We start from the raw sequence: 53545 nt of genomic DNA on the forward strand, positions 1-53545 counted from the left end.
GCTCCCGCGACCGACGCGGTCGAGGCTGCCGGCACCGCCGAGGAAGCGGCCCTGACGGTCGATCAAGCCGCCAAGGACGCCGAGGCCGCCGCCAACCAGGCCATTCAGAACGACACCGCCGCCACCACGGCCCCGGCCGCAACGACGATGCAGGGCGCGGACGCGTCCGCCGCTGCGCCGTCCCCCGCCGCCCCCGCCGAACCGCCGCACGCGCCCGCCGCCCACTAGGTTCGCCTGCAAGCCATCGATCAGGCCGCCTCGAACGAGGCGGCCTTTTTCGTCTTTGCGACGAAGGTGCTAGAGCCGGGCCATGATCTCCGATGACGACGCCTCGCCGCAGTTGACCTGGACCGAAGAGGGCGAGCCGCGCTCGGGCCGGTTCGGGGATGTCTATTTCTCGCGCGACGACGGGCTGGCGGAAACGCGCGCGGTGTTCCTGGACGGCTGCGGCCTGCCGGACGCCTGGGCCGGGCGGGCCTGTTTCACCGTGGCGGAGCTGGGGTTCGGCACGGGTCTGAACATCGCCGCCCTGCTGAACCTGTGGCGGCGGACCCGGCCCGAGGGCGGGCGGCTGCATATCTTCTCCATCGAGGGTTTTCCGCTGGCGGCGGCCGAGGCGGCGCGGGCGCTGGGCGCCTGGCCGGAGTTGGCGCAGGCGACGCAGGCGCTGATCGACGCCTGGCCGTCCGCGACGCCGGGGTTTCACCGTGTGGACCTGCCGGGCTTCGACGCCGTGCTTGACCTCGCGGTCGGGGACGCGGCCTGGGCGTTGGAGCAGTGGTCGGGGGCGGCCGACGCCTGGTTCCTGGACGGTTTCTCTCCGGCGCTGAACCCCGGCATGTGGTCGCCCCAGGTGATGGCCCTGATCGCCGCCCGATCTGCGCCGGGTGCGCGCCTCGCGACCTTCACCGTCGCCGGGGCTGTGCGACGGGGTTTGGCCGAGCACGGCTTCATCGTCGAGAAACGTCCCGGTCATGGTCGCAAGCGCGAGCGGCTGGAGGCGCGTCTGCCGTCGGTCTTTGCGCCTGCGCCGATTCCCAGCATCGCCGTGATCGGCGCAGGCGTGGCGGGAGCATCTGTGGTGCGCGCCCTGAGGGACCAAGGCGTCCGGGCCGTGGTGTTCGAGGCCGAACGGCCGGGCGCGGGCGGATCTGGCTTTCCAGCGGCCCTGGTCACGCCGCGCCTGGATGCGGGCGACACTGGCATCGCCGCCCTGCATGCCCAGGCGCTGGGGCGGGCGGGACATCTGTATGCCGCGACGCCGGACGCCGTGACGGGTCATGGGGTGCTGCAACTGCCCCAGGCGCCGCGCGATGCGGCCCGGTTCGAAAAGATCGCGTGCCAGTCGATCTGGGCCGAGGGCGCGATGGTCGTGCTGGACGAAGACGCGGCCGCGACCCTGGCGGGCGAGACGACGGGGCAGGGCGGTCTGTCGATGAAGGGCGCCTGTGCGGTGCGTCCCGCCGCCGTGCTGTCGGACTGGCTGGGCGATGCGGACATGCGCTCGGAACGGGTGACGAAGCTGAAGCGGATCGACGGCCGCTGGAGGCTGTTCGGCGAAGCAGACGCGGTGCTGGCCGAGGTCGATGCGGTGTTGATGGCCGGCGGTTGGGGATCGGCCGCCCTGCTGGATGGGCATGATCCGGCGCCGCGCCTGACGCCTGTGCGGGGTCAGGCGGATTGGGTGGAGGGCGACGTGGTTACCCATCCCATGGCCTGGGGCGGCTATGCGGTCCCGACCGGCCATGGCGTGCTCTATGGCGCGACGCATGACCGAGGCGACACCGACACGACGCCGCGTGACGACGACAGCGCGAGAAACCTGGCGACCTTGCGGGCGCGTCTGCCGGGTCTGGCCGACAAGATCGAGGCGGCGGGACAGGCGCAAAGCCGCGCCGCGATCCGCGCCACGACGCCGGATCGTCTGCCCCTGGCGGGCGCTTTGGACGACGGTCTCTATCTGCTGGGCGGGCTGGGGTCGCGTGGCTTCTGCGTGGCGCCGGTGTTGGCGGAGCATGTCGCCGCCCTGATCCTGAACCGACCTTCGCCCCTGCCGCGCGATCTGGCGGCGCGCGTTTCGCCGCACCGGTCGGCGGTCGTCGGCAATCCCCTTGCACCCCCGTCGCCGGCGAGCGCAGGATGAGCGGGGGCTGCTTCGGGAGCCAAGCATGCATCGTCTCATCCTGTCCTCGGCCGCCGTCCTGGCGCTGTCGGCCTGTGCGCCATCGCCCGGCGCGGCGACGGCCAGCCGCGTCGACGCCACCCAATGTTTCCGGCCCAGCCTGGTGCGGAACTTCACCGCCCCCAACGACCAGACCCTGTATGTTCGTACGTCCAGTTCGGACGTGTTTCAGATCGACAGCACCTTCTGCCGCGACATGACCCGCGCCCTGTCGGTCGCGCTGGAGCCGCTCTCTGGATCGAACCTGTGCGTCGGCGATCAGGCGACCCTGCGCAGCCCGGCGACCGGGCCTCAGCCGTGCCGCGTCCGCATCGCCAGGAAGTTGACGGCCGAAGAGATCGCGGCCCTGCCCTCGCGGGATCGGCCCTGATCGGAAAACCGCTGCTGGACCGTCAGGGAGATTGAATTCTTCCGCGCTCGGGTATGAAATGATCGTCTTGCCTGGGGAGGGAAGAGAATGATCAGAACAATCGGTCTTGCAGCGATAATGGCGACGGCCGCCCTGGCGTCGCCCGTGGCGGCGGAAAGCTGGGCCGCGTTTTCGCGCAGCGACGCCACCGTCTATCTCGTCGATCTGGACGGCCTGACGCCGGTGGACGGCGTGGCGACGACGCGGATGGCGCGGGTGCCGACGCACGGCGACGTGGCCAATCTGAGCCATGAGACCGAAGAGGTGATGGTGCGGTGTTCGGACGGCCAGTCGCGCTCAGGCGCGACGGTGACCTATGGGGCGGACGGCGCCGAAACCGACCGCTATTCCGAGGACACGCCGTGGGAGGCGACGCCCAGCGGCGGCATCTACGGCGGCATCAAATCCTTCGCCTGCGAGGAGATGCGGCCCCAGAACACGGCGTTTCCGACGATTGCGGCCTTCATCGCGGGCGGACGCGGCCAGTAGGCCGCGCCGCCCCTTTCGCCATCAGACGTCGACGGCGGCGTCCAGGGCGTTTTCCTGGATGAACTCGCGGCGGGGTTCGACCACGTCGCCCATCAGTTTGGCGAACAGGTCGTTGGCGTCTTCCTCGTGCTCGACCGAGACCTGCAGCAGGGTGCGGGCGTTGACGTCCAGCGTCGTCTCCCACAGCTGCTCGGGGTTCATCTCGCCCAGACCCTTGTAACGCTGGATCGACAGGCCCTTCTTGCCGGCGTCCAGCACGGCGTTCAGCAGGTCCAGCGGCCCACGAATGGTCGTGGACTTGTCTTTGCGGCGGTATGTGGCGGGGGCGACGAAGACGCCCTCGAACGCCTGGGCGCGTTCGGCCAGACGGCGCGCGTCCAGCGAACGGATCAGGGTCTCTTCCAGCACGATGGTCTCCTGCACCGCGCGACGGGTGCGGGTGAAGACCACGGCGCCCTGTTCGCCCGGCGCGCCGGTCCAGTCGCCGTCGCCCTCTTCGGCATAGAGGTTCAGGCGCACGGCGGCGGCGGCCGATGCGGTCGCGGTATCCGAGTTCTCGGCGAACAGGCCGGCCAGGGCCGCCTGTTCGATGGCGAAGGCCGGGGCGCGCTGGCTGAGGCGATCGACGCTGGCGCTGAAGGCCTTGGCCTCGCGCACCAGGGATTGCAGGTCCAGACCCAGGCGACGCTCGCCGGTGGACATGTCCAGCTCGGCCTCGGACGAGCCTTCCTCGATCAGGTAGGAGTCCATCTCGGACTGGTCCTTGAGGTAGCGGGACTGCTTGCCCTTGGCGACCTTGTAGAGCGGCGGCTGGGCGATATAGACGTGGCCGCGCGTGATCAGCTCGGGCATCTGACGATAGAAGAAGGTCAGCAGCAGGGTGCGGATGTGGGCGCCGTCGACGTCGGCGTCGGCCATCAGGATGATCTTGTGATAGCGCAGCTTGTCGGCGTTGAAGTCGTCGCGGCCGATGCCTGTGCCCAGCGCCAGGATCAGCGTCCCGATCAGTTCCGACGACAGCATCCGGTCGAAGCGGGCGCGCTCGACGTTCAGGATCTTGCCGCGCAGGGGCAGGACGGCCTGGTTCTCGCGGTTGCGCGCCTGTTTGGCTGAACCGCCGGCGGAGTCGCCCTCGACGATGAACAGTTCGGACTTGGCGGGATCGCGTTCCTGGCAGTCGGCCAGCTTGCCCGGCAGGCTGCTGATTTCGAGCGCCGACTTGCGGCGGGTCAGGTCGCGGGCCTTGCGGGCGGCTTCACGCGCGGACGCCGCCTCGATGATCTTGGCGACGACCTGCTTGGCCTCGACCGGGTGTTCCTCGAACCATTGCGACAGACCCTCGGAGCACAGGCCCTCGACCGCCGGGCGCACTTCGGACGAGACCAGCTTGTCCTTGGTCTGGCTCGAAAACTTGGGATCCGGCACCTTGACCGACAGGACGCAGGTCAGGCCCTCGCGGGCATCCTCGCCGGTGACGGAGACCTTCTCCTTCTTGCCGGCGCCCGAACTCTCGATATAGCCGCCCATGATGCGGGTCAGGCTGGCGCGGAAGGCCGACAGGTGGGTGCCGCCATCCCGCTGGGGGATGTTGTTGGTAAAGCACAACATCGTCTCGTGGTAGCTGTCGTTCCACCACAGGGCGAGATCGATCTCGATCCCTTCCTTCTTGCCGCGAATGACGATGACGTCCTTCAGGATCGGCGTCTTGGACTTGTCCAGATGGCGCACGAAGGCTTCGACCCCGCCCTCGTAGTGCAGGATCATCTCGACCGGCTCGGCGTGGCGCTGGTCGGCCAGCTTGATGACCACGCCCGAGTTCAGGAAGGCCAGTTCTCGCAGGCGATGCTCCAGCGTCTTCAGGTCGAAATCGATATGGCTGAAGGTCGTGACGGACGGATAGAAGGTGACCTCGGTACCGCTCAGGGCCTTGCCGGTGTCCTCGCGGATCGGGGCGTCGCCGGTGATCTCCAGCGACTTGACCGTGTCGCCGCGCTCGAAGCGCATCTGGTGCGCCTTGCCGTCGCGATAGATCTTCAGCTCCAGCCAGTCGGACAGGGCGTTGACGACGGACACGCCCACGCCGTGCAGACCGCCCGAGACCTTGTAGGAATTCTGATCGAACTTACCGCCCGCGTGCAGCTGGGTCATGATGACCTCGGCCGCCGAGACGCCTTCGCCCTCGTGGATGCCAGTGGGAATGCCGCGGCCGTTGTCGGTCACGGTGACCGAGCCGTCGGCGTTCAGGATGACCTGGACCAGGTCCGCGTGGCCGGCCAGGGCCTCGTCGATGGCATTGTCCACCACCTCATAGACCATGTGGTGCAGGCCGGAGCCGTCGTCGGTGTCGCCGATATACATGCCAGGGCGTTTGCGCACGGCGTCCAGGCCTTTGAGAACCTTGATGGAATCGGCGCCGTATTCGGGCATGTCGGCAATCGGATCGGTCATGAAGTCATTGGCTCTGAAGTCCCGACCGGGACGGGGATGGAGCGCCGAACAGAGCGCTCGAATCGACCACGGGATCGCACCGCGCCGAAGCCCGCAACATATAGGAAATTTGACGGGAATTGCGAGCGAAACGGTCGTTGGGGCGGGGTTTCTGCGGCCTCTTGCCGACGACCCAAAGCCCGTCCTCGTCTGCTGGTTCTAGGGAGAGAGACAACGACACGATGTTCGCCGGCGCCGAAGCGGCCTGGCTTCAATGTGTGCTTGTCGACAAGGCCTTGCCGAGGTCTCGCTGAGCATGAAGAACGCGCCAGATGTCGATGACGCCATTCCCGGCCTGATAGCAGATCAGGTAGGGGAAACCCGCGATGGGCCACGTCCGAAGACCATTGAGTCCGAGCGCGGCGCCCACAAGGGGCGACCCGGCTTCCGGCGCATGAGCGAGACGGTCATAGGCCTTGGCCAAGGCGTCGACGAACCGATCCGCGATCTTCTCGCTCGCCTCCATGGCGTAGTAGTCCACCGTCTCCTCGACATCGCGTGCGGCAGCGAGCCGAGGCGAAACCGAGAAGATCACTTGGCCGCGTGTTGGCGGATGCGTTCTCGCAGGCGCTCGAAATAGGCGGCATCGACAGGTCGGCCCTGCCCGGAGTCTCGACCTTCGATCAGCATGTCGCGGACACGCTGCTTATCCTGCTCCAACTGCACCAGAGCCAGGACGTAGTCGCTGTCGGCGGTCAGGCCCTGATCGGCGACCTGAGCGTCGATGAAAGCCTTCAATGAATCCGACAGGGAAAGGGTCATCGTCGCCATGGGCCGAGGATAACGGAACGGCGAACCGTCGGCAATCTAGTCGCTTTCCAGCGCGCCGCCGGTGACGCGGACGAACTGGGCGCGGCCTTCCAGACCCGCGAACAGGCCGCGTTCGGTGCCGGTCATGAAGGCCTGGAGATCGAGGGCGACGATCTCTTCGAACAGGGCGGCGCGGCGGCGTTCGTCGAGGTGGGCGGGGGCTTCGTCCAGCAGCAGGACGGGGCGGGCGGCCCCGGCGACGGCCCCCGTCCCGACATGATCCGACAGGCGGGTGATCTGGGCCAGGATCAGGTTCAGGACCAGGGCCTTCTGCTCGCCCGACGACCCCTCGGCGGCTGGGCGCTGTTTCTCGCGATGGATGGCCGTCAGGTCGGTGCGGTGCGGCCCGAACAGGGAGCGTCCGGCGGCGCCGTCGCGGGCGCGGGCCTTGGCCAGGCCTTCGCGGATGGCGGCGGCGATCTCGTCTTCCTCGGCGCCCGCTTCGGCCATCCGTTCGGCGGCGCCGTCCAGGCCCAGGTCGGCCTGGGGGAAGGGGCGGTCGCGGCGGGCGTCGATGGCGGCCTGGAGCGCGTGCAGGGCGGCGACGCGGGCGATGGCCGCACGGGCGCCGGCCTCGCCCAGGCGAAGCTCCAGGGCGTCCAGCCAGACGGGGTCGGCCTCGCGTCCGTCCTGGGCGTCGTTCAGCAGGCGCAGCCGTTCGCGCAGAGCCTTCTCATAGATCGAGACGCTGGCGGCGTGATCGGGATCGGCCGCGAACACCAGCCTGTCGAAGAACTTCAGCCGCTCGGCCCGCGCGTCGGAAAACAGCCGGTCCTGCTCGGGCGTGGCCCAGACGGGGCGCAGATAATCGAGCAACCGCCCCGGCTGCGCCGTCTCGCCGTCGATCCGCACGATGCGCCGCGCCGCGCCGGCCGTCTGGACGCCGGTGCCCAGACGGGTCTCGTCGTCCAGTTCGACCATGACAGCCCAGGCGCGGCCGACCGCCTCGCCGGGCTCGCGCCGGCCCATCTCGGCGGCCGTAGCCCCGCGCAACCCCTTGCCGGGGGTCAGCAGGCTGATCGCCTCCAGCAGATTGGTCTTTCCCGCCCCGTTCGGCCCATGCAGCACCACAGGCCCGGAGGTCATCTCCAGCCGCGCGCCCGCATAGGAGCGGAAGTCGGTGAGGGTGAGGGAGGTGAGGCTCAATCTATCCGCTCATCCCGGCGGAAGCCGGGACCCAGTCGGGCTGCCCCGCCGATATGCGCGGTATCATGTTCCGTATCGAGCTTTCCAAACGTGGAGCTCTTCGAGCAGTGCTTCGGCCTTCAGTTCGTATGAAGGCATCAGGCGGCCATCGGCCTCGGAAGGCAGACCGCGGAAAACCCAGAGGCCGAAGTTCTCACGCCGCGGCTGATCAACCAAAGCATACAAAACGTAGCCATAAAGAGGGGTGCGAAGAACCCAAAATCTGTCGATTGCGCTCCATCGCATCAATGGCCGCCGCTTCAGTCCGTCGATCTGAAAACCATCTTCGGAGAGAATTAGGTTGGCGGGAAACAGAGCGCTCAACGCCATGCGGATGGCGATCCACGCTGCCAGCGCGAACCAGATCCAGCCGATTGTCGACACCAACCCATCTTCCAACCCGATCAATTGGAAGGCCGCCCATGCGCACAGCGCAAAGAACACAGCTCGCAAAACGAACGGTAGCCGTTTGATCGCTATGACGCGCCGTTGCCGGCTCACACCCGCAGCGGCATCAGCACATACTGGACGCCCGGATCGGCCGGATCGAGGACCAAGGTCGGCGAAGCCGGGTCGGCGAAGCGGAAGGCGGCGTTTTCGCCGGTGATCTGGCCGGCGACGTCCAGCAGGTAGCGGGCGTTGAAGCCGATCTCGAACGGCTCGTCGGAATAGCCGATCTCGACCTCTTCCTCGGCCTGGCCGGCTTCCATGTTGCGCACGGTCAGCTTCACCCGGTCGTTGTCGAAGGCCAGTTTCACCGAACGGCTCTTCTCGGCCGAGATGGTGGCGACGCGGTCGACGGCCTTGGCGAACAGGGCGTTGTCAATGTCGGCCTGTTTGTCGTTGCCCTTGGGAATGACGCGCAGATAGTCGGGGAAGGCGCCGTCGATCACCTTGGACGTCAGGGACGCTTCGCCCATCTGGAAACGGATCTTCTGGGCCGAGACGGTGACCTCTACGGGTGCGCCCGCGTCGTCCAGCAGGCGACGGACCTGATCCACGGTTTTGCGCGGCACGATCACGCCGGGGCCGCCGGCCGCGCCTTCGGGCGCCGGGGTCTCGGCCAGGGCCAGGCGGTGGCCATCGGTGGCGACGGCGCGCAGCAGGGGCACGCCGGCCTCCGACACCGTGTGCAGATACAGGCCGTTCAGATAGTAGCGGGTTTCCTCGGTCGAGACCGCGAAACGGGTCTTGTCGATCAGGCGGGCCAGGTCTTCCTTGGGCATGACGTAGGAGGCGCCGGCGCTGTCGGTGGACATGACGGGGAAGTCGCCCGCCGGCAGGACCGGCAGGTTGAATCGCGACCGGCCGGCCGAGACGACCAGGCGGGGATCGTCGCCCGAATAGAGCAGCGAGACCTCGGCGCCTTCCGGCAGCTTGCGCACGATTTCGTACAGGGTGTGGGCGGGGGCCGTGATCTGGCCCTCGACCTGAACCTGGGCCTCGGCCTCGTCCACCATCTCCATGTCCAGATCGGTGGCCGCGAAGGCCAGCCGGTCACGACCTGCGGACAGCAGGACGTTGGACAGGATCGGAATGGTGTTTCGACGTTCGACGACGCTCTGCACGTGGCCCAGGGCCTTGAGGAGCGCGGATCGTTCGATGGTCAGCTGCATATCGTCTCGCCCGGCGCGGCCGATTCGCAGATGGCCGCGGTTAAGTGACCTTGGACACTAGCGGATTGCGCGGCGGGAGCAACGGGTCAGTCCCGCTGCTCCACAGCTTCAACCGCGCAGCTTGCGCGTCAGGGCCTCGACGTCGCGGGCGATCTGGTCGTCCTGCGGCATCAGTTCCTCGATCTTGCGCACGCCATGCAGGACCGTGGTGTGGTCGCGCCCGCCGAAACGACGGCCGATGTCGGGGTAGGAGCGGGTCGTGTGCTGCTTGCAAAGATACATGGCGATCTGGCGGGGGCGGGCCACCGCACGGGTGCGGCGCTCGCTCAGCAGGTCGGCCTGTTTCATGTTGAAGTGGTCGGCGACCGTCTTCTGGATCTCGTCCACGGTGATGCGGCGCTCGGGTCCGCCGCGCAGGGCGGCGCCCAGCAGGATCGAGGCCTCGTCCACCGAGACGGCCGACAGGCGCGAGCCGGCGGCGGCGGCCAAGGTGTTCACGGCGCCCTCAAGCTCGCGCATCGAGCCGGGGGTGCGGTCCACCAGCTGGGCCAGAACCTCGGGGTTGGCCTCGCCCTGGACGACGCCCAGGGCCGACAGGGCCTTGAGACGGTTCTGGGCCACGGCGATCTTCAGCTCGCGGTCGCCCGCCTCGACCGGGCAGGTCAGGCCGGCGGCGAGATGGCTGCGCAGGCGCGGCTCGACCTCGGTCAGGGCCATCGGCGCGCGGTCGGCCGAGAAGACGATGCGTTTGCCGTCCTCGATCAGGGCCGTCAGGGTCGAGAGCAGTTCTTCCTGGGTGCTCGTCTTGCCGCCCACGAACTGGACGTCGTCCAGCAGCAGCATGTCGGCCGAACGCAGGCTTTCCTTGAAGGCGGCGGTCGAGCGGTCCTGCATCGCCTTGACGAAGGTCGACAGGAAGCGCTCTGCGGTCAGATAGACCACCTTGGCCTCGGGCCGCAGGCGCTGGGCCTCCCAGGCGATGGCGTTCAGCAGGTGGGTCTTGCCGTAGCCGTAGGGGCCGCAGAAGAAGACGGGGTTGAAATGGCCGTCGGCCCAGCTGGCGACCTGTTTGGCGATGGCCAGGGCGAAGGCGTTGCCCTGACCCTCCACGAAGCTGTCGAAGGTCAGGCGGTCCTGCAGGCCGGCGGCGCGCACGGCGCGGGCCCCATCGGCGCTAATATGGGCGGCGCTGATCGGGGCGGCGGGAGCGATATGGGGCGTGGAGGCGAAGGCGGCGAGACGCGGGGCGGCGTCCACCACATTGCCGGCCATAACGGCCGAGGCCGGCGGGGCCGAACCCACTTCGGCGCGGCAACGCACCTCAAGGCGACGGTTTAGGCCGTCCAGGCCCAGCCACAGCTCGTTCATGCGGCGCAGGGCGTTCTTGCGCACCCAGTCGCGGGCATAGGCGGTGGGCGTGACCAGGATCAGATGGCCGGCGTTGTCCAGACGGACCGCCGACGGGGCGATATAGGACGAGAAAGGGCCGTCGCCGATCTCGGCGCGCAGGCGCACGGACGCCTCGCTCCAGATGCGGTCCGGGTCCGTCATTCCCGACGTATTCGTTCCGCCCGCCATCGCCGTTGCGCCCCCAACCATCTTGCCCGCCCAGTTCAAAACCAAAATCCGACCTTCCGCGGCTTCAGGGCGATGGTTCAGGGACGACTTCTCCTGCGCCGAAAAGCGATGCTTTTCGGACGGGGTCGAACCTCTGGACAGACATCTCCCGCCAACGCGAAACCTGAGCCTCGCGCCGTCTTCATCCGTGCTGGGATGGAAGTGCGTTAGAGGCCAAAACTTACGCTGCGAGCCGGGTGGGTCAACGCTGATTCGTTGGTCGATTCGCAGTTAAATTGTTTGACTCCGTCAAACCCTGATCCTGCTTGGAATTTCTGGCGAACTGCTGCTCGACGAGCGCGGATTTCAAAATTGCACCTTAGCGACACAACGCAAAACGGCGAAGGAGCTTGCGCGCCTTCGCCGTTGATATTGCTTTATAATCCCACAACGAAACAGCGACAGCTGCTCCGTCTGCGTCGGATTAAATTTGGCTCAGGCGGCCGACAGCTTCTTTAGCTGGGCGGCCAGGCGCGACACCTTGCGCGAGCCGGTGTTCTTGTGAACGACGCCCTTGGAGACTGCGCGCATCAGCTCGGATTGAGCTTCAACGAAAGCGGTCTTGGCGACGGCGGCGTCGCCACCGGCCAGAGCTTCCTGGAACTTGCGCAGATAGGTGCGGACGCGCGAACGGCGCGCCTTGTTCACTTCGGTACGCGCTTCGATCTTGCGGATCGCCTTGCGGGCGCCGGGGTTGTTGGCCATGTCAAACCTTCGAACGGAAAACGCCGCGGAGCACACGTCCACGGCGCGGAAATCTCAAGAGGGCGGGCCTATAGCCGAAAGCCCGGAGGCGGTCAACGCGGAGTCTTCCTTGATCGACTCACGGGTTGGTCGACGGCGAACCCGGATGTCGTCGCACAACGCGCCTTTCGGGCGGCGTTTCAAACGCACCACGATCATGTTCAACGTTCCAGAACGCCAATTCCTTCGCGGCTTTTTTCGCGGTGTTGAACGGGTGCAACGCTTTCTGAAACTTCATGAATTGGGTCGTTTTCCGGCCATGTTTGTGCCGTCCCACGGGGGTCTGAAACCTTCTCCCGGATCGTCGTTCCATGACCCAGACCGCGCTTCTCCTGCTTGCGCTGGCCCCCACCGCCGGTGTCGTTCAACCTGCCCAGCCCCAGGTGCAACAGGAAGAGCCCACGACGGTGCTGCCTGATGTCGAGGTCACGGCGGCGCGGCGCGGCGTGGCCCTGGGCGGGCAGGAGCCGATCGTTTCCTATGACGCCGCCCAGATCCAGGCGTTCGGCGCGACCAACATCGGCGAACTGGTCACGCTGCTGGAAGCTCAGACCCGCAGCGCGCGTGGCGGCTCGCCGGTCTTCCTGGTCAATGGGCGTCGCATCTCGGGCTTCCGCGAGATCCGCGGCATCCCGCCCGAGGCCATCGACCGTTTCGACGTCCTGCCGGAAGAGACGGCGCTGTCCTATGGCTACAGCGCCAATCAGCGGGTGGTGAACATCGTCCTGAAGCCGGACTTCACGTCCCTGACCGCCTCGGTCAACGTCAGCCGGCCCGAGCAGGGCGGCCGCACCACGACCGCCAGCGAGAACAACGTCCTGAGCATCGCCGGGACCGACCGCTGGTCGCTGGACATCAACGGCACGACCGCCAACACCCTGTTCGAGACCGAGCGCGACATCGACCGCAGCGACACGGCGGGCGGCGGCGCGAACGGTCAGGAGGCGATCGCCTATCGCACCCTGTTGCCCAAGACGGCGCAGGCGTCGGTGGCCGGCACATACAAGCATGATCTGAACGACAAGATCGGGATGACGCTGAGCGGCAGTGTCGAGGACGCAAGCAACCTCAGCTACCAGGGCCTGCCCGGCGTGAGCCTGAACGTGCCGGGGACCAATCCGTTTTCGCCGTCGGGCGCAGACGCGGTCCTGTTCCGCTATCTGAACCTGCCGGGCGCCCTGACGCGCGAGACCGACACGCGCACCGCCGAACTGGGCACGGTGTTCGACGGCTATGTGGGCGACTGGCGCTGGACGGCGACGGGGGAGTACAGCCGCGTCGAGACCGACACCTCGGTTGGGCGGGGCGTGGACGAAATCGCACTTCAGGCCGCAGTGACGGCCGGCGACCTGACGGTCAATCCCTTCGGCGACCTGACCGGCCGGGCCACGGTGAGCCCGCGCGACACCGCGAACTCGGTGGCCCAGAGCGCGACGGCCGAACTGGTGCTCAACGGCCGCCCGTACGAGCTGCCGGCGGGCGACATCACCTCGACCTTCAAGGTCGGCGCCGGCTATCAGTCGCTGGACTCCGAGAGCGTGCGTTCGGGCGTCGCCGTGGATCGGTCGCAGTCGCGCAACTCGGGCAGCGTCCAGGCCAACATCGACCTGCCGATCTCCAGTGTCGAGCGGGGCATCCTACCCAGGATCGGCGACCTGTCGGCCAATCTGAACCTGGCCTACGAGGAACTGTCCGACTTCGGCGGCGTGTCGTCGCTCGGCGCGGGCCTGAACTGGACGCCGGTCGAACGGCTGTCGCTGTCGGCCAACTATTCCGACGAAGGCAAGGCGCCCACCGTCCAGCAGTTGAACGATCCGACGGTGTCGACGCCCAACACCCCGGTCTTCGACTTCCGCAACAGCCAGACGGTCGAGATCAACCAGATCACCGGCGGCGATCCCAATCTGAAGGCCGAGGATCGGCGTATCCTCAAGCTGGGCGTGAACTGGCAGCCGATGTCGGCCAGGGATTTCCGGCTGAACCTGGCCTATACCCGCACCGAGGCGGACGACGAGATCTCCAGCTTCCCCACGATCACGCCCGACCTTGAAGCGGCCCTGCCGGATCGGTTCGTGCGCGACGCCGACGGCAATCTGCTGTCCATCGACGCCCGCCCGCTGAACTTCTTCAAGCGCGAGCAGCAGGATGTTCAGTGGGGCTTCAACTTCTCGCGCCCCTTCGGCAAGGCCGACCCTGCCCTGGCCGCAACGGGGCCAGGCGGACGCCCAGGCGGCGGCATGATGATGGGCGGCGGCCCACGCGGCCATGGAGGCCCCGGCGGCGGTGGTCGGCTTCGCGGCTCCGGTGGGCCGGGGATGCAGCCGGGCCAGGGCATGTTCAACCTGTCGCTGACCCACACCTGGCGCGTCCAGGACGAGGTCGTGATCCGCGAGGGTCTGGCGCCGCTGGACCTGTTGAACGGCGACTCCATCTCCGGCTCGGGCGGACAGTCGCGCCATGAGGTCCAGCTTCAGACCGGCCTGTTCAAGAACGGGCTGGGCGCCTTCGTCAACGCCAACTGGCGTGCGGGCACGACGGTCAACGGCGACGCCTTGGGTTCGCCCGATCTGGACTTCTCGGGACGGACGACGGTCAACCTGTTCGCCTTCGCCGACCTGACCCAGCGCACGTCGTGGGTCGAACGTTTCCCGATCCTGAAGGGAACGCGGATCGGCTTCGGGGTTCAGAACATCTTTGACGACCGGGTTTCGGTGACCAGCAGCGACGGGGCCACGCCGGTCAACTATCAGCGGGACTATCTGGACCCGCAGGGGCGAGTGTTCCGCATCAACCTGCGCAAGATCCTGTTCTAGGCGACAAGGGCGAAGGATGGGGCGCGCGCTGCGGCCCGCCCTACGGCCAGACGGTCGCCAGCGCGATCATCACGACGGCGGCGGCAAGCGCCAAGGGGAAGAACAGACGGTCAGACATCGGTCGACTGTTACCTCTGTGTGTCCGGTGCGACAAGCAGAGCTGGCGGCCTGGTCCCGGCGAGCCTTGACCGACTTGGGAGGGCGTCCTACCCCGAAAGGCCGTATTCCAAAGGACCGACCGAATGCCGCGCCTGATCCTGCTCCGCCATGGCCAGAGCCAGTGGAACCTCGAAAACCGCTTCACCGGCTGGGTCGACGTCGATCTGACGGCGGAGGGCGAGGCCCAGGCGCGTCACGGCGGCGAGCTGATCGCCGAGGCAGGGTTCAAGCCGGCGGTCATGTTCACCTCGGTTTTGACGCGCGCCCAGCGCACCGGCGCCCTGGCGCTGCAGTCGGCGGGCCTGACCGACGTGCCGGTGATCGAGGACTGGCGCCTGAACGAGCGCCACTATGGCGGCCTGACGGGGCTCAACAAGGCCGAGACGGCGCAGAAGCACGGCGAGGACCAGGTCAAGGTCTGGCGCCGCAGCTATGACGTGCCGCCGCCCCCGCTGGCGCCCGGCGGCGAGTTCGATTTCAACGCCGACCCCCGCTATGCCGGCAAGGCCATTCCCGACACCGAAAGCCTGAAGACCACGCTGGACCGGGTCAAGCCCTATTGGGACGCCGAGATCGCGCCGCGCCTGAAGGCGGGCGAGGACGTGCTGATCGCCGCCCACGGCAACTCCCTGCGGGCCATCGTCAAACTGCTGTTCGGCGTGCCGGACGATCAGATCGTCGGGGTCGAGATCCCCACGGGCAATCCGCTGGAGATCGATCTGGACGCGGATCTGAAGCCGACCGCCGCCCGCTATCTCGACGCCGCCCGCGCCGAAGCGCTGCCGACCGCATCATGAGCTGGAGCGCAGCCGACCAGGCTTTCATGGCCCAGGCCATCGCGCTGGCGAAGGGGCGTATGGGCGAGACCTGGCCCAATCCGGCGGTCGGCTGCGTCATCGTCAAGGACGGCCGGGTGATCGCCCAGGCCGCCACCGCCCCGGGCGGCCGTCCCCATGCCGAGGAGCAGGCCGTGCCCGCCGCCGGCGCCTATGTCGTCGGTTCGACCGTCTATGTCACGCTGGAGCCGTGCGGCGCTCGGTCGTCGGGCCGCAAGTCGTGCGCCCACTTCCTGACCGAGGCCGGGGTGGCGCGGGTGGTCATCGCCTGTCTGGACCCGTCGCCCTTCGCCGCTGGACGCGGCACCGAGCGGCTGCGCGCGCAAGGCCTGACCGTCGAGACCGGCCTGATGTGCGAGGAGGGGGCGCCCCTGTGCGAAGGCTTCCTGCACCGGCTGGAAACCGGCCGGCCCATGGTGCGGATCAGCGAGGACGGCGTCGGCTTCGACGGCCGCTTCGTCGCCTCGCCCAAGGCCGATCTGGTCACCGAACTGAAGCGGCTGGGCGAAGCGGGCTACACGCGCCTGTGGACCGGCTCTGGAGAGCTTGCAGAGGCATTGGAGGAGCAGGGCCTGCTCAGCGTCTGACAACCGGCTGTCGTTCAAGGGTTTCTTAAGTCAGACGGGCGCAATGTGTCGAAATGGCACTGGCGGAACCCATCGTGAGAAAACGCCTGACGCAGGCGGAGCTGGACCTGGTCTGCGCCCGGCATGACCGGCTGTTCCAGGCTCGACCCGGCGGCGCCCGTGCGGTCTTCGCCTGGATGGATCTGTCCGGGCTCAGTCTGAAGGGCCGCAATCTCGCCGACGCCGACTTCGCCGCCGCCTGCCTGGAGGGCTGCGACCTGACGGGGGCCAAGCTCGACAACGCCAACTTCTTCGGCGCGGACATGCAGGACGCGATCCTGGCCGAGGCCAGCCTGCGACGTGCGGACCTGCGCGGCGCCTGTTTGCGCGGCGCGGACCTGTCGGGCGCCGACATGTTCGAGGCCGATCTCCGCGAAGGCGCCATCGCCGCCGCCGACGCCCGGCTGGGCTTCAGGGTCATCGAGCCGCGTCATCGCGAAGAGACCGAAGCCGTGGGCGCCAACCTGTCCGGCGCCAATCTGCAACGCTCCAAGATGTCGGGCGTCATCGCCATGAAGGCCGACTTCTCCGGCGCGGTGATGAAGGACTGCAAGCTGGTCCGGGCCAATCTGAAACAGGCCAACTTCCGGGGCACGGATCTCGCCGGGGCCGACCTGTCGGGCGCGGACCTGTCAGGCGCGGATCTGCGCGACGCCATCCTGGTGGGCTGCAAGATGACCATGTGGCGCGCGGACGGCGCGGACATGCAGGGCGCGCTTACGGACAACAAATCGTCGTGTGAATCCGTGGACAGGATGCCCGCCGCCGAAATGCTGCGCGAACACGCCCGCTGGTGCGAGACCGGCGGGTCCGAGGGGCAGCCTTCGGTGTTCGATGGTGTCGATCTGCGTCCGTTGAAGTCGATCACGGGGCTGAACCTGACCGCCTTGTCGGCCAAGGGGGCAGTTTTCTATGGTCTGGACATGGAGGGGGTGCAGCTACAGGGCGCCCAGCTTGAAAACGCCGATCTGAGGTCCGCCAAACTGCGTCGCGCTGATTTGCGCGGGGCGCGTCTGAAGGGGGCCAGGCTGAACGGTGCGGACATGCGCGAGGCGCAGTTGGGACCGTTGCTGATCACCGCCGATCGCCTGATGCCGGCCGATCTGACGGGGGCTGTGCTGCGTGGCGCGGACCTGTCGGGCGCCGATCTGAAGCGCGCGGTCCTGATCGGCGCCGACCTGGGGCGTGCGACGATGCACGGCGCCCAGACCCGTCAGGCCGATCTGACCGACGCCAATCTGACCGGCGTGCGCGGCCTGGTCGTGGACCAGGCCGCTTAAAGCCTTAAGCCAGCGCTTTGAGCTGATCGACCAGGTCGGTCTTTTCCCAGCTGAAACCGCCGTCCGCATCGGGCTCGCGGCCGAAGTGGCCATAGGCGGCCGAGCGGGCGTAGATCGGCTTGTTCAGCTTCAGATGCTCACGGATCGCACGCGGCGTGGCGCCGCCGATCAGGTCCAGGATCTTGTCTTCCAGCACCGCTTCCGAAATCTTGCCGGTGCCGTGCAGATCGACGTGGATCGACTGGGGCTTGGCCACGCCGATGGCGTAGGAGATCTGGATGGTGCAGCGGTCGGCCAGACCCGCCGCGACCACATTCTTGGCCAGGTAGCGGCAGGCATAGGCGGCCGAACGGTCCACCTTGGTCGGGTCCTTGCCCGAGAAGGCGCCGCCGCCGTGGGGCGCCGCGCCACCGTAGGTATCGACGATGATCTTGCGGCCGGTCAGGCCTGCGTCGCCGTCAGGTCCGCCGATCTCGAAGATACCGGTCGGGTTGATGTGCCAGACGGTGTTCTCGTCGGTGAAGCCTTCCGGCAGCACTTCGAGAATATAGGGTTTGACGATCTCGGCGACCTGTTCGGAGCTGAGGCCCTTGGCGTGCTGGGTCGACAGGACGATCGAGGTGGCGCGAACCGGCTTGCCGTCCTGGTATTCGATCGTCACCTGGCTTTTGGCGTCCGGCTCCAGCTGCGAACCGCCGGCGTGGCGGACCTCGGCCAGCCGCTTCAGGATGTTGTGGCTGTACTGCAGGGTCGCCGGCATCAGTTCCGGCGTCTCGTTCGACGCATAGCCGAACATGATGCCCTGGTCGCCCGCGCCCTCGTCCTTCTCATTGGTCGAGTCGACGCCGACGGCGATGTCGGCCGACTGGGCGTGAAGGTGGCAGGCGTATTCGGCCGTCTCCCAGTGGAAGCCGTCCTGCTCATAGCCGATGTCCTTGACTGCGGCGCGGACCAGCGGCTCCAGGCTGTCGATGATGGCCTGGGTGAAGGCCTCGTTCTCTTCCTTGGTGGCGCCCGGCCGGGTGGCGCGGACTTCGCCGGCCAGGACGATGCGCTGGGTCGTGACCAAGGTCTCGCACGCCACGCGCGCCTCGGGATCCTTGGCCAGGAAGGCGTCCACGACGGTGTCGGAGATGCGGTCTGCGACCTTGTCGGGGTGACCTTCGGAAACGCTTTCCGAGGTGAAGAGGAAGGAAGAACGAGCGGCCAAGAGAGGCTCCTGTCTGTGTCAGGCGGTCAGACATATAAAGATATGCTTATATGTTCAAGTGATCTGACATCGCGCGATGAGACGGAAAGTGGTTTGCAAGCTAAGCAGATCGGCTGACACCGGTGGATTTTAGGGTAAACAGGATGCGGGGGATCAAATGCCTGACAGCCTGACCACGAGAGAAAGCGAATGTGTCCACCTCGCCGGCCAGGGCCTAGAGGACAAGGAGATCGCTGCGCGTCTCGACATTTCGCCTCGCACCGTCGGCAATCACCTGCATCGCGCCTACGCCAAACTGGGCGTTTCGGATCGCAAGCTGGCCGCGCGCCGGCTGAGTAGCGTCTACTCAGAGGCGTCGATACTCATTCCCAACACCGGCCCTGATCCGCTGAATGATCCCACGTCGGCCGAACAGTCGGACGATGCGGTTTCCGACCGAACGACTTCCTGGCTTCTGCCGGCGCCGCCACGGGGCGCTCTGGCGAGAGTGGGGGTCATCGTCGCCGGGGCCGCCATCGCTCTTCTGTTCGCCATCGGGATCGTGACGGCGGGCATGGTGGTTCCATCCCTTTTCGACCGGCTCGCTCCCGCTGAAATGCGCTGACCAAACGGCTTAACGGGAGATGAGCCAATGAAGAACATGCACGTCGGCGTCCGCGTGGCGCGACAGGTCAGAACCGCCGAACACGCCGTCGATCAGGCGATGATCGAGGTCTGTCGGCTGGTCCAGACGGCGCTGGAGGGTCGGGTCGAGGCCCGGCTGGCGGCGGAAGTCGGACAGGAGGCCCTGGCCAATATGGTTCGCGGCCTCAGCCAACTCGCCGAGGTTCGCGGCGCGGTCATCGCCAGTCACGGCGAACTGGCCCAGGTCGCCGACGAACACCAGGTCGGCTGGTACATGGACGGTCCTCGCGAGGACAAGACCGTCAAACCCACTGGGTTCGCCCCGGTTCTAGCCGTCGCCGCTTGATCGCGCCGGAATGTGGTCGCCGCTATCCTTGCTGCTGGAGGGTCTGACCTACGCGGTCATGGCGCTTCTGCTGTGGAAAGGCCGCACGCCCGAGCGGATCGTCGTCCTCGCCCTGTTCGCCTTGCAGTGGGGCACGCCATTGGTCGATCACCTGTTCATCGGACATTTCCGATGGGGGGTGGCGGGACTGTCGTTCGCCATGTTCTGCCTGCTGGTGGGCCTGGCGCTGCGATACGACCGCTGGTGGCTGCTTTTGGCGGCCGGCGCTCAGCTCATCGCGGTCTCGACCCATCTCGCCGGCATCGCCGGTTCCGACGCCCTTCTCTGGTCGATCGTGTCGACCCGAATGGTTGTCTGGTTCGAACTCCTGCTTCTCGCCCTCTTTGGTGTCTGGGAGGCGCGTGCCGCCCCCTACGCCCATCCCAAATCACGGCGCGCGCCCGTCCGCGCGCCACACAAGGTCACAGTCCAATGAACACCCAAACCCCCACCGCCTTCATGCCCCTGTTCCGTTCGTGGCTGGAGACCGCCAATCTGGCTCAACAGGTCGGATCGCAATCCCTGTCTGCCAGCGGCGAGAACCTGCTGGTCGAGCTGGACCTTGCGCCGATGGAGGCGGCCGAAACCACCCTGCTGGATCATGCGCCCAGCACGGCGGTCGAGGCGGTCTGCATGATCGAGATCATTCGCCAGAGCCTGGCGGACGCGGGCCGTTCGGACGGCCGCGACATGCGCGCGCTGGACGCCATTCAGTCATGGCTCGCCGGCACGGCGCTGGAGGCGTCGTCGGACCGTCGAGACGAGGTGGAGCAGTTGCTGAAGAGCGTCAGCAACCGCGCCTGATCAGCCGCGCAGGCCCTTGGCTACGGTCAGAAGGGCGTCGCGTTGCGCGGCGTCCTTGATCCCGCGGAAGGCGGCCAGCAGTTCGGCGACGCCCGGGGCGGCCAGCGCAAGCTCGTCGCCCTCGGCCGTTTCCAACTCGCCCAGCAGGGCGGCGCCGGTCGACTTCAGAACCGAGGCGATCTGCAGAAGACGGGCGGCGGACACGCGATTGACGCCCCGCTCATACTTCTGAATCTGCTGGAAGGTGACGCCGGCGCCTGCGGCCAACTGCGCCTGGGTGATACGAAGTTCTTCGCGACGCGCGCGGATGCGTCCGCCGATGGCGATGTCTACGGGATCTACTGCGTCGTTCATTTGGGCCTACGGACAGGACTAATGCGGCGCCATGGCCCCAAAACGCCAACCCCGTCAAGCCAAAGCTTGCCGCCTAGGGATTCATACGTGTTCTGATGGTGGTGAATTCAACTATCGGGGGTGTCTTCGACGCCCGCCTCGCCTGATCCCGACGCCGTGCGCGTCTAAGGAAAAGGTGGTGCCGCTTAGGTGACTCGAACACCTGACCCCATCATTACGAATGATGTGCTCTACCGGCTGAGCTAAAGCGGCCCGGTTGCGACGGACGAAGCAGTCCGCGCGAGACGGGGTCTTTATACGGCCGTGTCGCGCTTGCCAAGCGCCGCTTTCAAGATCGCGAGCAATGAGGCTTCGTCGGGCGTTTCGGCCACAGCCGGCGTCAGACCCAGGGCGATCAGCGGGGCGGCGGCGGCGGGGGAGATACAGGCCGTGACGGCGTGCGACAGCCGGACGATGTCCTGTTCGGCCAGGATCTTCGCCGCGCGGGGGGAGTGGATCAGGATCGCGTCGAATGTCGTGGGTATGGCTGCTGACGTGCGCTGGGCGCGATAGACGATCAGGGGCTGGATCGAGATGTAGCGGGCGCCGGCGATGACCAGGGCGGCGTCGAAGTCGCCGGCGGGGGTTTCGGCTTGCGGGACCAGCACGGAGGCGTCGCTCAGCTCGGAGGCGATCAGGCGGGCGAGGGCATGGAGGTCGCCGGAGGCGGAACGGACATCGTCGAAGCCGGCGTCGCGGGCGGCCTGGGCGGTGGCGTCGCCGACGGCGAAGACCGGGCGGTCGCGTTCGGGCGTCAGGGCGGCGAAGGCTGCGACGCCGTTGATGCTGGTGAAGGCCAGCGCGTCGAAGGGAGCCAGGTCAGGGACGGGCGGGGTCAGGTTCTGGATCGTCAGCAGGGGGGCGATGATCGGCTCCAGCCCCATGGCTTGCAGGCGTGCGGCGGTGCGGGCGGCGCCGGGCTCGGCGCGAGTGATCCAGATGCGGGCGGGCCTGGCTTCTGCGTTGGGGGCGGTCATCCGTCCAGGGTCGCGGGATCGACCTCCTGATCGCCGGCGGAAGCGTGGACCTCGCCGCCCAATCGCTGGCCCAGGGCGCGGGCGTCGGCTTCGGTGGGTTGGGGCAGGTCGCCGACGCGTCGCCAACGCGCCGATCCGTCGGGGCTGAGCATCTCGGTGGTCAAATGCAGCGCATCGTTGGCGATCAGGGCGTAGGCGCCCACGGCGGTGCGGCACGACCCTTCCAGCGCCGTCATCGCCCCGCGCTCGGCGGCGACGGCGATGGCGGTCTCGGGGTGGTTCAGGGCGGCGACCCACTGAGCGTTCAGGGGCGCGTCGATATCGGCGGCGCGAGTCTGAATGGCCAGGGCGCCCTGGCCCGGCGCGGGCAGGAAGGCGTCCAGCGACAGTTTCTCGCGGATGTGTTCGGTGACGCCCAGGCGCGTCATGCCTGACACCGCCAGAAGGATGGCGTCGAAATCCCCCTCGGCCGCGCGGCGCAGCCGGGTGTCGATGTTGCCGCGCAGCATCTCGACCTTCAGGTCGGGCCGCAGGGCCAGGGCCTGGGCCTGGCGACGCAGGCTGGCGGTGCCCAGGCGGGCGCCGAAGGGCAGGGTATCGAAACTGTCGAAGTCGCGGCTGATGAAGGCGTCGCGCGCGTCCTCACGTTCGGGGATGGCGGCGATGCACAGGCCCTGCGGCTGTTCGGCGGGGACGTCCTTCATCGAATGGATGGCGATGTCGATCCGGCCGGCCAGTAGCGCCTCCTCGATCTCCTTTGTGAACAGGGCCTTGCCGCCGATTTCCAGCAGGCGGCGGTCCTGAATGCGGTCGCCGGTGGTGACGATCTCGACCAGGGGAATGGCGGTCTCGATCTCGGCCTCGGGCACGTTCAGGGCGCGGCCGATGGCGCGCTGCATCATGCCGGACTGGGCCAGGGCCAGCTTGGAACGCCGGGTGCCGATGCGGAGAGGAAAGGTCATGAGCGTTGCGCACCGGTCGCCGGGTCGCTACCTCGACCCGATGGAGATGTCCGCCGACTATAGCAGCGGCGCCAAGTCAGCAACTGGACGCGATGTCCGGGCTCTGACGGTGCTGGGCTTGGAGACCAGTTGCGACGAGACCGCGGCCTCGGTCGTGCGCCTGACCGGCGGGCGGGCCGAGGTGCTGTCCTCGGTCGTTCACAGCCAGATCGACGATCATGCGGCCTATGGCGGCGTGGTGCCCGAGATTGCGGCGCGCAGCCATGTGGAGATGATCGCCGAGGTCACGCGTCGCGCAATGTCCGAGGCGGACATGGGCTATGACGGGCTGGACGGGATCGCGGCGACGGCCGGGCCGGGCCTGGTCGGCGGGGTCATGGTGGGGCTGAGCTTCGGCAAGGCGGCGGCCCTGGCGCGTGGCCTGCCTCTGGTCGCGGTCAACCATCTGGAAGGCCATGCGGTATCGGCTCGGCTGGGGGCGGAGGTGGCCTATCCGTTTCTGCTGCTGCTGGTGTCGGGCGGCCATTGCCAGCTTCTGGAGGTGCGCGGCATCGGCGACATGAGCCGCATCGGCGCCACAATCGATGACGCGGCGGGTGAGGCTTTCGACAAGATCGCAAAGGCCCTGAGGCTGGGTTATCCGGGCGGGCCGGCGCTGGAACGGCTGGCGATGCAGGGCGATGGGTCGCGGTTCGACCTGCCGCGCGCCCTGCTGGGCCGCAAGGATTGCGATTTCTCTTTCTCGGGCCTGAAGACGGCGGCCTTCCGCATCGCCCAGACGTGCGAGACGGAGCAGGACAAGGCGGACCTGGCCGACGCGGTCCAGAACGCCATCGCGCGCCAGCTGTCGGATCGGTCCGAGCGGGCGCTGGCGGCCTATGCCGAGACCCATGAGCACCGGCTGTTCGTGGTGGCCGGAGGCGTGGCGGCCAACAAGACCATCCGCGCCACGCTACAGGCGACAGCGGCGAAACACGGCTTCGACTTCCTGGCCCCGCCCATGGCCTATTGCACCGACAATGCGGCGATGATCGCCTTGGCGGGGGCGGAGCGGCTGGCGCTGGGACTGACCAGCGACATCGACGTCGTCGCACGGCCGCGATGGCCGCTGGACGAAGCGCGCGCCCTGTCCGATCCTTCGCACAAGCCGGGCCGCAAAGGCGCCAAGGCGTGAACGATAAAGAAGCTTCGGGAGGGCGTATGGAATTCCGCACGGCAGGGGTCATCGGCGCGGGCGCCTGGGGCACGGCCCTGGCGCAGGTCTGCGTTCGGGCGGGTCTGGACACGACCTTGCAAGCGCGCGAGCAGCAGTTGGTCGAGACCCTGCGGGCGACGCGGGCCAACGACCTGTATCTGCCCGGCGTGCCGCTGGCCGACGCACTGAAGTTCACGGCCGATCTGGGCGACCTGGCCGACTGCGACGTGATCCTGGCCGTGCCGCCTGCCCAGCATATGCGGGCGACGCTGACGGCGTTTGCGCCCCACTATCGCGCCGGCGTGCCGGTGGTGCTGTGCTCCAAGGGGGTCGAGCGCGGCACGATGAAGTTGATGACCGAGGTGCTGGCCGAGACCCTGCCGGACGCGCCTGCCGCCGTCCTGTCCGGCCCCAGTTTCGCGGGCGAGGTGTCGCGCGGCCTGCCCACCGCCGTCACCCTGGCCTGCGCCGATGCGGCGCTGGGCGAGGCCCTGCTGAACACCCTGTCGGCGCCGGGCTTCCGGCCCTATCTGGCCACCGATCTGGTCGGCGCCGAGGCGGGCGGCGCGCTGAAGAATGTGCTGGCCATCGCCTGCGGCATTTCCGAGGGGCGTCAGCTGGGCCGCAGCGCCCACGCCGCCCTGATCACGCGCGGCTTTGCGGAAATGACCCGCCTCGCCGTCGCCATGGGCGGTCAGGCCGAGACGGTGGCGGGCCTGTGCGGCCTGGGCGACCTCGTTCTGACCTGTTCCAGCCCCCAATCGCGCAACATGAGCCTGGGTCTGGCCCTGGGCCAGGGGCAGACGGTGGAACAGGCCCTGGCCGGCAAACGGTCGGTGGCCGAAGGCTATGAGAGCGCGCCGGCCGTGCGCGAACTGGCCGCGCGCCTGGGCGTGGAAATCCCGATCTCCGAAGGCGTCGCCGCCCTGCTGGCCGGCGAGATCGACGTGGACGGCCTGATCGACGGCCTGTTGTCGCGTCCATTGAAGGCCGAACGTGTCTGAGGAGGTCCCGGCCGAGCGCAAGCGGGTCTGGAAGACGCCGCCGGGCGTGGCCCTGTGCGCCGAGGGCGACATCGCCGACCCCGGCTCGCGCGGTTTCGTGCTCCAGATCGGCGAGGCCTTCTTCCACGGCTTCGTGGTGCGCAAGGACGGTCAGGTCGCCGGCTGGGTTGATCGCTGCCCCCATGCGGGCTTTCCCATCGCCATGGAGATCGACCGCTATCTGACGCCCGACGGATCCTTGATCCTTTGCGGCTGGCACGGAGCGGTGTTCGAGCCGCTGACCGGCGAGTGCAAGGGCGGCCCCTGTGCGGGCGGACGATTGACGCCCTGGCCGGTGGCGGCGACGGGTGGAATAATCAGGACGGCCTGAGGCCGATCAGCGCGCCAGCTTGCCCTTGGCCTTGGCGGCGCTGAGGACCACTTTCGGATCCGGCTTCTTCACCTCGACGCTGGTGTGATTCAGGATCGACAGGATGTAGCGGCCGATGTTCAGACGCGCCGTCTTCTTGTCGTCGGTGGCCACGACGACCCAGGGCGCGAAGGGGCGATCCGTCTCGTCCAGCATGCGGTCGCGGGCGTCGGAATAGGCGTCGAACCGCGCCTCGGCCTCGGCATCCAGCGACGACAGCTTGAACTTCTTCAACGGGTCGGTGCGGCGTTCCTTCAGCCGTTTGGCCTGTTCCTCGCGCGAGATGTCCAGCCAGATCTTGATCAGGATGATCCCGTCGTCGGTCAGCATCCGCTCGAAGCGCGGGGCGTCGGTCATGAACTGGGCGTACTGCTCGGGCTTGCAGTATCCCATGACCGGCTCGACCCCGGCGCGGTTGTACCAGGACCGGTTGAAGATCACCGTCTCGCCCGCGCCCGGCAGGTGGGGGACATAGCGCTGGAAATACCATTGGCTGGTTTCGCGGTCGCTGGGCTTGGGCAGGGCGATGACGCGGGTCTGGCGCGGTGACATGTGTTCGGTCAGCCGCTTGATCGCCCCGTCCTTGCCGGCGGTGTCGCGACCCTCCAGCACGATGACCACGCGCGAGCCGTGTTCGATGCTCCAGGCCTGGGTCTGGACGATGGCCAGCTGAATCTGCTCCAGCTCGGCTTCATAGGCGTCTGATTTCTTTCCCATGGTGAAAGAGTGGGCCGGACGGGGCCTGCGGGCAAGGGGTGTGCGTTCGCAGGGAGCCGACGGCGAAGCTGGGCGTTAAGGCGTCGGGCCCGTCCGGCCCGTGACGGGGCCGAATGAAGCGCGATCTGGCGGACATGTGGAATCTGGTGTGGGAGCTGGCGCTGCTTGTCTGCTCGGCCTTCGCCCTGCTGAACGTCTTCGCTCCGCCACAGGATCTGCCGTGGAAGCCGCTGGATCTGGACCGACCCCTGGGGCGTGCGACCTCGGCCAAGGTCGCCGCCTTCGACGTGCCGACCGCCGCGACGCCCCAGGCCGTGGAGGGCGCGACAGAGGCCTGTATGCAGGCCTTGCGCAATGCGGGGGTTCAGGTCGAACGGGCGGCCGACCGCGACGACGGCGGCTTCTGCGTGGTGCGCGGGGCGGTGCGGATCACGGGCGGCGAGGTGACGCCGCTGGCGCCGGCCGGCGTCGTCATGCAGTGCCCTCTGGCCGTCCGCTACGTCATCTGGGACCGGCAGGTGCTGCGCCCGGCGTCGCGCGATATCCTGGGTTCGGCGCCGGCGCGGGTGGAGAATTACGGAACCTATTCCTGCCGCCGCATCTATGGCTCACAGGACGAGCAGGAGCGGCCCAGCGAACACGCCAGGGCCAATGCGCTGGACGTCGCAGGCGTCACCCTGAAGGACGGTCGAACCGTCAGCGTGCTGAACGACTGGCGCGGTCAGGGACCGGTCGGCGAGGCGGGCGCGCGCTATCTGCACGCCTTGCGCGACGGGGCCTGCCGCCTGTTTTCGACGGTCCTGACGCCCGACTACAACGCCGCCCACGCCAACCATCTGCACATCGACGGCGCCGCCCGGGGCATCTGCCGTTAATCCTGAATGCGTCCCGTGCGAATCGCTTTGCTGTTGACCGCCTCGAAAAGCCGGGTGACAACATCGATACAGTCCGGATTTTGCGTGGGGTCCACACCCGCGTTTCGCTCCTTCGCCTGAACGAGCTGTCCAGATGGATTGTCGGGTCACCCTGATGGGGATCCGCCTGGAAAAGCGCGTTGACGGAGACGCAGACATGGCGACCGGCACGGTCAAGTGGTTCAACCCCACAAAGGGCTTCGGCTTCATCCAACCCGATACCGGCGGTCAGGACGTTTTCGTCCATATCACCGCCGTTCAGAAGGCCGGACTTCAGGGCCTCGATGAGAACGCCAAGGTCGAATACGAGCTGGAAAGCCAGCGCGGCAAGACCTCGGCGATCGACCTCAAGGTTCTCTGAGTCGATCAGCCTTCAAGGCTTAAGAGGCGGGCGCGGGATTTTCCTGCGCCCGTTTTCTTGTTGTGGGGCTACCGCGCTTCGCGCTGCTTGAGCCCGTCGGGCTTGGCCCGCTGCGATCTCTGCGCCAGGACGATGGCGCCCAGCACCAGCGCGCCGCCCAGGGCCTGAACCGGCGTCAGGGTCTCGCCGAAGATCCACCAACCCAGCAAGCCGGCGACCACCGGCTGGATCAGGATGGTCACGGCGGTGACCGAGGCCGGCAGCTTGCCCAGCGCCCACGCCACGCCGCCTTGGCCAAAGACGTGCATGATCCCCATGGCGATACAGGCGGCCCAGCCGCTTGGCCCGGCGGGGATGATGTCCTCGCCCAGGGCCAGAGCGACGATCAGCAGCAGAGGCGCGCCCAGTAGGGTGGCCCAGAAGGTGACGCGCATGGCGCCGGCCGTGCGCCGCGCGGCCTTCACCGCCAGGAAATAGCCCGAATACCAGACCGCCACCGACAGCGAGAAGATGTCGCCCAGCGGCGGATTGGTCCCCTGTCCGCCGTCCGCCCCCGCCGCCATCGCAAACGCTCCGCCCATCGCCAGGGCCAGCGCGACTAGGAACAGCCGATGCGGCGTCTCCTTCAGCACGAACCAGCCGAACAGGGTGACCACGACCGGCGTCAGGTTGCACAGCACCGTCGCATTGGCGACCGAGGTCATGACGATGCCGTAGTGCCAGAAGCTGAGATCCAGCGCGAAGAACAGGCCCGCCAGCAGCGCCCATTTCGACGGGGTCGCGATCCCGCCCGGCTCGCGCGTCGCCAGTATGGTCAGCAGCGGCAGGGCGAACAGAAAACGCCAGAACCCCGCCGCCGCCGGTCCCGTCTCGGTCAACCGCACCAGAATGGGCGCCAGGCCCAGCACGCAGGCGGCGATCAGCAGCACGATCAGGGCGAAGGCGCGCGGCGAGACGCGAGAAGCCAGGGCGGACATGGCGCGGCTCTTACGCCGCCCTGCGGCCTGACGCCACAGGGCGTGCGATCAGATCAGCGGATCGATCCGCGCCTTTAGGCTCACAGCCAGGCCCGGCGCCCGGTCCAGATAGTCGATAGTGCCTTCCAACTGCCCCACCAGGCTCTGGATCATCATCGAGCCGAAGCCCTTACCCGCCAGATGGCCGCCGGCGCCTTCATCTTCGACCGACAGGCGGAAGTGGGCGCCCTGGTCTTCCATGATGATCCGCAGCGGGCCGGGCTTTCCGTTGTAGGCGTATTTCTGGGCGTTGATGATCAGCTCGGTCAGGATCAGGCCGATGGTGACGGCCCGCCCTGCGTCGACGCAGACCGGGTCCAGATCCGTCTCGATCGCGGCGGTCCAGTCCGGCCCCATGCTGGAACTGAGGTCCTCCACCAGATCGCCGATGTAGCGGGCCATATCGATGGAGGCGACCTGGTCGCCGAGATAGAGGCGGCTGTGCACCGCCGAGACGGCGCGCACGCGACGACGCGCTTCGTTCAGCGCCGTTGCGGCCGGGCCTCCCGTCTGCTCGCGCGCCTGTAGACCCAGGAAGCTGGACACCAGGGTTAGGCTGTTCTGGACCCGGTGGTTCACTTCGCGGATCAGATATTGCTGCTGCTCCAGCCGCAGATCCCGCTCGGACAGGCGATCCTGAAGCGAGCGGTTGAGGCGGCGCAGCTGGTCGATGGCGGCATAGTCGGCCAGGGCGTCGCGAAGCCGTCCGGCGGACTCGATCGCGGCGGGGCTCCAGCGATGGGCGCGGCCCGAAACCGATTCCGACCAGCTTTCGAAGGAGGCGCGGGGCGTCAGCACAGCGTTGGGGCCGGTCTTGTCGGCGGTGGAAGGATTGCCGGCCCAACGCACTGTCTCGATCACTTCGGATCGGAACCACAGGATCGACACCGGCTGGTCGATGGGCAGGGTGACGGCCAACAGGCCGCTGGCGTGCGTCGTCCAGGCCTTGGCCTGAGGCAGGACGGCGGACAGATTGTGGGACGATACGGGACGCAAGCCGGGCCGTTCCGCAGCCCAGGCGGCGATGGCGCCCACCGCATCGCGGGGCGGCGTATAGCCGAAGGTCTGGATCTCGCCGTCGCCGACGATGGCCAGGCCGTCGGCGCCCGTCAGCTGCATCAGCGGATCGGCGCGCGTGGCCAGCGCCTCGCGCAGCGGCCGATCCGTCGGAAGCCGACCGACCAGTTCGTCTTCCATGCGGCGCAGACGGGTGCGCTCGCGATAAAGCTCGGCGTCGCCCTTGGCCTTCAGCTGGCGCGCCAGATTGCGGGCCAGGGTCGTGCAGCCCACCCGCAGTTCATAGGGCAGCAGCTTGGGCGAGGCGTTGTGGCAGGCGATCAGCCCCCACAGTGCGTCATCGACGATGATCGACACAGAGGCCGAGGCCCGCACGTCCATGTTCTGGAGATACAGCAAATGGATCGGCGACACGGACCGCAGGCCGCTGTCACTCATGTCCAGCGGCGCTTCGCCGGGCGCGACAGGCCGCAACGGCTGGGGCTTATAGCGGCTGTCGGGAATGACCCGCACGGGGTTGCGCAGATAAAGGGCCCGCGCCTGTCTGGGGATGTCGGCGGCCGGGAAATGGTGGTTCAGGAAGGAGCCAGTTCCGTCTGCACGGGCTTCGGCGACCACCTGGCCCGCGTCGTCGTCGTGGAAGCGGTAGATCATGACCCGGTCGAACCCGGTCAGCTTGCGAAACGCCTCGGCCGCCCTCTCGCACACCGACTGCACCGTCACCGCCCGTTCCAGCGACGCGCCGGCGGTGTCCAGGTTGGCGACCAGGTCGATGCCCAGACGCGCCTGCTGCGAGCTCTGTTCGACCTCGACGATCATCAGGTCGTCGGCGGCGGCGGCATTGGGCGCGCGGTGGACGACCACGTCATATTCCAGACGGTTGGTCGCGCGCCAGCGGCAGGCGAAACCGGTCTCCTGCAAGGCCGCCATCGAGCGGATACGCCGGTCTGCGACATCGCCCAGCACGTCCGCGATCGGGCGGTCGATCCAGACGGTGCGGCCGGTCAGATCCTCGATGGCGCCCGCACCCTGGCGGATCGTCAGGGATTGCAGGTCGAGCACCAGCAGGAAGCCGTGCGGCTGAATGGATTGTGGAATGTGGATCGGCTCGCGATCACATTCGGTCAGATCGGGTTCGACGTTTTCCAGAGTCTCGGTCATGCGCAGGCGTCCCGCGTCTGCGGTTGCGGGGACGGGTGGTCGGCGGCTTCCCGAAGAGCGAGAAGGGCAGGGGAAGCGATCATGGGCGTCAGATTAACACACTGTCTTGTCTTGTCGATTTTCACGGGCGTGAAGTCGCGCTAGAAGGCGCGTCGCGGACACGGAACGGCCCAGGGCGCATGGCGTTCAGCAGCCTCGTCCATTTTCATTTCGCTCGGAACGGTAGGCCCTCATGAAACTGCGCGTGCGCGCCGAGCTCGTCTATCGTTTCGATCCGCCGACGGACGCCATCTACAAAATCCAGGTCGCCCATTGGCCGGGCCAGGACATCATTGAAGAGACCCTGACCTTCGATCCCCCTGTGGATTTCCACGAGGATGAGGACGTCGATTTCGGCGCCCGCACCCTGCGTTGCCATGTCGAGGGCGAGGTCACCCTGACCTATGAGGCCGTGGTCGAGAACGGCGTGCTGAAGGGCCTGCCGCCCAGCGTGTCTCAGCACGACTGGGGCGAACTGCCTGCCGAGGTCCTGCCCTATCTGCAGCCCAGCCGATATTGCCCGTCGGACCAGTTCGGCCGCTTCGTCACGCGCGAGTTCGGCGACACGGCGGGGGGCGCGCGCGTGCTGGCGATCCTGAACTGGATCACCGCCAACGTCGATTACGAGCACGGGGTCTCGGACACAGAGACCACGGCGGCCCGCACCTTCATCGACCGCGCTGGGGTATGCCGCGACTTCACACACCTGGGCATGACCCTGTGCCGGGCCTCGGGCATTCCCGCGCGCGCCGTCAGCGCCTTCGCCCACCAGTTGGAGCCGCCCGATTTTCACGCCATCTTCGAGGTCTGGCTGGACAACGGCTGGTGGCTGGTCGACGCGACGGGCCTGGCGCCGGTCGAAGGGCTGGTGCGGATCGCCTGCGGGCGCGACGCGGCCGACATCGCCTTCCTGACGACCCAGGAGCGGTGCCAGATGGTGCGCCAGTCGGTGACGGTGGCGGCGGCCTGATTTCCGTCCCTCTCCCATCGGGAGAGGGCTTGAGCGCCTGAGAGCGAAGCGATCAGCTTTGCGCGAAAGGGTGAGGGGCGGGTTGTGCGAGTTGGCCCGCCGGCCGACCCTCATCCGGCCCTTCGGGCCACCTTCTCCCAATGGGAGAAGGATCGTTACTTGGGCTGCTGCGCCGCCTTGTAGGCCTGAAGGTCGTCGATTACCTCCATCTGGCGCAGCACCTTGTTCTGCGGATCGACCAAGACGTGCGCGCCGGCCGAAACTGCGATCCGACCCCTACCGTCGTTCATCGCCACGTTATGGACGACGCCGTCGATCTCGACCTCCAGCGGCATCGGGAAGACCCCGCCGTCGCCGGTCGTCCAGTCCAGCCGCAGCACGCCGCCTTCGCGCGACTGCGTCAACACCGGGAGAGCGGCGTTGTAGAGATAGCCCTGGAAGAACCAGCCATAGTCCTGGCCCGTCACCGTATTGACGATGTCCAGGAAGTCGCCGGTCGAACGATACAGCGGCGCGAAATTGCCCGGCCGGGGATCGGGGCGGCCATAGACCAGCCGGGTGATCGCCTCGTGGAAGGCCGCATCGCCGATCAGCATCCGCAGTGAATGGCTGATCAGCGAGCCCTTGGAATAGATGTCGTTGCCCGGCCCGACATCGCCCTTGTAGACCTCGTCCTCGGTCTTGGGCGTGCCCGAGACGACGGGGAACTTGTTGATCAGCCCCTCGCGCTGGTTGGCCAGTTCGCGCTGCATATAGCGGTCGCCCAGCAGCCAGCGCGCGTACAGGGGTTGCATGTACGACCCCAGCCCTTCGTGCAGCCACATGTCGTCGGCGTTCTGGTTGGTTAGCTGGTTGCCAAACCATTCGTGGGCGAACTCGTGCTGCAGCAGCCAGTCATAGCCCCGGCCGTCGATCTTGTAGCCGTTGCCGTAGGCGTTGATGGTCTGGTGCTCCATGCCCAGGTGCGGGGTCTCGACCACGCCCATCTTCTCGTCGCCGAAGGGATAGGGGCCGACGGTGGCCTCGAAGAAGTCCAGCATCTTGGGGAACTGGGCGAACAGGGCCTGGACCTGTTCGGGCGTGTCGGACTTCAGATGCCAGTAGGCCATCGGGATCGTGTTGCCGAACCGGCTGCGATACGCGCCCGCGACCTCCTGATATGGGCCGACATTCAGGGCGATGGCGTAGGTGTTGGGCGACTTGGCGGTCCAGTTCCAGGTGGTCCAGCCGTCGCCGTGATCGACCTTGCCCAGGAACCGGCCGTTGGACGGCGCCGACAGATCGGACGGGACGGTGATGTGCAGATCGACCCGGCCCGGCTCGCCGTGCGGGCTGTCGATACAGGGCCAGAAGATGTCGCAGCCCTCGCCCTGAACCGCCGTGGCGATCCACGGCTCGCCCGACGGGGCGGTGGACCAGACGAAGCCGCCGTCCCACGGCGCGCGGGGCGCCACGCGCGGCTGACCGGCATAGGCGACGCGCAGGGCGACGGACTGTCCGGCGGCCAGGGGCTGTGCCAACTGCACCGTCAGCCGGCCCTCGGGATTGGACCAGCGGTCGACGGCGACCTCGATCCCGTCGATCTGGACCGACGAGATGGTCAGCAGCGTATCCAGATCGACGACCAGGGCCTCCAACGGCGCCTTGGCGGTGAAGTCCAGAACGGCGACGGCGTCGATGGCCTTGTCGGCGGGAATGACCTTGATCGTCAGGTTGGCCTTGTCGAACCGCATCGCCTGTTGTTCGACCGTCAACGGCTGGTCGGTGGCCAGGGTGTAGGGGGTGGATTCACGCGTCGTCGCGGCCGTCGAAGCCGGGGCGGTGGCGCAGGCGGTCAGGGCCAGAAGGCTCGCTGCGGCGAGCAGAACCGTGATGCGCATCCAACTTCCCTTCGGTCTGGCAGGGAAGGCTTAGCGCGGCCCGGATGACGCGCAAAGAAAAAGGCCGGCGTTTCCACCGGCCTCTTCCAGAACTCTATGTCGCAGACGCCGATCAGGCGGCGGCGGCGGCGGCTTGCTCGGCGATCTTGGCGCGAACCTGACGCTTGATGCGCTGGGCGGCGATCGACAGCTGCTCGTCGCGAGCCTTGACGATGAAGACGTCCAGGCCGCCCTTGTAGTCCAGGGTGCGCAGCGCGGCGTTCGAGATACGCAGGCTGAACGTCTGGCCCAGGGTTTCCGAAGTCAGCTTGACCGTCTTCAGCGACGGCAGGAACCGGCGCTTGGTCTTGATGTTCGAGTGGCTCACATTGTGGCCGACCATGGGGCCGATACCGGTGAGTTCGCAACGACGCGACATCGTCAGATCCTTAAGGTGCGGCGTCCAGCCCGAGCATGGGAGAAGACGCATGAACAGTTGCGCGCGGGAACCAGCCCGCGCGAGAGGGGGCCGTATAAGGGAAGAGGCGGTTCGGCGTCAAGCTGAGTCTGGACGCATAAAGCCAGCGGTTCGTTCAGCCGTCATTCAAATGCCGCGCTGTATGGGCCATATCATGAAGACCCCAGAAGAGACCCAAGCAGAACAGAAGGCCGCCATGTCCCGTCCGTCGCTGATCGACCGCCTGCCCAAGCGCGCGCTCGCCGTCCTGGCCCCGGTCGTCGCCGGCGGCTTCATGCTGGCCGCGCCCGCCATCGCCCCCGCCCAGACGGCGGCCCAGTCCGAAGTCCTGCCCGGCTATTGGGAATATACCACCAGCGCCGTGGGCCAGCGCGACACGCTGCAACGCTGTGTCCGCCCCAGCGAGATCAACCGCTTCTTCGGCGGCCTGTCGACCAACAAGTGGCGCTGCACCTATCCGACCCGCGTGGTGGGCGATGGCAATGCGCGCTTCGAGGGCACGTGCCAGGACCGCAAGGGTCGCCGCATCGCCGTGCGACTGAACGGAACCTATACGGACACCAGCTTCAGCTTCCGCGGGGGCGCCCAGATCGTGCGCGGCACCCCCTATATTCCCGCCAGCATCACCGCACGCCGCATCAGCGCCCAGTGCCCGGCCAACGCCGAGTATTTCTGAGGCCCGTATAGCGAGCAGCAAAAAAGGCCCCGGATCGCTCCGGGGCCTTTTCTTTTGTCCGAGGTCGAAGTCTAGGCGGCTTCGGCGGTCGGGATCGGTCTGTTGGCGCCGACGGGGGCGATCCAGTCCTCTAGCGCGGCGATGACGGCCTCATCCACCTCGGCGTCGAACTTGCGGGCGAACAGTGACGGGCTGGCCTTCAGTTCGGGCAGGTCCGCCAGGGTGTAGGTGCGCGGGCGCAGCTTGATGTCGCCGTCGGGGATCCAGTCGATCATCCGCATGTCGTCGTTGACCATCGGCCCATGGACGTCGGTGTTCTTCATCACGGTCTGGAAGAAGCCTTCGTCGGCGATGAAGGTGTGGCGATAGAAGGCCTTGAACCGGTCCGCCGCCTTGTCGTTGCAGACGAAGTCGCAGAAGCGGCGGCTGACCATCATCCACTGATTGCCGATATAGGGCGTGGCGCCGCGCAGGAACGGACGGCGCAGGATGGTGCGCAGGATGCCGCCGGGGCGCTCGAACACCATGTTGCGGACCCGGTTCATGGTGTCGGGGCGGATCTTGCGCTGATCGACCGCGCGAATGAACTCCTGGCCTTTGTGTTTCGCCAGGAAGCCCATGATCTCGGCCTGAGACTTCAACGGGAAGTCCTGGCCGCTCAGGTTGATGAAGACCGACCAGTCGTCGCTCATTTCCAGCAGACGCTTCATGCCGCGCAGCTCTGCGTCGATCAGGCTGTAGCCGCCCCACAGGGCGCGTCGGCTCTCGATGACGTCGGCGTTGGCATAGGGGGCCAGGAACTGGCGGATCTGCTGTTCCAGCTCGGGGCCCGAGTTGCGATCGACGTGAACGACGTAATGGTTGGCGGGGTCATAGACGGCGTCGAACAGGCGTTTGAACTGTTCGGGATAGCGGTGGACCAGGATCAGATAGCCGATCATGCGTCCGCCCTCCCCTTGTTTGAAAGGCGATGACCCGTCGCGGCGGCGCGCGCGACGGACAGCTCGATGAGCCAGATCATGAGATCGAAGGTTTCGCATGGTGGTCAAACCGGATCCGATCAACCGCCTGAGGGCGGTTCGCTCTCGGCGACCATCCTCCTATTTGGGAAGTCCTGGCTCAAAAGCCATGGGTGCGGGCCTGTGCGGCCTCATTTGGAGGTAGGCCGCCTGCTAGGCTGACCTTTCACAGAAAAGGTCGATCACCGTGAAAGAGAGCAAGGGCAAGTCCAAGAAGGTCGCGCCGCCCAAGGCGAACGCGTCCCAGCCCAGCCTGAAGAACCTGGTTCCCGTACCTGGTAAATCGGGGAAAACCGGCAAGTAGAACCCGAAAACAAAAAGGCCCCGGATCGCTCCGGGGCCTTTTCGTTTGTCCGAGGTCGAAGCCCCAACCGGTATTTAGGCGGCTTCGGCGGTCGGGATCGGCTTCTTGGCGCTGAGCGACTTGGCGAGCAGCTCGACGGCGGCGTCCTTGTCGATCTTGTTGGCGGCGGCGACTTCACGGGCCATACGGTCCAGGGCCGATTCATAGAGCTGACGCTCCGAATAGGACTGTTCCGGCTGGGTGTCGGCGCGGTGCAGGTCGCGGACCACTTCGGCGATGGAGATCAGGTCGCCCGAGTTGATCTTGGCTTCGTATTCCTGGGCGCGACGCGACCACATGGTGCGCTTGATGCGGGCGCGACCCTTCAGGGTTGTCAGGGCCTTGGTCACGACATCGTCGGCGGCCAGCGAACGCAGGCCGGCCGTCGCGGCCTTCTTGGTGGGGACGCGCAGGGTCATCTTCTCGTGGTCGAAGGTCACGACATAGACTTCCAGCGACATGCCCGCGACTTCCTGGACCTCGACCGCCGCGACTTTACCGACGCCGTGCGCCGGATAGACGACCGCGTCGCCAACCTTGAACTCCAGACCAGTCTTGCTCGTCATAATCGTCCTTTCCCGGTCAGGGCCGGGCGACGCGAAGGCGCAGGAAACGCAAACAGGATCTCATCCGCCGGATCGCTCCGTCGGAGGGGATGATGTCAGGCGTCAAATGCGGAAACGGATCACCAAACCTCTGGCCGATCCCGTCTGTGGGCGGGATGCTGTCGCAAACACGGGCGGCGCGAAGATTTCGCGGACCGCCCGATCGAATGAAACAGAACCTATCACAAATCTGCGGAATTTCAAAACGTCCACAGGGCGGACGTGGATTTGCGGCAAGGCTTGAGCGCCCCTAGCGGTAAAGTCAGGAACCCTTGCCCGGCTTGGTGCTGAAGTATTTCTCGTATTTGCCGGTCTCGCGTTCGTACTGTTCGCGGTCGGCGGGGGGCGTGCCCTTGACGGTGATGTTGGGCCAGACCTTGGCGTATTCGGCGTTGACCTGAAGCCACTTGCCGTCCGGCTCGTCCTCGGTGTCGGGCACGATGGCGTCGACGGGGCATTCCGGCTCGCACACGCCGCAGTCGATGCACTCGTCGGGCGCGATGACCAGGAAGTTCTCGCCCTCGTAGAAGCAGTCCACCGGACACACCTCGACGCAGTCCATGAACTTACATTTCACGCAGGCGTCGGTGACGATGTAGGTCATTGGGCGAAGAACGGGTGTCGGACTGTGAGCGGGAGGCCTGCGACATGGCGGCCACGCAACCAACTGTCAACAGCAGGGCTTAAGGCGAGAGACGTTCGCAAGCCGGTTTGAGCCCGCTTGACAACAGTCGGGCTTAATCGCAACCGTATTGATTGCATATTCACCGTCCCATCGACAGGAACCCCTCCATGCGCTCTCCCTTCATGAAATACGTCGTCGCCGGCGCGCTAGCCGTCAGCCTCGCCGCTGGCGGCGCAGTGGTGGCCCAGGCCGCCCTGACCAAGATCCCCGCCCAGGTCACCGCCGGGAACTACGATCTCGATTCCGGCCACGGCAAGATCACCTGGTCGGTGAACCACTTCGGCCTGTCGACCTACACCGGCCAGTTCGTGAACGTGAAGGCCGAGCTGAAGCTGGACCCGGCCAATCCGTCGGCCTCGACCCTGACCGCCACCATTCCGCTGACCGACGTGGCGCCGAACGACGACAGGCTGAAGGCCCACCTGCAGACCGCCGACTTCTTCGACACCGCCAACCACCCGACGGCGACCTTCGTCTCGCGCTCGGTGACGGTGGATTCGGATGACGCCAACGAGGCGACCGTGGTCGGCGACCTGACCCTGCGCGGCGTGACCAAGCCCGTCACCATCGAGGTCGAGTTCAACGGCGCCGGCACCGTCATGGGCGCCTACAAGTCCGGCTTCGACGGCGAAGCGACCATCAAGCGCTCGGACTTCGGCATCAACTACGCCCTGCCGGCCGTCTCCGACGAAGTGAAGCTGCACATCGAAGGCGAGTTCGTGCTGAAGCAATAAGGATTTCGCGCTGAGCGCTGCTTGAGCCCTCAAGCAGTAAGTGAGTAAAGGGCGCGGGCCTCCTCGGGCGGCCCGCGCCTTTTGCCCAGCGCCTCCACCCTCAGGCTGGTGACGCGCCCGTCCTGAGCGAAGGTCAGCAAGTCGCTGACGTGGACGCAACGGCTGGGCTTGTCGAGCCGCGTCTCCCGCCCATGATGCGTCAGCCGCACCGCCCCCCGCTCGACCAGATCGGCGGCCAGCCCCCGCGTCTTCACGAAACGCGCGCGCCACAGCCACAGATCGATGCGACAGGCGTCCGTCTCCATCCCTTTCGTCATCCTCCGGCAAGCCGCTTGCGGCGCGGACCGGGGGAGCCAGCAGCGCCGAAGGCGATCTGTCCGCCGCATAATGTTGGAAGCATCTCATACGCGACAGGTTCGCGCTCGCGCGCGCCGCTGGGTTCCCCGGTCTCCGCTTCGCTTCGCCGGAGAATGACGAAGGGACGGGGCATCAAGAGGCGGATTTCCGACGCGGGCGACGACGTTTGGCTCGCGCCGGCTCCGGCGGTGGTGCTGTCAGGGCGGCCAGGGCCGCGAACGGCGAATCCTTGACGATCTTCGGCGCCTTGCCCGGCTTGTCGGGCAGGCGGGCGCGTTCGGTCTTCAGCGCGGCGATGATCTGTTTCGCCTGATCGGCGCTCCAGCCCAGGTCGGTCAGGGCCTCGTCCGACAGCCTACCGTGGTTGGCGGCGCGCAGGTCGGCCATCTTCTCCAACGTCTCGACGGCGGCCAGCCAGCGACCGGCCTGGCGCAGGCCGTGGGCCGACAGCAGGCGCGGCGAGGGCGGCTCGACCGGCGCGGGGATCAGGTCGGGCGTCGCGGGGATCAGCGGCGCGTCCACGAACCCTTGCGCGAAATGTCGGGCGCGGGGCTTTTGCAGGCCGGGCAGCCACACCGAATGAACGCCGACGCGGATGGCGAAACTCTTCAGCGTGCGGCGCTCGACCTGGCTGAGAGCCGCCAGATCGCGTTCGACCTCGCGTCGGTCGATCAGGCCGCCGGCCTCGATCAGACGAAACGCGATGCCGCGCGGCAGGCCCTTTAGCGCGCCGCTTTCGACTGCCTGACGCAGACGGCGCAAATCTCGCAGCGCACGGCCGGCCTCGGCAGCCAGCCAAGCCTCGATCCTGCGCTGCGCCCGTTCGCGGGCGGGCGTCGGTCCCAGATCGCCCAGCAGACGCACGGACGGCGAGAACGGATCGGCCCCCTGCGGCGTCGTCACGATCTGGGCGGTCAGCACGCCGCGCCACAGGACCGCGCCATCCGGCGTGACGGAAAAGGCCTCGTCGGTCTCGGCCGCCAGCCGGCCCAGGCGGCGGTTGATCTCGGGCGTCACAGCGCGCACGGCCGCCTGGCGTAGGGTGCGATCCTCCAGCGCCGAGGCGCCCTTCTCCATCTGGAAGCGAACGCCCTCCAACTGACCCACCACCTGACCCTCGACCGTGACCTCGCCGTCGTCGGCGACCCCGGCAAACGCATCGTCCCGCACGTTCAGGGCGCGCATCAGGGCGGTGGTGCGGCGATCCACGAACCGGGCGGTCAGCCGCTCATGCAGCACGTCGGACAGCCGGTCCTCCAGCGCACGGGTCTTGTCGCGCCAGCCTTGCGCGTCGTGGACCCAGTCGGGCCGGTTGGCGATGTAGGACAGGGTGCGCACGGCCGACAGCCGGGCCGACAACTGGTCGATCTGGCCGTCGTCGCGATCCACGAAGGCGAAGCGGGGCGCCATCCAGTCGTCGGTCAGGCGGCCGCGTTTGCCGGTCAGGGCGTGGAAGACGTCCTTGGCCAGACGGGCATGCTCGTCCAGCGTCGTCTTTTGGAAGTCCGGCAACTGGCAGGCTTCCCACAGCCGCATGATGGCGCCGCGCGAGCGACCGATGCGGGCGATCTCCTCGTCCTTGATCAGACGCCGCAGCAGGGTTTCGTCCAGCGCCTCGCCGGTCAGGTTCAGGCCGATGCGCTGGGGCGTGACGGTCAGTGATCGCAGCAGATCAGGCAGGGTGTCGAAATCGAGCTTGCCGTTGCGCCACTCGGCCGCCTCGACCGGATCGAACCGATGCTCGACCACCTGTTCGACCAGGTCGGGATCCAAGTCCTCCGCCTCGGCCGTGACGCCGAACGTCCCGTCGCGCAGGTGGCGCCCGGCGCGCCCGGCGATCTGGCCGATCTCGTGCGCGTGCAGCCAGCGGGTCCGCCGACCGTCGAACTTCCTCAGACCTGCAAAGGCGACATGGTCCACATCCATGTTCAGCCCCATGCCGATGGCGTCGGTGGCGACCAGGAAATCGACCTCGCCCGACTGATAAAGCGCGACCTGGGCGTTGCGGGTGCGGGGCGACAGGCTGCCCATGACCACGGCCGCACCGCCTCTCTGACGCCGGATCAGTTCAGCGATGGCGTAAACCCGCTCGGTCGAGAAGGCGACGATGGCGCTGCGCCGGGGCAGGCGGGTCAGTTTCTTGGACCCGGCGTAGGAAAGCGTCGACAGCCGGTCCCGCGTCACGATCTCCACGTCCGGCACCAGGCGGCGGATCAATGGCTCCATCGTCCCGGCGCCCAGGAACATGGTCTCGAACCGCCCGCGCGCGTGCAGCAGTCGCTGGGTGAAGACGTGGCCGCGCTCGGGATCGGCGACCAGCTGAATCTCGTCGATGGCCAGGAACTCGACCGACCGCTCCAGCGGCATAGCCTCGACGGTGCAGACGAAATAGTGCGGCCGCGGCGGGACGATCTTTTCCTCGCCCGTGATCAGGGCGACGGCGGCGGCCCCGCGCTGGCGGACGATGCGCTCGTAGATCTCGCGGGCCAGCAGGCGCAGCGGCAGGCCGATCATGCCCGAGGCGTGACCCAGCATCCGCTCGACCGCCAGATGGGTCTTGCCGGTGTTGGTGGGCCCCAGGACCGCAGTGACGCGGGACGGGGCGAGGCCTGCGGACCGGTCGCTCATGTCCGCCCTAAGGTGGAGACGATTCCCTTCCGGCTCAAGCGTCGCCGGCGCGCATTCCCATGCGAACCAGGGTGGACAGGTTCGACGCCTGCATCTTGGTCATCACCTTGGCGCGGAAAATCTCCACCGTGCGGGGGCTGATCTCCAGCCGCAGCGCAATTTCCTTGTTCGAACAGCCGTCGATCAGGGCGTCGAACACCTGACGCTCGCGAGTGGTCAGGGTCGCCAGACGGCTCCTGGCCTCGTCCCGCGCCGTCCGATCCGCCTCCAGGCTGGTCAGCGAGGCGATGCAGCGACCGACGCAGTCCAGGATATGTTCGGGATCGAAGGGTTTTTCGATGAAATCGACGACCCCGGCCTTCATCAACTGAACCGCCAGCGGTACGTCGGCGTGGCCGGTGATGACGATTACGGGCCAGCGCTCGCCTCTCAGCGTCTTCAGCCTGCGCACCAGTTCCGGCCCTTCGACGCCGGGCATACGCACGTCGCTGACGACGCAGGCGCTCTTGTCGGTCGGCAGGTTCTCCAGAAAGTCGTCGGCGCTGGCGAAGGCGCGCGCCCGAAAGCCCGCCCCGCGCAACATGAGGACGAGCGAGTCCCGCATGGCTGGGTCGTCGTCGACGATGAAGACGGAATGCGCGTTCATGCGGCGTCGAGCTCCTGGCTGTGAGGCAGGCGGAAGGTGAAAGCTGCGCCGCCAAGTCTGCTGCGCCCGACGGTCAGGGCGGCGCCGTGGCTTTCGACGATGGAACGCGTGACGGAGAGGCCCAGACCCATGCCGCCCGCCTTGGTCGAGATCATCGGATGGAAGATGCTGTCTCGCTGATCGGTCGGAATGCCACGCCCATTGTCCTCGACGGCGATCTCATAGCCTTCGGCGCCCAACGAACGACCCGAGACGGACACGCGGCCGTTTTCCTGTCCAATGGCCGCGTCCACGGCGTTCTTGACCAGGTTGGTCAGGGCCTGCTGCAATTGAATGCGATCCGCCAGTACATGATCGTCCTCGCCATCGGCCTGGATGTCGATGGTGACATCGGTGTCACGCCCGATCAGCGTGAAGACCGGATCCAGGTCCTGGATCATCTGAGAGGCGCGCTCCTCGGTGAAGCTGCGTGATCCGGTCGCAAGAAGCTCACGCATGCGTCGGATGATTTCGCCCGCACGCAGCAATTGCGCCTTGGCCAGTTCCAAAGCGCGCGTCGCTTCGTCTGCCGGGGATCCCGCCTTGGCCAGGGCGGCCTGGCCGGCGTGCAGATAGACGGCTGCGGCGGTCAGGGGCTGATTCATCTCGTGCGCCAGGGTCGCGGCCATCTCGCCCATCGAGTTCAGGCGCCAGACGCTGTTGAGTTTTTCGGTCAGGTCGCGTTCGCGTTGCCGCATCGCCTCTGACTGGCTCTGTTCGGCAAGGGCCAGAACGATATGTTCGGGCCAGATGTCGTCCGGTAGTACATTGGCGTGGATGGTCAGCGGCACGGGGCAGGCGTTTGGGCGCCAAACCGCCCAGAAGCCCGTAGACGGCGACAGAACCTCGCCGCCCTGCCGTGCAGACTCCAGGGCGGCCTCATCGAAACACGGCACCAGCGTGTGAAACGGCAGGGTCGCGGCTTCTTCTCGGCTGACGCCCAGAAGCGCGGCTGCGGCGGGCGTCACGCGCTGTGTGCGCCCTTCGCGATCCAGGGTCACGATCGGCACGGACGTCAGGATGGTCTCCAGAAGCATTTCCCGCATGGCCAGGTCGCGCGTCAGCGCTCGCGCGGTCCTGAGGGCGCCGCCCAGGCGGCGGCAGACCTCTGCGATGGCCCAGGCGACGACGGCGAAGAGGACGGCGTTCACCGTCGCATCGAGCGCGCCTTGCCTCTGCACCATCACTTCGTTGGCGATTATGGAGAGTGTGATCGCCAGAATGACCGACAGGCGCCGCGCCAACAGGGCCGTGACCATGACGGCCGCCACCATCGGCAGATAATAGAAATGTCCAAAGGGTTCGAGCGCCACGCGCACGCCGACGGCGATCAATACTGAGATACAGGCGACGAAAGCGCCGCTCCACCAAGTCTTTGTGCGTCGCAGCGTGCAGAGGTGACGATCAGACCCTCGAAGACTGGCGTTATCCCGTTTCACTGTGAACAATCGTGGGTGAGCAACATCACTGGGACATTTACCTGCCGTCTTTTTGACTCATTTTCCATACGCGATCTTGTTATGCGTGGAAATACGTAATTCGCTTCGAAAGCCATGCGCTGCGATCTGAGCCCCGGCGCCAAGCTGTGCCGGCCCTACGCATTCCTACCTAGAGCGTGGTTCAGAAATAATATTAATCATCGCCTCATCCTTGGACTGCACAATGCAGAAGCTTCCAGGGACCACAATGCTTCGTTCGTTTTCCGTCCTCTCGCCTCTGATCGTCGCGGCTGCAAGCCTTGCGTCGCCGGTCACGGTCCAGGTTCGGGCGCCGGGGCGCGATGTCGCCGCCGGCTAAATCGTTCTGAATAAAAAGACACTATCGGGGGATGTAGAGTTGAAGTTGATTGAGAATCTGCCGGTCGGCCGCAAGCTGTTCCTGGCTTTCGGTCTCGTGCTCGCGGCGATAGCCGTGATGGGCGCCGTCGTGGTGACCAGTCTGTTGAAGATGGAAAGCGCCGGCGCGACGCGCAGCGTCGAGAACAAGGACAACCGCACAACCGCCACGGCCGAATTCTACATGACCCGTCAGGAGAACGCCTTCCGCGGCTATCTGCTGTCGAAGGATCCCTATTATCTCGAACGCGTCGATGCTCACCGCGCCAAGTTCCTGGCCGCGATGGAACAGCTGCGCAAGGATCTGCCCGCCGATCGCGCCGCGCCGGTCGACAAGGCCGTCGAGGCCAATGCGACCTGGTACAAGAACGTCGTCGAAGTCGGCGGCGCGATGGTTCGCGACGGCCGCGGCGCCGAGGCCGTGCAGATGGTCGGCCGCACCGGCGTCGCCGACACCTATGTCGCCCCGCTGGAAGAAGCGATCGACGAGATCAAGGCCTCCAACGACGCCGCTCTTGAAGCGGCGCGCGCGGCCCAGTCCGCCGCCACTCGCAGCGCCATGAACGCCGTCGTCATCGGTCTGATCGCTGCGCTTCTGATCGCTCTGGCCGCCGGCTTTGTCGCGACCCGCGCCATCACGCGGCCGATCCTCACGATGATCGGCTATATGCAAAAGCTGATGGCGGGCGACACGTCGATCCAGATCGTCGGCGCCGACCGCAAGGACGAGTTCGGCAAGATGGGCCAGGCCATCGTCGCCTTCCGCGATGCCGCCGTCGACAAGGTCCGCGTCGAGAAGGAAGCCGCTTCTCACCGTTCGATGACCGAGCAGGAGCGCACCGAACGCGAGGCCGAAAAGGCGCGCGAGGCGGCGGAAGACATTCGGGCGATCACGGCCTTGGGGCAAGGCCTGTCGGCCATGGCCAACGGCGACATGACATTCCGCATCGATGTCGAGTTCAATCCGAAAGCCGCGCACCTGAAGTCGGACTTCAACGCCGCCATCGCCCAGTTGCAACAGGCCATTGCGGTCGTGGTTGGCAACATCTCGGGCATCCGCTCGGGCGCCGGCGAGATTTCGCAGGCCGCCGACGACCTGTCGCGCCGCACCGAGCAGCAGGCGGCCTCGCTTGAGGAAACCGCCGCCGCCCTGGATGAGATCACCGCCACGGTGAACAAGACCGCCTCGGGCGCCCGCCAGGCCTCCGACGTCGTCCAGGCCGCACGCGGCGACGCCGAAAAGAGCGGCGTGGTGGTGCGTGACGCCGTCCAAGCGATGCAGGCCATCGAAGGCTCGTCCAATCAGATCAACCAGATCATCGGCGTCATCGACGAGATCGCCTTCCAGACCAACCTTCTGGCCCTGAACGCCGGCGTCGAGGCGGCGCGGGCCGGCGACGCGGGACGCGGCTTCGCGGTCGTGGCCTCTGAAGTCCGGGCCCTGGCCCAGCGTTCGGCGGAAGCCGCGAAAGAGATCAAGACCCTGATCTCGGCCTCCACCGGTCAGGTCGGCGCAGGCGTGAAGCTGGTCGGTGAGACCGGTGAGGCCCTGCAACGGATCGTGGACCGGGTCGCCGAGATCGACAGTCTGGTCACCGAAATCGCCGCCTCGGCCCAGGAACAGGCCGTCGGCCTCGCCCAGGTCAACACGGCCGTGAACCAGATGGACCAGGTCACCCAGCAGAATGCGGCCATGGTCGAGCAATCGACCGCCGCCAGCCACTCCCTGTCTCAGGAAGCCGAGGCGCTGCAATCCTCCGTCGCCCAGTTCAACGTGGGCCAGACCGGCGCGGCGGCGTCGCACCGCTCGGCGCCCGCGCCCAGGCGCGTCGCGCCTGCCGCCAAGCCTGCCAACCGCATGGTCGCCGCGCTGAAGACCATCGGACGCGGCGGCGCGGCCCTCAAACCACAAGATGCGGCCGTCGAAGACGGCTGGGAGGAGTTCTGATGAGCGAGACCCTGATCCTGCCCGACGTTCTCGATCTGAACGCGGCCGAACCGTTGAAGGCCGATCTGCTGGCCCTGCGCGGTCATCCCCTGACGCTGGACGCCTCGGCGGTCGAACGGCTGGGGGGACTGTGCCTGCAAGTGCTGCTGTCGGCCAGCAAGACCTGGGCCGCCGACGGCGTCAACCTAAGCTTAGGGTCTGTGTCCCAATACTGGACAGAACAGTGGGCGGCTTTCGGCGCGCCCGACTTCAATACCGAGGGGCTGACGGCATGAGCAAGACCGTTCTTACGATCGACGATTCCCGCACCATGCGCGACATGCTGCTGATGGCGCTGGAAGACGCGGGCTACACCGTGATCCAGGCCGTCGACGGCGTGGATGGGCTGGAGACGCTGGCGGCCAGGGGCGCCGACGTCATCATCACCGACATCAACATGCCCCGCATGGACGGTTTCGGCGTCATCGAGGGCGTGCGCGCGGATCCGAACCACCGCACCACGCCGGTGCTGGTGCTGACGACCGAGAGCGACGTCGAGAAGAAGGCGCGTGCTCGCGCCGCCGGGGCCACCGGCTGGATCGTCAAACCCTTCGACCCCGCAAAACTGGTGGACGCCGTCCGCCGCGTCGCCGCCTGATCGCACCCAGTCTGATCGCCCCCAGTCTGATCGCCAAAGCCCGCCGGACCCGCACCTAATGGACGCCTTCGAAGCCATCAAAGTCACCTTCTTCCAGGAATGCGACGAACTGCTCGCCGACCTGGAAGCGAAGCTGATGCTGCTGGAGCAGGGTCAGACCGACCTGGAGACGATCAACGCCGTCTTCCGCGCCGTCCACTCCGTCAAGGGCGGGGCAGGGGCCTTCGGGCTGGAAGCCCTGGTGCGGTTCGCCCACGTCTTCGAGACGCTGATGGACGAACTGCGCGCGGGCCGCAAACCCTGCGACACGGTCACGATCAAGACCTTGCTGCGGGCGTCGGACGTGCTGGCCGATCATATCCAGGCGGCGCAGGGCCTGATCCCGCAGGTGGACGAGGGGCGCTCCGCCGCCCTGGTCGTCGAGCTGGAAATGCTGACCCACGGCGGCGAGGCGCCGCCCGTGGTCGAGGACGAAGACGACGATTTCGGCTTCATGCCGATGGCCTTCGACATGCCGCTGGACGAACCCGCCGCCACCACGCCCGAAACGCCGGCCGTTGGCTGGCGCGTCGTGTTCAAGCCGCTGGGCCGGATGTACGCCAACGCCAACGAGACCGGCCTGTTGCTGCGCGAACTGGGTCGCCTCGGCCCGATCACGGTGGCTCTGGACGACGGCGAAGTCGACCCGCTCGACGCCCTGTCGGTCGAGGACGGCTGCCTGACCTGGACCATCGATCTGGACGCCGCCGTCGATGAGGCCGCCGTGCGCGAGGTCTTCGACTTCGTCGAGAGCGACTGCGAACTGACCATCACGCCGCTTGGCGCCAACATGGGAGGCGCGTCGGACATGAGCACGACGTTCGAAGACGAGCCGGCGGCGATCCTGCCGGCCAGCGACGATCTGGACATCGCCGCCCTGTTGGCCAAGGCCGGCGGCGCGGTCGTTGAGACGCCGTCCGAGGCCATCCCCTTTGCAGCCTTCGAGCCCGAGCCGGCGCCCGTCGTCGCGCCGCCGCCCGTTGCGGCTGCGGCGCCGACCCCGGCCCCTGCCGCCGCCGCTCCGGCTTCCGCCCCCGTCGCTCCGGCGCCGGTGACGATCCGCGTCGATCTGGATCGGGTGGATCGCCTGATCAACGTGGTCGGCGAGCTGGTCATCCAGCAGGCCATGCTGTCGCAACGTGTCCTGGAAAGCGGCCTGGCCCGCTCGTCCGGCATCGCCCTGGGCCTCGAAGACCTGGAGCTGCTGACGCGCGAGATCCAGGACAGCGTCATGGCCATCCGCGCCCAGCCGGTGAAGTCGGTGTTCCAGCGCATGCCGCGTCTGGTCCGCGAAGTCGCCGACATGGTCTCCAAACAGGTCCGCCTGGTCACCGTCGGCGAGGACACCGAGGTCGACAAGACCGTGGTCGAACGCCTGGCCGAGCCGATCACCCATATGCTGCGCAACGCCATCGACCACGGTCTGGAAACGCCTGACGAGCGTCTCGCCGCCGGCAAGTCGGCCGAGGGCACCGTGCGTCTCGCCGCCCTGCACCGCTCGGGCCGGATCGTCATCGAGATTTCCGACGACGGACGCGGCATCAACCGCGAACGCGTCAAGAAGATCGCCATCGACAAGGGTCTGATCGCCGCCGACGCACCCCTGACCGATGAGCAGATCGACAACCTGATCTTTGCGCCCGGCTTCTCCACCGCCGCCGTCGTGTCCGACATCTCGGGCCGGGGCGTGGGCATGGACGTGGTCAAGCGCTCGATCCAGGCCCTGGGCGGCCGTATCTCCATCAGCTCGGTCCCCGGCAAGGGATCGACCTTCACCCTCAGCCTGCCGCTGACGCTCGCGGTGCTGGATGGCATGGTCGTCGCCGCCGCCGAACAGACGCTGATCGCGCCCCTGCCGGCCATCGTCGAGAGCCTGACGCCCCAGGCCGCCGACCTGCATTTCGTCGGCGGCGTCGATCCGGTGATCCGCTTCCGCGAGCGGTTCCTGCCGCTGATCGACGTGGCCCTGATCATGGGCTTCCGCGAGCAACCTATGAATCCGACCGACGGCGTCGCCGTGGTCGTCGAGACCGAGAGCGGCCAGCAGGCGGCCCTTCTGTTCGACGCCATCCAGGGCCAGCGCCAGGTGGTCATCAAGAGCCTCGAAACCAACTACCAGCAGGTCGAGGGCGTCGCCGCCGCCACCATCCTTGGCGACGGCCGCGTGGCCCTGATCCTCGACGTCGACGTCATCGTCACCGATATGCGCCGCAAATCCATCCGCCCCGATTTCAAGCTCGCGAGCTGAACCATGACCGAAGCCAAAGATCCCCAGCGCGAACTGATCGCCTTCCGCATCGGCAGTCAGGAATTCTGCGTCGACATCATGTCGGTCCGTGAAATCCGCGGCTGGACGCCCGCGACGCCTCTGCCCCGCTCGCCGGGCTACATGAAGGGCGTCATCAACCTGCGCGGCACCGTCCTGCCGATCATCGACCTGGGCGCCCGCTTCGGTCTGACGACGTCCGAGCCGACGGCCCGCCACGTCATCATGGTCGCCCATATCGGCGGCCGGATGGTGGGGCTGCTGGTCGACGCCGTGTCCGACATCCTGCAGATGAGCGAGGCCTCGGTGCAGGCGACGCCCGACGTGGCCAGCGACCAGGTGAAGACCTTCGTCAAAGGCATCTTCTCCATCGACGGCCGCATGATCAGCCTGATCGAACTGGATTACATCCTGCCCCAAGTCGAGGCCGAAGCCGCATGACCGCCGCCGCCGGCCGGGGATCCATCGTCGAGGGCGAGTTCGTCTTCACCGCCGATGATTTCCGACACATCGCCGAAATGCTGCACGCCCATGCCGGCATCGCCCTGAACGAGGGCAAGGCCGCGCTGGTCTATTCGCGCCTGGCCAAGCGTCTGCGCACCCTGGGCCTGACCAGCTTCCGCGACTACTGCGCCCTGGTCGAGGGCGTGGACGGGGTGGACGAGCGCCAGAAGATGACGGCGGCCCTGACGACCAACGTCACCCGCTTCTATCGCGAGCCGCACCATTTCGACGACCTGCGCGACCGGGTCATGCCGGAACTGGTCGCCCGTGCGCGCGCCGGCGGCCGGGTCCGCCTGTGGTCGGCCGCCTGCTCGAACGGGCAGGAGCCCTATTCGATGGCCCTGACCATCCTGTCGGTCCTGCCCGAGGCGGCGGACCTGGACGTGCGCATCCTGGCCACCGACATCGATCCGAACATGGTGGCCCAAGGCCACGACGGCACCTATTCCGAAGAGGCGCTGGAGCCGGCGCCCGTCACCCTGTGGCGCAAATATTTCGACCGCGCCGACCGCGGTAGCTGGACGGCGGGCCAGCAACTGAAGCGTCTGGTCAGCTTCAAGGAGCTGAACCTGATCGGCGACTGGCCGATGAAGGGCAAGTTCGATGTCATCTTCTGCCGCAACGTCGTCATCTATTTCGACGACGCGACCCAGGAGCGGGTGTGGAAGCGGTTCACGCCGCTGATGAACCCCGGCGCGACCCTGTATATCGGCCATTCCGAACGTGTTTCCGGTCCTGCGACCAGCCAGCTTCAAACCGCCGGCCTGACCACCTATCGCCTGGGCGGCGCCTGATGAGCGCGCCCGTCCGCGTCCTGGTCGTCGATGACAGCCTGACCATGCGGGGCCTGATCTCGGCCGCGCTGAAGTCGGACCCCGAGATCGAGGTCGTCGGCACGGCCGCCGATCCCATCGAGGCGCGCGCCGCGATCAAGGCCCTGAACCCCGACGTCCTCACCCTTGACGTCGAAATGCCCAACATGAACGGGCTGGAGTTCCTGGAAAAGATCATGCGGCTGCGGCCCATGCCGGTGGTCATGGTCTCGACCCTGACGGCGGCCGGCACCGACGTGACCCTGGCCGCGCTTGAGATCGGCGCCGTGGACGCCGTGGCCAAGCCGGCGGTCGCCAGCGTGGACGCCTTCCACGATCTGATCGGCAAGGTGAAGATGGCCGCCCGCTCGCGCGTCCGCGCCCGTGGCGACACCCCGGCCGCCGCCGAGGCGCCGCGCACCTATCGGCCCAATCCCAACCACGTCCTGGCCATCGGCTCGTCCACCGGCGGGGTCGAGGCCCTGCTGACGGTGCTCAGCGGCTTCCCCGCCAACTGCCCCGCCACGGTCATCACCCAGCATATGCCGGCGACCTTCACCGCCAGCTTCGCCGCCCGCCTGGACCGCGTCTGCGCCCCGACGGTGACCGAGGCCGTGGACGGCGCGCCGTTGAAGCCTGGCCACATCTATCTGGCGCCCGGCGGCGCGACCCATCTGGAGGTCGCGTCCGGCATGTCGCCGCGCTGCCGACTGGTCGTCAGCGATCCGGTCAACGGACACCGTCCGTCGGTCGATGTGATGTTCGAGTCCGTCGTGCGCCTGAAGCGTCCGATGACGGGCGTCATCCTGACCGGAATGGGCAAGGACGGCGCCAAGGGCCTTCTGGCCATGCGCGAAGCCGGCGGCCGCACCCTGGGCCAGGACGAGGCCACCTGCGTCGTCTACGGCATGCCGAAAGCCGCCTTCGAATTGGGCGCCGTGGAGCGGCAGTTGCCGCTGCACCGCCTGTCCCCCGCCATCCTCGAACTGTGCGCCGATCCGGCCGCGCGGTCAGTCGCCTAACCGGGAGCGTAAATCATGCCCGCCGCCGCCTCTCTCCACTGTCTGGTCGTCGACGATCAGATGACGATGCGCTCGCTGGTCCGCACCAGTCTGCAACAACTCGGCGTTCGCGAGATCCGCGAGGCTGCCGACGGCGAGATCGCGCTGCGCGACATCATCTCCAAGCCCGCGCACCTGATCATCTCGGACTACAACATGCCGAACCTGGACGGGCTGGGTCTGCTGCGCGCCGTGCGCGCCCACCCGCCCACGTCCAAGACCGCCTTCATCATGCTGACCGGCCGGGCCGACCGCGAACTGGTCCAGCGCGCGGTGCAGTTCGGCGTCAACAACTACCTGGTCAAGCCGTTCACGGTCGCTCAGCTCAAAGGCAAGCTGGAAGCCGTCTTCGGTCCCCTGACATGAGTTTCGCCGCTCTGAAGGACAGCGTGGAAAAGCGCGTTCACGTCGGTCAGGGCGAGCACCACATCACGTCTGATCCCAACGTCGTGCTCAGCACCATCCTGGGATCCTGCGTCGCCATGTGCCTGCGCGATCCGCTGGCGGGCGTCGGCGGCATGAACCACTTCCTGCTGCCGGAAGGCTCGGGGGCGGGGACCGACGCCGGGCGTCGCTACGGCGCCTATGCGATGGAGCTGCTGATCAACGACATGCTCAAGGCCGGCGGTCGCCGCGAGCGCATGGAGGCCAAGCTGTTCGGCGGCGGCCGCATGTTCGACAGTCTGCGCGACGTGGGCCGCAGCAACGCCGACTTCGCCGAGAAGTTTCTGCGCGACGAAGGCATTCCGGTCGTGGGCGGCAGCCTGCGTGGCGATGGCGGACGCCGTCTGCATTACTGGCCCGTCTCCGGTCGCGCCCTGCAACGCGCCGTGACCGATGTCGTCGCGCCCAAGCCCGTCCCGGTCATGGCTCCGCCGGTCGATACCGGCGCGCTGGAACTGTTCTGATCATGAGCGCGCCTCCCGAACATGCCGATCTGCTGGCCGCCGTCGCCGACGAGCTGATGCTGGTGCGCGAAGGCATCGACGGGATCGAGGCCCTGGTCAGCGACCTGGTCCGCCGCGCCCCGCCCGAGGAACGCCCCAACGCCCTGACCCAGGCCCAGGCGCTCGACGCCCTGACCCAGCGGCTGGAGGCCCTGTCCGGCGTCCTGCGCATGCTGGGCGGCGGCGCCAGTCCGTCCGAGGCCGTCAGCCGACTGTCGCTGGCCGACATGGCCGGCCGCCTGCGGCCCGCCGCCGGCGAACATCGCCCGGCCTCCACCGCCGACGCCGGCGACCTGATGCTGTTTTGATGTCATGGCCAAGGGCGATCGGGTCAATCTGGCGCACACCACGGTCCTGCTGATCGACGATCAGCCCACGTCGCTGGATATGCTGGGTTCCATCGTTCAGGGCTTCGGCTGCAAGGAACAGATCAAGTGCCCGTCGGCCCAGGCCGCGACGGAACTCCTGGCCCGCCGCGCAGTCGATCTGATCTTGATCGACTGCATCATGCCCGACATGGACGGCTATGAGTTCGTGCGCTGGCTCCGCCGCGACGCACCGACGCCGGCCCGATATGTGCCCGTCATCATGATCCTGGGCCATGCCTCCCAGGCCAAGGTTCATCAGGGACGCGACTGCGGCGCCAGCTTCATGGTCGCCAAGCCCCTGTCGCCGTCGCTGCTGCTCAAACGCATCATCTGGCTGGGCGCCGAGGATCGCGATTTCGTCGAGGCCGAACACTACGTCGGACCCGACCGCCGGGTGCGCAACTATGGCCCGCCTGCCGGCGCCGACGGCCGTCGCGAGAGCGACCTGTCCGGTGAATTGGGCGCCGCCGTCGAAGAGAATATGGATCAGGACGACATCGACATGCTGATGAAACCGATGAAGGTCAGCCTGTGACGGACGCACCGACCAAGCCCACCATCCGCAAGGTCCACACCTCGCTCCAGCGTCAGATGGCCCGCCCCGGCGGACGGCTGATCGTCGAGGCCGAGTCCCGCGCCAATCAGGCGCTGGAGGGTCAGCGCGATCATGTCTTCGATCTGCTGACGACCAATATCGACGCCATCGACGCCCTGTGCGCCAGCCGTCCCGACGACGCCCCGACCCAGATCTACGCCTTCGCCTCCGCCATGGTCGATATGGCCGGCTATCTGGACGTCCCCGCCTTTTTCGAAGCCGCCTTCAGCCTGTGCGAGATCGCCGACCGGATGCGCGCCGCCGGCGTCTGGTCCTGGCCCTCGGTCGAGATCCACGTCCGCGTCCTGCGCCTGACCCTGGCCGATCAGGGCCGGGCCACCGCCGATTCCGACCGCCTGCTGGAAGGCCTGCGCGCCCTGACCGCCCACGTTCCGCCCGCCGGTTAACAGCCTATCCCGATCCTGCGGAACAAGCGTGAAACGAATCAGGACCGAATCGCCGACACCGCCCCATTCGTCCTTTGTTCACCGCGACATGTGGTAGGTTAAGGGGCCTTAACCACAAGCCCGTTCCAACCCGCCGCGACCACCCGCACCAGACTTTTTCATCGCCGGCGGCCGCACCCCCTTTTTCAAATCCCCCCAAGACGCTAGGTCACCCCCGTGGCCCCGTAGCTCAGCTGCATAGAGCAAGGCTTTCCTAAAGCCGAGGTCGGGGGTTGGAGTCCCTCCGGGGTCGCCACCCCTACTAATCTCGTCAATAAAATCATGCCGCTAATGGTGAGGCGTCTAACCGTTTAGACGCGGCTGGCGATGTTGACCTGGGCGTTCATTGGCGAGGCGTCGGTATCCTTGATGCTTCTCGTGCTGCTTCAGCCACGGTCACGCGCAACGACGCAGCGCCGATATCTCAGGCGTTTGAACCATTTCGCGATCAGACGGTTAGCCAAGCCTGACTTCAGGGAGAGGGCCGGCATGAGCACCCACGGACTATCAGGCGCGGTCGTCCGACCGCTGCACGGCCTGTTTCTGGCGTTTCCGATCGCCCTGTTCACCTTCGCCCTGTTCACCGACATCGCCTATCTGAAGACGG

Annotated in this window: 58 protein-coding genes and 2 tRNA genes (2 of these 60 cut by a window edge); 34 read left to right on the top strand and 26 right to left on the bottom strand. The window is 67.1% G+C overall.

Going from position 1 to position 53545, the window contains the following annotated elements; translation table 11 throughout:
* The 4 genes from AC3ISA_RS08790 to AC3ISA_RS08805 all read left to right on the top strand — a co-directional run.
* Positions 1-228 carry the 3' portion of a hypothetical protein gene (locus AC3ISA_RS08790; protein ID WP_489177584.1) on the top strand. Its footprint begins 84 nt before the window's first position, so only the last 228 of its 312 coding nucleotides appear in the window; the start codon falls outside the window, past its left edge; it ends in the stop codon at positions 226-228.
* Positions 229-310: 82 nt separating this feature from the next.
* Complete coding sequence (mnmC2, locus tag AC3ISA_RS08795) at positions 311-2143, top strand: tRNA (5-methylaminomethyl-2-thiouridine)(34)-methyltransferase MnmC2 (protein WP_489177585.1); 1833 nt, start codon at positions 311-313, stop codon at positions 2141-2143.
* A gap of 25 nt (positions 2144-2168) precedes the next feature.
* Positions 2169-2552, top strand: a complete 384-nt coding sequence (locus AC3ISA_RS08800; protein WP_489177586.1) for a DUF6491 family protein — start codon at positions 2169-2171, stop codon at positions 2550-2552.
* Between the two features lie 87 nt (positions 2553-2639).
* A complete protein-coding gene (locus tag AC3ISA_RS08805; protein WP_489177587.1) occupies positions 2640-3080 on the top strand; it encodes a hypothetical protein in 441 nt (146 codons plus the stop codon).
* A gap of 21 nt (positions 3081-3101) precedes the next feature.
* Here the strand turns inward: AC3ISA_RS08805 and gyrB are convergent, their stop codons facing one another.
* The 9 genes from gyrB to AC3ISA_RS08850 all read right to left on the bottom strand — a co-directional run bounded on the left by gyrB (position 3102) and on the right by AC3ISA_RS08850 (position 11777).
* The gene (gyrB, locus tag AC3ISA_RS08810) at positions 3102-5528 is read right to left on the bottom strand and encodes a DNA topoisomerase (ATP-hydrolyzing) subunit B (protein WP_489177588.1); all 2427 of its coding nucleotides are present in this window, start codon (positions 5526-5528) and stop codon (positions 3102-3104) included.
* A gap of 250 nt (positions 5529-5778) precedes the next feature.
* Complete coding sequence (locus AC3ISA_RS08815) at positions 5779-6102, bottom strand: type II toxin-antitoxin system RelE/ParE family toxin (protein WP_489177589.1); 324 nt, start codon at positions 6100-6102, stop codon at positions 5779-5781.
* Entirely contained in the window at positions 6099-6338 is a 240-nt protein-coding gene (locus tag AC3ISA_RS08820; protein ID WP_489177590.1) for a ribbon-helix-helix domain-containing protein, read from the bottom strand. Before AC3ISA_RS08820 ends, AC3ISA_RS08815 begins: the two co-directional genes overlap by 4 nt.
* A 36-nt stretch (positions 6339-6374) precedes the next feature.
* Positions 6375-7523: a DNA replication/repair protein RecF gene (gene recF / locus AC3ISA_RS08825; protein ID WP_489177591.1), complete on the bottom strand. Its 1149-nt coding sequence runs from the start codon at positions 7521-7523 to the stop codon at positions 6375-6377.
* 63 nt (positions 7524-7586) lie between these two features.
* Positions 7587-8006 carry a hypothetical protein gene (locus tag AC3ISA_RS08830; protein ID WP_489177592.1) on the bottom strand — a complete coding sequence of 140 codons (420 nt, stop codon included), beginning with the start codon at positions 8004-8006 and terminating at the stop codon, positions 7587-7589.
* Positions 8007-8059: 53 nt separating this feature from the next.
* Entirely contained in the window at positions 8060-9178 is a 1119-nt protein-coding gene (dnaN, locus tag AC3ISA_RS08835) for a DNA polymerase III subunit beta (RefSeq protein ID WP_489177593.1), read from the bottom strand.
* Between the two features lie 108 nt (positions 9179-9286).
* Entirely contained in the window at positions 9287-10729 is a 1443-nt protein-coding gene (gene dnaA / locus AC3ISA_RS08840; protein ID WP_489177594.1) for a chromosomal replication initiator protein DnaA, read from the bottom strand.
* A gap of 501 nt (positions 10730-11230) precedes the next feature.
* The gene (gene rpsT, locus AC3ISA_RS08845) at positions 11231-11500 is read right to left on the bottom strand and encodes a 30S ribosomal protein S20 (RefSeq protein ID WP_135194610.1); all 270 of its coding nucleotides are present in this window, start codon (positions 11498-11500) and stop codon (positions 11231-11233) included.
* A gap of 118 nt (positions 11501-11618) precedes the next feature.
* The gene (locus AC3ISA_RS08850; protein ID WP_489177595.1) at positions 11619-11777 is read right to left on the bottom strand and encodes a hypothetical protein; all 159 of its coding nucleotides are present in this window, start codon (positions 11775-11777) and stop codon (positions 11619-11621) included.
* Between the two features lie 73 nt (positions 11778-11850).
* Between AC3ISA_RS08850 and AC3ISA_RS08855 the strand changes: the two genes are divergently transcribed.
* The 4 genes from AC3ISA_RS08855 to AC3ISA_RS08870 all read left to right on the top strand — a co-directional run bounded on the left by AC3ISA_RS08855 (position 11851) and on the right by AC3ISA_RS08870 (position 17253).
* A complete protein-coding gene (locus AC3ISA_RS08855) occupies positions 11851-14352 on the top strand; it encodes a TonB-dependent receptor plug domain-containing protein (protein ID WP_489177596.1) in 2502 nt (833 codons plus the stop codon).
* Between the two features lie 242 nt (positions 14353-14594).
* Entirely contained in the window at positions 14595-15308 is a 714-nt protein-coding gene (gene gpmA / locus AC3ISA_RS08860) for a 2,3-diphosphoglycerate-dependent phosphoglycerate mutase (RefSeq protein ID WP_489177597.1), read from the top strand.
* Positions 15305-15934, top strand: a complete 630-nt coding sequence (locus AC3ISA_RS08865; protein ID WP_489177598.1) for a bifunctional diaminohydroxyphosphoribosylaminopyrimidine deaminase/5-amino-6-(5-phosphoribosylamino)uracil reductase RibD — start codon at positions 15305-15307, stop codon at positions 15932-15934. Before gpmA ends, AC3ISA_RS08865 begins: the two co-directional genes overlap by 4 nt.
* Positions 15935-15987: 53 nt before the next feature.
* Entirely contained in the window at positions 15988-17253 is a 1266-nt protein-coding gene (locus AC3ISA_RS08870) for a pentapeptide repeat-containing protein (RefSeq protein WP_489177599.1), read from the top strand.
* Positions 17254-17257: 4 nt separating this feature from the next.
* Here AC3ISA_RS08870 and metK read toward each other — a convergent pair whose 3' ends face one another.
* On the bottom strand, positions 17258-18463 hold the full coding sequence (metK, locus tag AC3ISA_RS08875; RefSeq protein ID WP_489177600.1) for a methionine adenosyltransferase: 1206 nt from the start codon (positions 18461-18463) through the stop codon (positions 17258-17260).
* Between the two features lie 157 nt (positions 18464-18620).
* Here metK and AC3ISA_RS08880 point away from each other — a divergent pair, with 157 nt between their 5' ends.
* From AC3ISA_RS08880 to AC3ISA_RS08895, 4 genes are read left to right on the top strand one after another with little or no spacing between them, the layout of a single operon-like run.
* Positions 18621-19067: a helix-turn-helix domain-containing protein gene (locus tag AC3ISA_RS08880; RefSeq protein WP_489177601.1), complete on the top strand. Its 447-nt coding sequence runs from the start codon at positions 18621-18623 to the stop codon at positions 19065-19067.
* A 27-nt stretch (positions 19068-19094) separates the two neighbouring features.
* Positions 19095-19433 carry a hypothetical protein gene (locus AC3ISA_RS08885; RefSeq protein WP_489177602.1) on the top strand — a complete coding sequence of 113 codons (339 nt, stop codon included), beginning with the start codon at positions 19095-19097 and terminating at the stop codon, positions 19431-19433.
* A 10-nt stretch (positions 19434-19443) separates the two neighbouring features.
* Complete coding sequence (locus AC3ISA_RS08890) at positions 19444-19908, top strand: hypothetical protein (protein WP_372691304.1); 465 nt, start codon at positions 19444-19446, stop codon at positions 19906-19908.
* Complete coding sequence (locus AC3ISA_RS08895; RefSeq protein ID WP_372691303.1) at positions 19905-20276, top strand: hypothetical protein; 372 nt, start codon at positions 19905-19907, stop codon at positions 20274-20276. Before AC3ISA_RS08890 ends, AC3ISA_RS08895 begins: the two co-directional genes overlap by 4 nt.
* Here the strand turns inward: AC3ISA_RS08895 and AC3ISA_RS08900 are convergent, their stop codons facing one another.
* From AC3ISA_RS08900 to hemC, 4 genes are all read right to left on the bottom strand, one after another.
* Positions 20277-20630, bottom strand: coding sequence for a helix-turn-helix domain-containing protein (locus tag AC3ISA_RS08900; protein WP_159846652.1), 354 nt, complete (start codon positions 20628-20630; stop codon positions 20277-20279).
* Positions 20631-20806: 176 nt separating this feature from the next.
* A tRNA-Thr gene (locus tag AC3ISA_RS08905) sits at positions 20807-20882 on the bottom strand.
* A 41-nt stretch (positions 20883-20923) separates the two neighbouring features.
* Complete coding sequence (locus AC3ISA_RS08910; RefSeq protein WP_489177603.1) at positions 20924-21646, bottom strand: uroporphyrinogen-III synthase; 723 nt, start codon at positions 21644-21646, stop codon at positions 20924-20926.
* Complete coding sequence (gene hemC / locus AC3ISA_RS08915; RefSeq protein WP_489177604.1) at positions 21643-22608, bottom strand: hydroxymethylbilane synthase; 966 nt, start codon at positions 22606-22608, stop codon at positions 21643-21645. Before hemC ends, AC3ISA_RS08910 begins: the two co-directional genes overlap by 4 nt.
* A 46-nt stretch (positions 22609-22654) precedes the next feature.
* Here hemC and tsaD point away from each other — a divergent pair, with 46 nt between their 5' ends.
* Genes tsaD through AC3ISA_RS08930 form a run of 3 tightly spaced genes read left to right on the top strand, consistent with a single transcriptional unit; the run spans position 22655 to position 25177 of the window.
* Positions 22655-23782, top strand: a complete 1128-nt coding sequence (gene tsaD / locus AC3ISA_RS08920) for a tRNA (adenosine(37)-N6)-threonylcarbamoyltransferase complex transferase subunit TsaD (RefSeq protein ID WP_489180085.1) — start codon at positions 22655-22657, stop codon at positions 23780-23782.
* A 26-nt stretch (positions 23783-23808) separates the two neighbouring features.
* Positions 23809-24807: an NAD(P)H-dependent glycerol-3-phosphate dehydrogenase gene (locus tag AC3ISA_RS08925; protein WP_489177605.1), complete on the top strand. Its 999-nt coding sequence runs from the start codon at positions 23809-23811 to the stop codon at positions 24805-24807.
* Entirely contained in the window at positions 24800-25177 is a 378-nt protein-coding gene (locus tag AC3ISA_RS08930) for a Rieske (2Fe-2S) protein (protein WP_489177606.1), read from the top strand. The genes AC3ISA_RS08925 and AC3ISA_RS08930 overlap by 8 nt, the downstream gene beginning before the upstream one ends.
* Positions 25178-25183: 6 nt before the next feature.
* Here the strand turns inward: AC3ISA_RS08930 and ppk2 are convergent, their stop codons facing one another.
* Positions 25184-25933, bottom strand: coding sequence for a polyphosphate kinase 2 (gene ppk2 / locus AC3ISA_RS08935; protein WP_489177607.1), 750 nt, complete (start codon positions 25931-25933; stop codon positions 25184-25186).
* A 113-nt stretch (positions 25934-26046) separates the two neighbouring features.
* Between ppk2 and AC3ISA_RS08940 the strand changes: the two genes are divergently transcribed.
* Together AC3ISA_RS08940 and AC3ISA_RS08945 are read left to right on the top strand one after the other, a co-directional pair.
* On the top strand, positions 26047-26808 hold the full coding sequence (locus AC3ISA_RS08940) for an extensin-like domain-containing protein (RefSeq protein ID WP_489177608.1): 762 nt from the start codon (positions 26047-26049) through the stop codon (positions 26806-26808).
* 196 nt (positions 26809-27004) lie between these two features.
* A complete protein-coding gene (locus AC3ISA_RS08945) occupies positions 27005-27208 on the top strand; it encodes a cold-shock protein (RefSeq protein WP_488814153.1) in 204 nt (67 codons plus the stop codon).
* 68 nt (positions 27209-27276) lie between these two features.
* Here AC3ISA_RS08945 and AC3ISA_RS08950 read toward each other — a convergent pair whose 3' ends face one another.
* The gene (locus AC3ISA_RS08950; protein WP_489177609.1) at positions 27277-28185 is read right to left on the bottom strand and encodes a DMT family transporter; all 909 of its coding nucleotides are present in this window, start codon (positions 28183-28185) and stop codon (positions 27277-27279) included.
* Between the two features lie 48 nt (positions 28186-28233).
* On the bottom strand, positions 28234-30402 hold the full coding sequence (locus AC3ISA_RS08955; protein ID WP_489177610.1) for a histidine kinase dimerization/phosphoacceptor domain -containing protein: 2169 nt from the start codon (positions 30400-30402) through the stop codon (positions 28234-28236).
* A 232-nt stretch (positions 30403-30634) separates the two neighbouring features.
* Between AC3ISA_RS08955 and AC3ISA_RS08960 the strand changes: the two genes are divergently transcribed.
* On the top strand, positions 30635-31411 hold the full coding sequence (locus tag AC3ISA_RS08960) for a transglutaminase-like domain-containing protein (RefSeq protein ID WP_159846619.1): 777 nt from the start codon (positions 30635-30637) through the stop codon (positions 31409-31411).
* 155 nt (positions 31412-31566) lie between these two features.
* Here the strand turns inward: AC3ISA_RS08960 and AC3ISA_RS08965 are convergent, their stop codons facing one another.
* Entirely contained in the window at positions 31567-33291 is a 1725-nt protein-coding gene (locus tag AC3ISA_RS08965; RefSeq protein WP_489177611.1) for a M1 family metallopeptidase, read from the bottom strand.
* A 112-nt stretch (positions 33292-33403) separates the two neighbouring features.
* Positions 33404-33709 carry a 50S ribosomal protein L28 gene (gene rpmB / locus AC3ISA_RS08970; RefSeq protein WP_372691290.1) on the bottom strand — a complete coding sequence of 102 codons (306 nt, stop codon included), beginning with the start codon at positions 33707-33709 and terminating at the stop codon, positions 33404-33406.
* 193 nt (positions 33710-33902) lie between these two features.
* Here rpmB and AC3ISA_RS08975 point away from each other — a divergent pair, with 193 nt between their 5' ends.
* Positions 33903-34424, top strand: a complete 522-nt coding sequence (locus AC3ISA_RS08975; protein ID WP_489177612.1) for a DUF3617 domain-containing protein — start codon at positions 33903-33905, stop codon at positions 34422-34424.
* Between the two features lie 71 nt (positions 34425-34495).
* On the opposite strand, the gene AC3ISA_RS08980 is transcribed toward AC3ISA_RS08975, so the two are convergent.
* The 3 genes from AC3ISA_RS08980 to fdxA form a co-directional block, all read right to left on the bottom strand.
* A complete protein-coding gene (locus tag AC3ISA_RS08980) occupies positions 34496-35365 on the bottom strand; it encodes a beta-1,6-N-acetylglucosaminyltransferase (protein WP_489177613.1) in 870 nt (289 codons plus the stop codon).
* Between the two features lie 456 nt (positions 35366-35821).
* A complete protein-coding gene (locus AC3ISA_RS08985; RefSeq protein ID WP_159846611.1) occupies positions 35822-36352 on the bottom strand; it encodes a CarD family transcriptional regulator in 531 nt (176 codons plus the stop codon).
* Positions 36353-36653: 301 nt separating this feature from the next.
* Complete coding sequence (fdxA, locus tag AC3ISA_RS08990; RefSeq protein WP_159846606.1) at positions 36654-36995, bottom strand: ferredoxin FdxA; 342 nt, start codon at positions 36993-36995, stop codon at positions 36654-36656.
* 188 nt (positions 36996-37183) lie between these two features.
* On the opposite strand from fdxA, the gene AC3ISA_RS08995 reads away from it, so the two are divergent.
* A complete protein-coding gene (locus AC3ISA_RS08995; protein ID WP_489177614.1) occupies positions 37184-37810 on the top strand; it encodes a YceI family protein in 627 nt (208 codons plus the stop codon).
* A 29-nt stretch (positions 37811-37839) separates the two neighbouring features.
* On the opposite strand, the gene AC3ISA_RS09000 is transcribed toward AC3ISA_RS08995, so the two are convergent.
* The 4 genes from AC3ISA_RS09000 to AC3ISA_RS09015 all read right to left on the bottom strand — a co-directional run bounded on the left by AC3ISA_RS09000 (position 37840) and on the right by AC3ISA_RS09015 (position 42814).
* Positions 37840-38127: an RNA-binding S4 domain-containing protein gene (locus AC3ISA_RS09000; protein ID WP_489177615.1), complete on the bottom strand. Its 288-nt coding sequence runs from the start codon at positions 38125-38127 to the stop codon at positions 37840-37842.
* Positions 38128-38299: 172 nt separating this feature from the next.
* Positions 38300-40795, bottom strand: a complete 2496-nt coding sequence (locus tag AC3ISA_RS09005; protein WP_489177616.1) for a helicase-related protein — start codon at positions 40793-40795, stop codon at positions 38300-38302.
* A 34-nt stretch (positions 40796-40829) separates the two neighbouring features.
* A complete protein-coding gene (gene fixJ / locus AC3ISA_RS09010) occupies positions 40830-41441 on the bottom strand; it encodes a response regulator FixJ (RefSeq protein WP_489177617.1) in 612 nt (203 codons plus the stop codon).
* The gene (locus AC3ISA_RS09015; protein ID WP_489177618.1) at positions 41438-42814 is read right to left on the bottom strand and encodes a two-component system sensor histidine kinase NtrB; all 1377 of its coding nucleotides are present in this window, start codon (positions 42812-42814) and stop codon (positions 41438-41440) included. Before AC3ISA_RS09015 ends, fixJ begins: the two co-directional genes overlap by 4 nt.
* A 580-nt stretch (positions 42815-43394) precedes the next feature.
* Between AC3ISA_RS09015 and AC3ISA_RS09020 the strand changes: the two genes are divergently transcribed.
* The 14 genes from AC3ISA_RS09020 to AC3ISA_RS09085 all read left to right on the top strand — a co-directional run.
* Positions 43395-45263, top strand: coding sequence for a methyl-accepting chemotaxis protein (locus AC3ISA_RS09020; protein ID WP_489180086.1), 1869 nt, complete (start codon positions 43395-43397; stop codon positions 45261-45263).
* Complete coding sequence (locus AC3ISA_RS09025; protein ID WP_489177619.1) at positions 45263-45538, top strand: STAS domain-containing protein; 276 nt, start codon at positions 45263-45265, stop codon at positions 45536-45538. Before AC3ISA_RS09020 ends, AC3ISA_RS09025 begins: the two co-directional genes overlap by 1 nt.
* Positions 45535-45900, top strand: a complete 366-nt coding sequence (locus AC3ISA_RS09030; protein ID WP_428153897.1) for a response regulator — start codon at positions 45535-45537, stop codon at positions 45898-45900. Before AC3ISA_RS09025 ends, AC3ISA_RS09030 begins: the two co-directional genes overlap by 4 nt.
* A 58-nt stretch (positions 45901-45958) precedes the next feature.
* The gene (locus AC3ISA_RS09035; RefSeq protein WP_489177620.1) at positions 45959-48187 is read left to right on the top strand and encodes a chemotaxis protein CheA; all 2229 of its coding nucleotides are present in this window, start codon (positions 45959-45961) and stop codon (positions 48185-48187) included.
* Positions 48188-48190: 3 nt separating this feature from the next.
* Positions 48191-48646 carry a chemotaxis protein CheW gene (locus AC3ISA_RS09040; protein WP_159846579.1) on the top strand — a complete coding sequence of 152 codons (456 nt, stop codon included), beginning with the start codon at positions 48191-48193 and terminating at the stop codon, positions 48644-48646.
* The gene (locus AC3ISA_RS09045) at positions 48643-49503 is read left to right on the top strand and encodes a CheR family methyltransferase (protein ID WP_489177621.1); all 861 of its coding nucleotides are present in this window, start codon (positions 48643-48645) and stop codon (positions 49501-49503) included. The genes AC3ISA_RS09040 and AC3ISA_RS09045 overlap by 4 nt, the downstream gene beginning before the upstream one ends.
* Positions 49503-50543, top strand: a complete 1041-nt coding sequence (locus AC3ISA_RS09050) for a protein-glutamate methylesterase/protein-glutamine glutaminase (protein WP_489177622.1) — start codon at positions 49503-49505, stop codon at positions 50541-50543. Before AC3ISA_RS09045 ends, AC3ISA_RS09050 begins: the two co-directional genes overlap by 1 nt.
* A 15-nt stretch (positions 50544-50558) precedes the next feature.
* The gene (locus tag AC3ISA_RS09055) at positions 50559-50948 is read left to right on the top strand and encodes a response regulator (RefSeq protein ID WP_008262387.1); all 390 of its coding nucleotides are present in this window, start codon (positions 50559-50561) and stop codon (positions 50946-50948) included.
* Positions 50945-51490, top strand: a complete 546-nt coding sequence (locus tag AC3ISA_RS09060; RefSeq protein ID WP_372691277.1) for a chemotaxis protein CheD — start codon at positions 50945-50947, stop codon at positions 51488-51490. Before AC3ISA_RS09055 ends, AC3ISA_RS09060 begins: the two co-directional genes overlap by 4 nt.
* 2 nt (positions 51491-51492) lie before the next feature.
* Complete coding sequence (locus AC3ISA_RS09065) at positions 51493-51837, top strand: DUF8776 family protein (RefSeq protein ID WP_135194676.1); 345 nt, start codon at positions 51493-51495, stop codon at positions 51835-51837.
* A gap of 4 nt (positions 51838-51841) precedes the next feature.
* A complete protein-coding gene (locus tag AC3ISA_RS09070; RefSeq protein ID WP_489177623.1) occupies positions 51842-52432 on the top strand; it encodes a response regulator in 591 nt (196 codons plus the stop codon).
* Positions 52429-52899: a hypothetical protein gene (locus tag AC3ISA_RS09075; RefSeq protein WP_489177624.1), complete on the top strand. Its 471-nt coding sequence runs from the start codon at positions 52429-52431 to the stop codon at positions 52897-52899. The genes AC3ISA_RS09070 and AC3ISA_RS09075 overlap by 4 nt, the downstream gene beginning before the upstream one ends.
* A 218-nt stretch (positions 52900-53117) precedes the next feature.
* Positions 53118-53194, top strand: a tRNA-Arg gene (locus AC3ISA_RS09080).
* Positions 53195-53427: 233 nt separating this feature from the next.
* Positions 53428-53545 carry the start of a DUF2231 domain-containing protein gene (locus AC3ISA_RS09085; protein WP_489177625.1) on the top strand. It continues 296 nt past the right edge of the window, so 118 of the gene's 414 nt are visible here — the first part of the coding sequence; it begins with the start codon at positions 53428-53430; the stop codon falls past the right edge of the window.

The sequence above is a fragment of the Brevundimonas sp. KH_058 genome (assembly GCF_057838505.1).

What these genes read in the sequence shown, in the direction of transcription:
- AC3ISA_RS08975 (WP_489177612.1), top strand. Translation starts at nt 33,903, where the DNA reads ATGAAGACCCCAGAAGAGACCCAAGCAGAACAGAAGGCCGCCATGTCC.
- AC3ISA_RS08925 (WP_489177605.1), top strand. Translation starts at nt 23,809, where the DNA reads ATGGAATTCCGCACGGCAGGGGTCATCGGCGCGGGCGCCTGGGGCACG.
- AC3ISA_RS09005 (WP_489177616.1), bottom strand. Translation starts at nt 40,795, where the DNA reads ATGAGCGACCGGTCCGCAGGCCTCGCCCCGTCCCGCGTCACTGCGGTC.
- AC3ISA_RS08945 (WP_488814153.1), top strand. Translation starts at nt 27,005, where the DNA reads ATGGCGACCGGCACGGTCAAGTGGTTCAACCCCACAAAGGGCTTCGGC.
- gyrB (WP_489177588.1), bottom strand. Translation starts at nt 5,528, where the DNA reads ATGACCGATCCGATTGCCGACATGCCCGAATACGGCGCCGATTCCATC.
- fdxA (WP_159846606.1), bottom strand. Translation starts at nt 36,995, where the DNA reads ATGACCTACATCGTCACCGACGCCTGCGTGAAATGTAAGTTCATGGAC.
- AC3ISA_RS09030 (WP_428153897.1), top strand. Translation starts at nt 45,535, where the DNA reads ATGAGCAAGACCGTTCTTACGATCGACGATTCCCGCACCATGCGCGAC.
- AC3ISA_RS09000 (WP_489177615.1), bottom strand. Translation starts at nt 38,127, where the DNA reads ATGACGAAAGGGATGGAGACGGACGCCTGTCGCATCGATCTGTGGCTG.
- dnaN (WP_489177593.1), bottom strand. Translation starts at nt 9,178, where the DNA reads ATGCAGCTGACCATCGAACGATCCGCGCTCCTCAAGGCCCTGGGCCAC.
- AC3ISA_RS08855 (WP_489177596.1), top strand. Translation starts at nt 11,851, where the DNA reads ATGACCCAGACCGCGCTTCTCCTGCTTGCGCTGGCCCCCACCGCCGGT.
- AC3ISA_RS09035 (WP_489177620.1), top strand. Translation starts at nt 45,959, where the DNA reads ATGGACGCCTTCGAAGCCATCAAAGTCACCTTCTTCCAGGAATGCGAC.
- AC3ISA_RS09065 (WP_135194676.1), top strand. Translation starts at nt 51,493, where the DNA reads ATGAGCGCGCCTCCCGAACATGCCGATCTGCTGGCCGCCGTCGCCGAC.
- AC3ISA_RS08850 (WP_489177595.1), bottom strand. Translation starts at nt 11,777, where the DNA reads ATGAAGTTTCAGAAAGCGTTGCACCCGTTCAACACCGCGAAAAAAGCC.
- AC3ISA_RS08895 (WP_372691303.1), top strand. Translation starts at nt 19,905, where the DNA reads ATGAACACCCAAACCCCCACCGCCTTCATGCCCCTGTTCCGTTCGTGG.
- AC3ISA_RS08995 (WP_489177614.1), top strand. Translation starts at nt 37,184, where the DNA reads ATGCGCTCTCCCTTCATGAAATACGTCGTCGCCGGCGCGCTAGCCGTC.
- gpmA (WP_489177597.1), top strand. Translation starts at nt 14,595, where the DNA reads ATGCCGCGCCTGATCCTGCTCCGCCATGGCCAGAGCCAGTGGAACCTC.
- AC3ISA_RS09055 (WP_008262387.1), top strand. Translation starts at nt 50,559, where the DNA reads ATGCCCGCCGCCGCCTCTCTCCACTGTCTGGTCGTCGACGATCAGATG.
- AC3ISA_RS09020 (WP_489180086.1), top strand. Translation starts at nt 43,395, where the DNA reads ATGGGCGCCGTCGTGGTGACCAGTCTGTTGAAGATGGAAAGCGCCGGC.
- AC3ISA_RS08880 (WP_489177601.1), top strand. Translation starts at nt 18,621, where the DNA reads ATGCCTGACAGCCTGACCACGAGAGAAAGCGAATGTGTCCACCTCGCC.
- dnaA (WP_489177594.1), bottom strand. Translation starts at nt 10,729, where the DNA reads ATGACGGACCCGGACCGCATCTGGAGCGAGGCGTCCGTGCGCCTGCGC.
- AC3ISA_RS08885 (WP_489177602.1), top strand. Translation starts at nt 19,095, where the DNA reads ATGAAGAACATGCACGTCGGCGTCCGCGTGGCGCGACAGGTCAGAACC.
- AC3ISA_RS09040 (WP_159846579.1), top strand. Translation starts at nt 48,191, where the DNA reads ATGACCGAAGCCAAAGATCCCCAGCGCGAACTGATCGCCTTCCGCATC.
- AC3ISA_RS08890 (WP_372691304.1), top strand. Translation starts at nt 19,444, where the DNA reads ATGTGGTCGCCGCTATCCTTGCTGCTGGAGGGTCTGACCTACGCGGTC.
- fixJ (WP_489177617.1), bottom strand. Translation starts at nt 41,441, where the DNA reads ATGAACGCGCATTCCGTCTTCATCGTCGACGACGACCCAGCCATGCGG.
- AC3ISA_RS08960 (WP_159846619.1), top strand. Translation starts at nt 30,635, where the DNA reads ATGAAACTGCGCGTGCGCGCCGAGCTCGTCTATCGTTTCGATCCGCCG.
- AC3ISA_RS09060 (WP_372691277.1), top strand. Translation starts at nt 50,945, where the DNA reads ATGAGTTTCGCCGCTCTGAAGGACAGCGTGGAAAAGCGCGTTCACGTC.
- AC3ISA_RS08910 (WP_489177603.1), bottom strand. Translation starts at nt 21,646, where the DNA reads ATGACCGCCCCCAACGCAGAAGCCAGGCCCGCCCGCATCTGGATCACT.
- AC3ISA_RS08870 (WP_489177599.1), top strand. Translation starts at nt 15,988, where the DNA reads ATGGCACTGGCGGAACCCATCGTGAGAAAACGCCTGACGCAGGCGGAG.
- AC3ISA_RS09050 (WP_489177622.1), top strand. Translation starts at nt 49,503, where the DNA reads ATGAGCGCGCCCGTCCGCGTCCTGGTCGTCGATGACAGCCTGACCATG.
- AC3ISA_RS08900 (WP_159846652.1), bottom strand. Translation starts at nt 20,630, where the DNA reads ATGAACGACGCAGTAGATCCCGTAGACATCGCCATCGGCGGACGCATC.
- AC3ISA_RS09025 (WP_489177619.1), top strand. Translation starts at nt 45,263, where the DNA reads ATGAGCGAGACCCTGATCCTGCCCGACGTTCTCGATCTGAACGCGGCC.
- AC3ISA_RS08950 (WP_489177609.1), bottom strand. Translation starts at nt 28,185, where the DNA reads ATGTCCGCCCTGGCTTCTCGCGTCTCGCCGCGCGCCTTCGCCCTGATC.
- rpsT (WP_135194610.1), bottom strand. Translation starts at nt 11,500, where the DNA reads ATGGCCAACAACCCCGGCGCCCGCAAGGCGATCCGCAAGATCGAAGCG.
- mnmC2 (WP_489177585.1), top strand. Translation starts at nt 311, where the DNA reads ATGATCTCCGATGACGACGCCTCGCCGCAGTTGACCTGGACCGAAGAG.
- AC3ISA_RS08965 (WP_489177611.1), bottom strand. Translation starts at nt 33,291, where the DNA reads ATGCGCATCACGGTTCTGCTCGCCGCAGCGAGCCTTCTGGCCCTGACC.
- AC3ISA_RS08800 (WP_489177586.1), top strand. Translation starts at nt 2,169, where the DNA reads ATGCATCGTCTCATCCTGTCCTCGGCCGCCGTCCTGGCGCTGTCGGCC.
- hemC (WP_489177604.1), bottom strand. Translation starts at nt 22,608, where the DNA reads ATGACCTTTCCTCTCCGCATCGGCACCCGGCGTTCCAAGCTGGCCCTG.
- AC3ISA_RS08865 (WP_489177598.1), top strand. Translation starts at nt 15,305, where the DNA reads ATGAGCTGGAGCGCAGCCGACCAGGCTTTCATGGCCCAGGCCATCGCG.
- AC3ISA_RS08985 (WP_159846611.1), bottom strand. Translation starts at nt 36,352, where the DNA reads ATGACGAGCAAGACTGGTCTGGAGTTCAAGGTTGGCGACGCGGTCGTC.
- AC3ISA_RS08980 (WP_489177613.1), bottom strand. Translation starts at nt 35,365, where the DNA reads ATGATCGGCTATCTGATCCTGGTCCACCGCTATCCCGAACAGTTCAAA.
- AC3ISA_RS09045 (WP_489177621.1), top strand. Translation starts at nt 48,643, where the DNA reads ATGACCGCCGCCGCCGGCCGGGGATCCATCGTCGAGGGCGAGTTCGTC.
- AC3ISA_RS08805 (WP_489177587.1), top strand. Translation starts at nt 2,640, where the DNA reads ATGATCAGAACAATCGGTCTTGCAGCGATAATGGCGACGGCCGCCCTG.
- ppk2 (WP_489177607.1), bottom strand. Translation starts at nt 25,933, where the DNA reads ATGGGAAAGAAATCAGACGCCTATGAAGCCGAGCTGGAGCAGATTCAG.
- rpmB (WP_372691290.1), bottom strand. Translation starts at nt 33,709, where the DNA reads ATGTCGCGTCGTTGCGAACTCACCGGTATCGGCCCCATGGTCGGCCAC.
- AC3ISA_RS08955 (WP_489177610.1), bottom strand. Translation starts at nt 30,402, where the DNA reads ATGACCGAGACTCTGGAAAACGTCGAACCCGATCTGACCGAATGTGAT.
- AC3ISA_RS09070 (WP_489177623.1), top strand. Translation starts at nt 51,842, where the DNA reads ATGGCCAAGGGCGATCGGGTCAATCTGGCGCACACCACGGTCCTGCTG.
- tsaD (WP_489180085.1), top strand. Translation starts at nt 22,655, where the DNA reads ATGTCCGCCGACTATAGCAGCGGCGCCAAGTCAGCAACTGGACGCGAT.
- AC3ISA_RS08820 (WP_489177590.1), bottom strand. Translation starts at nt 6,338, where the DNA reads ATGGCGACGATGACCCTTTCCCTGTCGGATTCATTGAAGGCTTTCATC.
- AC3ISA_RS08940 (WP_489177608.1), top strand. Translation starts at nt 26,047, where the DNA reads ATGAAGCGCGATCTGGCGGACATGTGGAATCTGGTGTGGGAGCTGGCG.